This is a genomic window from Streptomyces lavendofoliae, from assembly GCF_014649735.1.
GTDB classification, from domain to species: Bacteria; Actinomycetota; Actinomycetes; order Streptomycetales; family Streptomycetaceae; genus Streptomyces; species Streptomyces lavendofoliae.
On the sequence record NZ_BMTP01000008.1, the window covers coordinates 57030 to 113483 of the forward strand.

At 72.4% G+C, this 56454-nt stretch carries 54 protein-coding genes, 5 tRNA genes and 1 pseudogene (2 of these 60 running past the window's edge); 10 read left to right on the forward strand and 50 right to left on the reverse strand.

Annotation, left to right across the window (positions count from 1 at the left end; all coding sequences use genetic code 11):
- From IE109_RS16655 to IE109_RS16720, 14 genes and pseudogenes are all read right to left on the reverse strand, one after another.
- On the reverse strand, positions 1–1313 hold the 5' portion of the coding sequence (locus IE109_RS16655; protein ID WP_189551683.1) for a YifB family Mg chelatase-like AAA ATPase. 301 nt of this gene lie to the left of the window's left edge; only the first 1313 of its 1614 coding nucleotides appear in the window; its start codon is at positions 1311–1313; the stop codon falls past the left edge of the window.
- Positions 1313–1675: a YraN family protein gene (locus IE109_RS16660; protein ID WP_189551684.1), complete on the reverse strand. Its 363-nt coding sequence runs from the start codon at positions 1673–1675 to the stop codon at positions 1313–1315. The genes IE109_RS16655 and IE109_RS16660 overlap by 1 nt, the downstream gene beginning before the upstream one ends.
- Before the next feature lie 304 nt (positions 1676–1979).
- On the reverse strand, positions 1980–2288 hold the full coding sequence (locus IE109_RS16665) for a DUF2469 domain-containing protein (RefSeq protein WP_005311352.1): 309 nt from the start codon (positions 2286–2288) through the stop codon (positions 1980–1982).
- Between the two features lie 61 nt (positions 2289–2349).
- Positions 2350–2850, reverse strand: a complete 501-nt coding sequence (locus IE109_RS16670; protein ID WP_189551685.1) for an NUDIX hydrolase — start codon at positions 2848–2850, stop codon at positions 2350–2352.
- Positions 2843–3589, reverse strand: coding sequence for a signal peptidase I (lepB, locus tag IE109_RS16675; RefSeq protein WP_189551686.1), 747 nt, complete (start codon positions 3587–3589; stop codon positions 2843–2845). The genes IE109_RS16670 and lepB (IE109_RS16675) overlap by 8 nt, the downstream gene beginning before the upstream one ends.
- 242 nt (positions 3590–3831) lie before the next feature.
- The gene (gene lepB / locus IE109_RS16680) at positions 3832–4821 is read right to left on the reverse strand and encodes a signal peptidase I (protein ID WP_373297719.1); all 990 of its coding nucleotides are present in this window, start codon (positions 4819–4821) and stop codon (positions 3832–3834) included.
- Positions 4727–5797: pseudogene (lepB, locus tag IE109_RS16685) on the reverse strand (signal peptidase I); the annotation flags it as partial. The pseudogene lepB (IE109_RS16685) and the gene lepB (IE109_RS16680), both read right to left, overlap by 95 nt.
- Complete coding sequence (gene lepB / locus IE109_RS16690) at positions 5790–6566, reverse strand: signal peptidase I (protein WP_189551687.1); 777 nt, start codon at positions 6564–6566, stop codon at positions 5790–5792. The gene lepB (IE109_RS16690) and the pseudogene lepB (IE109_RS16685), both read right to left, overlap by 8 nt.
- 72 nt (positions 6567–6638) lie before the next feature.
- Complete coding sequence (gene rplS, locus IE109_RS16695) at positions 6639–6989, reverse strand: 50S ribosomal protein L19 (protein ID WP_189551688.1); 351 nt, start codon at positions 6987–6989, stop codon at positions 6639–6641.
- 129 nt (positions 6990–7118) lie between these two features.
- Complete coding sequence (gene trmD / locus IE109_RS16700; RefSeq protein ID WP_189551689.1) at positions 7119–7940, reverse strand: tRNA (guanosine(37)-N1)-methyltransferase TrmD; 822 nt, start codon at positions 7938–7940, stop codon at positions 7119–7121.
- Complete coding sequence (gene rimM, locus IE109_RS16705; protein ID WP_189551690.1) at positions 7940–8491, reverse strand: ribosome maturation factor RimM; 552 nt, start codon at positions 8489–8491, stop codon at positions 7940–7942. The genes trmD and rimM overlap by 1 nt, the downstream gene beginning before the upstream one ends.
- Before the next feature lie 94 nt (positions 8492–8585).
- Positions 8586–8825: an RNA-binding protein gene (locus IE109_RS16710; RefSeq protein WP_005311361.1), complete on the reverse strand. Its 240-nt coding sequence runs from the start codon at positions 8823–8825 to the stop codon at positions 8586–8588.
- Positions 8826–8827: 2 nt separating this feature from the next.
- Positions 8828–9283 carry a 30S ribosomal protein S16 gene (rpsP, locus tag IE109_RS16715; protein WP_189551691.1) on the reverse strand — a complete coding sequence of 152 codons (456 nt, stop codon included), beginning with the start codon at positions 9281–9283 and terminating at the stop codon, positions 8828–8830.
- A gap of 155 nt (positions 9284–9438) precedes the next feature.
- On the reverse strand, positions 9439–10068 hold the full coding sequence (locus IE109_RS16720) for a hypothetical protein (protein WP_189551692.1): 630 nt from the start codon (positions 10066–10068) through the stop codon (positions 9439–9441).
- Between the two features lie 542 nt (positions 10069–10610).
- Between IE109_RS16720 and IE109_RS16725 the strand changes: the two genes are divergently transcribed.
- Positions 10611–11471 carry a methyltransferase domain-containing protein gene (locus IE109_RS16725; RefSeq protein WP_189551693.1) on the forward strand — a complete coding sequence of 287 codons (861 nt, stop codon included), beginning with the start codon at positions 10611–10613 and terminating at the stop codon, positions 11469–11471.
- Between the two features lie 37 nt (positions 11472–11508).
- Here IE109_RS16725 and ftsH read toward each other — a convergent pair whose 3' ends face one another.
- The 6 genes from ftsH to nsdA all read right to left on the reverse strand — a co-directional run bounded on the left by ftsH (position 11509) and on the right by nsdA (position 21160).
- Positions 11509–13395, reverse strand: coding sequence for an ATP-dependent zinc metalloprotease FtsH (ftsH, locus tag IE109_RS16730; RefSeq protein ID WP_189551694.1), 1887 nt, complete (start codon positions 13393–13395; stop codon positions 11509–11511).
- Between the two features lie 125 nt (positions 13396–13520).
- The gene (gene ffh / locus IE109_RS16735) at positions 13521–15071 is read right to left on the reverse strand and encodes a signal recognition particle protein (RefSeq protein WP_189551695.1); all 1551 of its coding nucleotides are present in this window, start codon (positions 15069–15071) and stop codon (positions 13521–13523) included.
- A 103-nt stretch (positions 15072–15174) separates the two neighbouring features.
- Positions 15175–17604: a [protein-PII] uridylyltransferase gene (locus IE109_RS16740; protein ID WP_189551696.1), complete on the reverse strand. Its 2430-nt coding sequence runs from the start codon at positions 17602–17604 to the stop codon at positions 15175–15177.
- An 11-nt stretch (positions 17605–17615) separates the two neighbouring features.
- Positions 17616–17954, reverse strand: coding sequence for a P-II family nitrogen regulator (locus IE109_RS16745; protein ID WP_069170469.1), 339 nt, complete (start codon positions 17952–17954; stop codon positions 17616–17618).
- Positions 17951–19312 (reverse strand): ammonium transporter, encoded by a 1362-nt coding sequence (locus IE109_RS16750; RefSeq protein WP_189551697.1) that lies wholly within the window; start codon positions 19310–19312, stop codon positions 17951–17953. The genes IE109_RS16745 and IE109_RS16750 overlap by 4 nt, the downstream gene beginning before the upstream one ends.
- Positions 19313–19687: 375 nt before the next feature.
- Positions 19688–21160: a transcriptional repressor NsdA gene (gene nsdA / locus IE109_RS16755; RefSeq protein WP_189551698.1), complete on the reverse strand. Its 1473-nt coding sequence runs from the start codon at positions 21158–21160 to the stop codon at positions 19688–19690.
- A 430-nt stretch (positions 21161–21590) separates the two neighbouring features.
- Between nsdA and IE109_RS16760 the strand changes: the two genes are divergently transcribed.
- Positions 21591–22241 (forward strand): bifunctional DNA primase/polymerase, encoded by a 651-nt coding sequence (locus IE109_RS16760; protein ID WP_189551699.1) that lies wholly within the window; start codon positions 21591–21593, stop codon positions 22239–22241.
- A 99-nt stretch (positions 22242–22340) separates the two neighbouring features.
- On the opposite strand, the gene ftsY is transcribed toward IE109_RS16760, so the two are convergent.
- A complete protein-coding gene (gene ftsY / locus IE109_RS16765; RefSeq protein WP_189551700.1) occupies positions 22341–23567 on the reverse strand; it encodes a signal recognition particle-docking protein FtsY in 1227 nt (408 codons plus the stop codon).
- Positions 23568–23705: 138 nt separating this feature from the next.
- On the opposite strand from ftsY, the gene IE109_RS16770 reads away from it, so the two are divergent.
- On the forward strand, positions 23706–25154 hold the full coding sequence (locus IE109_RS16770) for a cytosine permease (protein WP_189551701.1): 1449 nt from the start codon (positions 23706–23708) through the stop codon (positions 25152–25154).
- A 94-nt stretch (positions 25155–25248) separates the two neighbouring features.
- Here the strand turns inward: IE109_RS16770 and IE109_RS16775 are convergent, their stop codons facing one another.
- The 4 genes from IE109_RS16775 to IE109_RS16790 all read right to left on the reverse strand — a co-directional run bounded on the left by IE109_RS16775 (position 25249) and on the right by IE109_RS16790 (position 31666).
- Positions 25249–26667, reverse strand: coding sequence for a sugar porter family MFS transporter (locus tag IE109_RS16775; RefSeq protein WP_189551702.1), 1419 nt, complete (start codon positions 26665–26667; stop codon positions 25249–25251).
- Positions 26668–26884: 217 nt separating this feature from the next.
- The gene (locus tag IE109_RS16780) at positions 26885–30535 is read right to left on the reverse strand and encodes an SMC hinge domain-related protein (RefSeq protein WP_189551703.1); all 3651 of its coding nucleotides are present in this window, start codon (positions 30533–30535) and stop codon (positions 26885–26887) included.
- 210 nt (positions 30536–30745) lie between these two features.
- Positions 30746–30958, reverse strand: a complete 213-nt coding sequence (locus IE109_RS16785) for a hypothetical protein (RefSeq protein ID WP_126884705.1) — start codon at positions 30956–30958, stop codon at positions 30746–30748.
- Between the two features lie 426 nt (positions 30959–31384).
- Entirely contained in the window at positions 31385–31666 is a 282-nt protein-coding gene (locus tag IE109_RS16790) for an acylphosphatase (protein WP_189551704.1), read from the reverse strand.
- 151 nt (positions 31667–31817) lie between these two features.
- Between IE109_RS16790 and IE109_RS16795 the strand changes: the two genes are divergently transcribed.
- A complete protein-coding gene (locus tag IE109_RS16795; RefSeq protein WP_189551705.1) occupies positions 31818–32684 on the forward strand; it encodes a CAP domain-containing protein in 867 nt (288 codons plus the stop codon).
- A 30-nt stretch (positions 32685–32714) separates the two neighbouring features.
- Here the strand turns inward: IE109_RS16795 and mutM are convergent, their stop codons facing one another.
- The 9 genes from mutM to IE109_RS16840 form a co-directional block, all read right to left on the reverse strand.
- Positions 32715–33590: a bifunctional DNA-formamidopyrimidine glycosylase/DNA-(apurinic or apyrimidinic site) lyase gene (mutM, locus tag IE109_RS16800; RefSeq protein ID WP_189551706.1), complete on the reverse strand. Its 876-nt coding sequence runs from the start codon at positions 33588–33590 to the stop codon at positions 32715–32717.
- 78 nt (positions 33591–33668) lie between these two features.
- Positions 33669–34589, reverse strand: coding sequence for a ribonuclease III (gene rnc / locus IE109_RS16805; protein WP_189551707.1), 921 nt, complete (start codon positions 34587–34589; stop codon positions 33669–33671).
- Positions 34590–34597: 8 nt separating this feature from the next.
- On the reverse strand, positions 34598–34771 hold the full coding sequence (gene rpmF / locus IE109_RS16810; RefSeq protein ID WP_030496967.1) for a 50S ribosomal protein L32: 174 nt from the start codon (positions 34769–34771) through the stop codon (positions 34598–34600).
- 2 nt (positions 34772–34773) lie between these two features.
- A complete protein-coding gene (locus IE109_RS16815; RefSeq protein ID WP_229891141.1) occupies positions 34774–35379 on the reverse strand; it encodes a YceD family protein in 606 nt (201 codons plus the stop codon).
- 168 nt (positions 35380–35547) lie between these two features.
- On the reverse strand, positions 35548–36639 hold the full coding sequence (locus IE109_RS16820) for a F0F1 ATP synthase subunit B (protein WP_189551708.1): 1092 nt from the start codon (positions 36637–36639) through the stop codon (positions 35548–35550).
- A 99-nt stretch (positions 36640–36738) separates the two neighbouring features.
- Entirely contained in the window at positions 36739–37218 is a 480-nt protein-coding gene (gene coaD / locus IE109_RS16825) for a pantetheine-phosphate adenylyltransferase (protein ID WP_189551896.1), read from the reverse strand.
- 26 nt (positions 37219–37244) lie between these two features.
- Positions 37245–37829, reverse strand: a complete 585-nt coding sequence (gene rsmD, locus IE109_RS16830) for a 16S rRNA (guanine(966)-N(2))-methyltransferase RsmD (RefSeq protein WP_189551709.1) — start codon at positions 37827–37829, stop codon at positions 37245–37247.
- A 68-nt stretch (positions 37830–37897) separates the two neighbouring features.
- Positions 37898–40018, reverse strand: coding sequence for an ATP-dependent DNA helicase RecG (gene recG, locus IE109_RS16835; RefSeq protein WP_229891187.1), 2121 nt, complete (start codon positions 40016–40018; stop codon positions 37898–37900).
- A 217-nt stretch (positions 40019–40235) separates the two neighbouring features.
- A complete protein-coding gene (locus IE109_RS16840; protein ID WP_229891143.1) occupies positions 40236–41909 on the reverse strand; it encodes a DAK2 domain-containing protein in 1674 nt (557 codons plus the stop codon).
- Between the two features lie 242 nt (positions 41910–42151).
- Between IE109_RS16840 and rpmB the strand changes: the two genes are divergently transcribed.
- Positions 42152–42337, forward strand: a complete 186-nt coding sequence (gene rpmB, locus IE109_RS16845; RefSeq protein ID WP_064070327.1) for a 50S ribosomal protein L28 — start codon at positions 42152–42154, stop codon at positions 42335–42337.
- A gap of 154 nt (positions 42338–42491) precedes the next feature.
- Here the strand turns inward: rpmB and thiD are convergent, their stop codons facing one another.
- Together thiD and IE109_RS16855 are read right to left on the reverse strand one after the other, a co-directional pair.
- On the reverse strand, positions 42492–43286 hold the full coding sequence (gene thiD, locus IE109_RS16850) for a bifunctional hydroxymethylpyrimidine kinase/phosphomethylpyrimidine kinase (RefSeq protein ID WP_189551711.1): 795 nt from the start codon (positions 43284–43286) through the stop codon (positions 42492–42494).
- Entirely contained in the window at positions 43283–44245 is a 963-nt protein-coding gene (locus IE109_RS16855) for a thiamine-phosphate kinase (protein WP_189551712.1), read from the reverse strand. Before IE109_RS16855 ends, thiD begins: the two co-directional genes overlap by 4 nt.
- A 203-nt stretch (positions 44246–44448) precedes the next feature.
- Here IE109_RS16855 and IE109_RS16860 point away from each other — a divergent pair, with 203 nt between their 5' ends.
- Together IE109_RS16860 and IE109_RS16865 are read left to right on the forward strand one after the other, a co-directional pair.
- Positions 44449–44682 carry an Lrp/AsnC family transcriptional regulator gene (locus IE109_RS16860; RefSeq protein ID WP_028802415.1) on the forward strand — a complete coding sequence of 78 codons (234 nt, stop codon included), beginning with the start codon at positions 44449–44451 and terminating at the stop codon, positions 44680–44682.
- Between the two features lie 20 nt (positions 44683–44702).
- Positions 44703–45194: a DUF3515 domain-containing protein gene (locus IE109_RS16865; RefSeq protein WP_189551713.1), complete on the forward strand. Its 492-nt coding sequence runs from the start codon at positions 44703–44705 to the stop codon at positions 45192–45194.
- Positions 45195–45280: 86 nt separating this feature from the next.
- Here IE109_RS16865 and IE109_RS16870 read toward each other — a convergent pair whose 3' ends face one another.
- From IE109_RS16870 to IE109_RS16880, 3 genes are all read right to left on the reverse strand, one after another.
- On the reverse strand, positions 45281–46429 hold the full coding sequence (locus tag IE109_RS16870; RefSeq protein WP_189551714.1) for a D-alanine--D-alanine ligase family protein: 1149 nt from the start codon (positions 46427–46429) through the stop codon (positions 45281–45283).
- 64 nt (positions 46430–46493) lie between these two features.
- Entirely contained in the window at positions 46494–47504 is a 1011-nt protein-coding gene (locus IE109_RS16875; RefSeq protein ID WP_189551898.1) for an NAD(P)H-dependent glycerol-3-phosphate dehydrogenase, read from the reverse strand.
- 23 nt (positions 47505–47527) lie between these two features.
- The gene (locus tag IE109_RS16880; protein WP_189551715.1) at positions 47528–48280 is read right to left on the reverse strand and encodes a lysophospholipid acyltransferase family protein; all 753 of its coding nucleotides are present in this window, start codon (positions 48278–48280) and stop codon (positions 47528–47530) included.
- A 127-nt stretch (positions 48281–48407) separates the two neighbouring features.
- Here IE109_RS16880 and cofC point away from each other — a divergent pair, with 127 nt between their 5' ends.
- Positions 48408–49187 (forward strand): 2-phospho-L-lactate guanylyltransferase, encoded by a 780-nt coding sequence (gene cofC, locus IE109_RS16885; RefSeq protein WP_189551716.1) that lies wholly within the window; start codon positions 48408–48410, stop codon positions 49185–49187.
- A gap of 10 nt (positions 49188–49197) precedes the next feature.
- Positions 49198–49401, forward strand: coding sequence for a hypothetical protein (locus IE109_RS16890; RefSeq protein ID WP_189551717.1), 204 nt, complete (start codon positions 49198–49200; stop codon positions 49399–49401).
- Between the two features lie 114 nt (positions 49402–49515).
- On the opposite strand, the gene IE109_RS16895 is transcribed toward IE109_RS16890, so the two are convergent.
- The 4 genes from IE109_RS16895 to leuC all read right to left on the reverse strand — a co-directional run bounded on the left by IE109_RS16895 (position 49516) and on the right by leuC (position 52990).
- Positions 49516–50211 carry an HU family DNA-binding protein gene (locus IE109_RS16895; protein ID WP_189551718.1) on the reverse strand — a complete coding sequence of 232 codons (696 nt, stop codon included), beginning with the start codon at positions 50209–50211 and terminating at the stop codon, positions 49516–49518.
- Between the two features lie 141 nt (positions 50212–50352).
- Positions 50353–50580, reverse strand: a complete 228-nt coding sequence (locus IE109_RS16900; protein WP_189551719.1) for an SCO5555 family protein — start codon at positions 50578–50580, stop codon at positions 50353–50355.
- Between the two features lie 385 nt (positions 50581–50965).
- Entirely contained in the window at positions 50966–51559 is a 594-nt protein-coding gene (gene leuD / locus IE109_RS16905; protein ID WP_189551720.1) for a 3-isopropylmalate dehydratase small subunit, read from the reverse strand.
- Positions 51560–51565: 6 nt separating this feature from the next.
- Positions 51566–52990: a 3-isopropylmalate dehydratase large subunit gene (gene leuC, locus IE109_RS16910; RefSeq protein ID WP_189551721.1), complete on the reverse strand. Its 1425-nt coding sequence runs from the start codon at positions 52988–52990 to the stop codon at positions 51566–51568.
- A 188-nt stretch (positions 52991–53178) separates the two neighbouring features.
- Between leuC and ndgR the strand changes: the two genes are divergently transcribed.
- Positions 53179–53895, forward strand: coding sequence for an IclR family transcriptional regulator NdgR (gene ndgR / locus IE109_RS16915; RefSeq protein WP_017947593.1), 717 nt, complete (start codon positions 53179–53181; stop codon positions 53893–53895).
- Between the two features lie 133 nt (positions 53896–54028).
- Here the strand turns inward: ndgR and IE109_RS16920 are convergent.
- From IE109_RS16920 to gltX, 7 genes are all read right to left on the reverse strand, one after another.
- Positions 54029–54101 (reverse strand) — tRNA-Glu (locus IE109_RS16920).
- Between the two features lie 18 nt (positions 54102–54119).
- Positions 54120–54191: transfer RNA gene (locus tag IE109_RS16925), tRNA-Gln, on the reverse strand.
- 18 nt (positions 54192–54209) lie between these two features.
- A tRNA-Glu gene (locus tag IE109_RS16930) sits at positions 54210–54285 on the reverse strand.
- A gap of 60 nt (positions 54286–54345) precedes the next feature.
- Positions 54346–54418 (reverse strand) — tRNA-Glu (locus IE109_RS16935).
- A gap of 39 nt (positions 54419–54457) precedes the next feature.
- A tRNA-Gln gene (locus tag IE109_RS16940) sits at positions 54458–54529 on the reverse strand.
- Positions 54530–54619: 90 nt separating this feature from the next.
- On the reverse strand, positions 54620–55339 hold the full coding sequence (locus IE109_RS16945; protein WP_189551722.1) for an HAD family hydrolase: 720 nt from the start codon (positions 55337–55339) through the stop codon (positions 54620–54622).
- Positions 55340–55450: 111 nt separating this feature from the next.
- Positions 55451–56454, reverse strand: partial view of a glutamate--tRNA ligase gene (gene gltX, locus IE109_RS16950; RefSeq protein ID WP_189551723.1) — the 3' portion only. Its footprint extends 469 nt past the window's final position; the window shows 1004 of its 1473 coding nt (coding positions 470–1473); its start codon lies beyond the right edge, outside the window; it ends in the stop codon at positions 55451–55453.

The following is a 56454-nucleotide window of genomic DNA, read 5'->3' on the forward strand; positions in this document are numbered from 1 at the left end:
TCCCGCACCCGCGCGGCGACCACGGCGGTGGTCTCGCCCCGGCCGCCCCGGGCGAGCAGGTCCGCGCGGGTGACCGGTTCCACCTCGACCCGCAGGTCCACCCGGTCGAGCAGCGGTCCGGACAGCCGGGCCTGGTAGCGGCGGATCACCGACGCCGGGCATTCGCAGCCCGCCCCGTGCAGCGTGTGCCGCCCGCAGGGGCAGGGGTTGGCCGCCAGCACCATCAGGAACCGCGCCGGCAGCCGCACCACGCCCGCGCTGCGCGCCACCACCACATGGCCGGACTCCAGGGGCTGCCGCAGCGCGTCCAGCGCCTTGCCGGAGAACTCAGGCGCCTCGTCGAGGAACAGCACTCCTCTGTGGGACAGGGAGACGGCCCCCGGTCTCGGCAGGCCGTTGCCGCCCCCGACGAGGGACTGCATGGTCGCGGAGTGGTGGGGCGCGCAGTACGGCGGCCGGCGCACCAGCGGCTCGCCCGGCGGCAGGAGGCCCGCCACCGAGTGCACGGCGGTGACCTCCAGGGCCTCCTGGCGGGACAGCGGTGGCAGGACGCTCGGCAGCCGCTCGGCCAGCATGGTCTTGCCCGCCCCCGGTGGGCCGGACAGCAGCAGGTGGTGCCCGCCGGCCGCCGCGACCTCCAGGGCGAGGCGCGCCACCCGCTGACCGGCGACGTCGGCCAGGTCGGGCCCGTCGGCCGGGTCGGGCCCGAGCCCGGTGCCGACACCGGCGCCGGGGACCAGCAGTCCGGCGAGCATCGCGTCGGGCCGCCCCGGCTCGTCCGGCTCCTCCTGCGGGACCGGCTCGTCGGCGAGCACCGCGATCAGCTGCCGCAGGCTCCGGACCCCGAGCACCGAGACGCCCGGCACCAGCGCCGCCTCCCCCGCCGTCTGCTCCGGGACGACGACCTGCTGGTAGCCGGCCTCCGCGGCGGCGAGGACCGCCGGCAGGACGCCCCGCACCGGCCTGACCCGCCCGTCCAGCCCCAGCTCGCCGATGAGGACCAGGTCGGCGATGGTCCTGGGGTCGACGCGCTCGGCCGCTCCCAGCACGGCGGCCGCGACGGCCAGGTCGAACCCCGACCCGCCCTTGGGCACCGAGGCCGGGCTGAGCCCCACGGTCAGCTTCTTCTGCGGCCACTCCGCGCCCGCGTTGACGATGGCCGCCCGCACCCGGTCGCGGCTCTCCGTCAGGCTCTTGTCCGGCAGCCCGACCAGCGTGAACGCCGCCACCCCCGGCTCCAGGTCGGCCTGGACCTCGACGACCACGCCCTCGACGCCGACCAGGGCCACCGAGCATGTGCGCGCGAACCCCATCAGGCCACCCCCCGCGCATGCTCGACGACGGGCGCTCCGCGCCGGGGCAGCAGCACCCCGACCAGGTCGATGCGCAGCCCGCCCGGCGGCGGTCCGCCGTGCCGCTCCAGCCAGCAGGCGGCCAGCCGCCGCAGCCGCTCGGCCTTGGCCGGCGTCACCGCCGCCATGGGGTGTTCGAAGCCGCCTTCCCGGCGGGTCTTCACCTCGCAGACGACCACCGTGTCGCCGTCCCGGGCGACGATGTCGATCTCCCCGAGCCGCCCGCACCGCCAGTTCCGGGCGAGCGTCGTCATCCCGGCGTCACCGAGCCGGCGCACCGCCAGCTCCTCGCCGTACCGCCCCAGGGCCCCCGTCGCGTTCATTCGGCACCACCTCCGGCACCGACTGTGGCGCGTCGGCACCGGACTTGTGGATCTTGGTGGACAACCGGCCCACTGTGGAGAACTCCGTCACCCGCACCGGTGAAGCGATCCGCCGCCCACCCGGCCCGGGACCGAACCGGCCCGGACCCCGGCGAGCGTTCGGCTGCCCGGCGAGCGCTCGGCCGCCGACGGGAACCGGACCCCAGGGGGAACCCGGCCCCGGCGGAATCCCGGCCGCCGGGCGGGAACTAGGCGGCCCGGCGGGAGCTCGGCTGCCGGCGGGAGACACCCGCCGGGCGGGAACTCAGCTGCCGGGCAGCTCCAGGTCGCTCTTGTTGAGCTCCTCGATGTTCACGTCCTTGAAGGTCAGCACACGCACCTGCTTGACGAACCGCGCCGGCCGGTACATGTCCCACACCCAGGCGTCCGCCATGGAGACCTCGAAGAACACCTCGCCCTGCACCGAGTGGACCTGCATCTCGTAGTCATTGGTGAGGTAGAAGCGACGCTCGGTCTCGATGACGTATTTGAACAGACCGACGACATCGCGGTACTCCCGGTAGAGCTTCAGCTCCATCTCGGTCTCGTACTTCTCGAGGTCCTCGGCGCTCATGGCATGTTCCCCTTCAGCCGTGCGTCCCCCCATTGTGCGCCAGTCTCCCGCCCCCGGACGGTCAGACGATCTCGGGGGCGAGGACCACCGGCGTACTCGGAGGTCCCTCGTCGAGCAGCGTGCGGAGCAGCTCGGCGAGTCGTGTCGGGTACACCGTCTCACGGGCCGCCGACAGTTCGGCGGAGGTCCACCACCTCAGCCCCGCGACACTGCGGGTTTCGAGCTCCGTCAGCGCGCCGGGGGCCACCTCGGTCCGGTCGGTGCGGGCCAGGTAGTACCACTCGTCCTGGTGCCAGCGCCGCCCGGCGAAGGGGAAGGAGCAGACGCGCTGCCACACCACCGGCCCGAGCTCCACGTCCGTGAGGCCGAGGCCGGTCTCCTCGGCGAGCTCCCGCAGCGCGGCCTGCTCCCGGGTCTCGTCGCCCTCGACCCCGCCGCCCGGTGTGAACCACCAGGTGTCGGACGGGTCGTCCGGCTCGTGGCCGTGCAGCAGCAGGATCCGGTCCCGCGGGTCCAGCAGGACCACCCGGGCCACCCGGCGCAGCGGGGTCCCGTCAGGCATCGGCACCGGCCCTCGCCCCGGGGCGCACCCGCTTCCGGGACAGCCCCCTGGCGACCGGCCCGTACGCCGCCCCGCCCAGGATCAGTACGGCCCCGGCCACCACCGACCCGGCCACCAGCTTCACCGGGCCGGGCCGCGACACGCCGCCCGGCAGCGTCGCGAAGCTCCGCGGCCGTTCCACCAGCGCGCCCGGCGGCCACGCCACGGCGTCCAGCCGGGCGCTGACCGCGCCGCGCGGTACGGAGCCGTGCCCGGGGTCCTGGAGGTGGACGCGGGAATCCTGCGAGCTGCCGCGCTCGTCACCGAGCAGGAACAACCGCCCGTCGGGCACCGCCGCCGAGAACGCCGTCGGGGACGCCGGCCCGGCGGAGCGCAGATACGGTTCTTCGACCGGCTTGCCGTTGATCGTGAGCCGGCCGCCGCTGTCGCAGCAGGCGACCGTGTCGCCGCCCACGCCGACGACCCGCTTGACCATCGGAAGATCGCCCCAGGCGGGGTCCTCGAAGACCACGACGTCGCCGCGCCGCACGTCCGCGGCGTGTATCCGCTGCGCCAGCACGCGGTCCCCGGCGGCGACGGTGGGCGACATGGAGTCGGTCGGCACGGTGTAGGGCTGGTACTCGATCGCCCCCCAGACGAACCCGCCCAGGAAGAGCACACAGCCGACGGCCACGGCCAGTCCCGACAGCGCGCTGCCGAAACGGCCGTGGCCGTCGTCCGACGTGACGTTCTTGCCCATCCCAGCGCTCCACTCAGGAGATCGACGATCCGGGACGGCACCCTACCCGCGCTCCCCTACCCGGCGGTATGCCCACCGGCCGGCCGGTACCCCTCGTCGAGGGGCAGGGCGGGAGCACGGGAACGCCGGTCGGGGACCGGACGCCCGGCACGGGCGGTCATCGCGGCCGGCGGTACGGAACGGACGCCCCGCGTCCACCGGCCCCCACCGACCGGACGCCCCGCGCCGGACGGACGCCGCGCTCAGCCGTCCCGGCGCTTGCGCCGCCACAGGACGATCGGCAGCGCGGCGGCGAGGCCCAGCGCCCCGGGGCCCGCCATCCGCGCGACGGCGCTCGACGCCGCCGCAGCGGTCAGCCCCGGCTGGTCGAACGTGTCCGGCACCGGCAGGGTGGACCAGCGGGTCACCGGCCAGGCCACCACGACCGCGCGGCCGACGACCTGGTCGTTGGCGACCGTGCCGCTGCCGGGCAGCTCCTGGTGGTAGCGGGAGTCCAGCGAGTTCTGCCGGTTGTCGCCCATCACCCAGATACGGCCCTCGGGCACCTTGATCGGGCCGAAGGGCTCGTCGTCGCACGGGGTGGAGCCGGGGTGGATGTAGGCCGTCTCGTTCAGCTCCTTGCCGTTGACGACGACCTTGCCGCCCTTCTTGCAGCCGACGGTGTCACCGCCGACCGCGATGACCCTCTTGATCAGGTCTTTCTCCTCGGCGGACGGCATCAGGCCGATGAAGCTCAGGAACTTCTGCACCGGGTTGGGGTCCGGGGTGGGCTCGCCCTCCAGCCAGCCGCCCGGGTCGTGGAAGACGACGACCTCGCCGCGCTCCGGCTCGGAGCCGAACCACGGGGTCAGCTTGTCCACCAGCACCCGGTCACCGCGCTGCAGGGTGTTCATCATCGAGTCCGAGGGGATCGAGAACGCCTGCACCAGGAAGGTCTTGATCAGCAGCGCCAGCAGCAGCGCGATGCCGATCAGCAGCGGCAGCTCCTTCCAGAAGGACCGCTGCTGCCTCGGCGCGTGGGGACCGTCGTCGTCGGCGCTTCCCGTCCCGGCCGCGCCCGTCTCCGTCCGGCCCTCGTCAGTCCCACCGCTCGCGGTGGGATCCGCCCCGGCCGGACCCGCCGGACCGGTCCCGGATGGGGGCTCCGCGACGGGGCCGGAAGAGGACGACCGTCCGAACTGCTCGGGCCGCTCCTCGGGCTCGTCGTGTCCGGACCGTGCGCCGACCGCCACATCCCCCACATCCACTCCTCACTCCGTGCGACCGCCTGCCCCACAGCAGGGGCAGGCCCACCACTCCCATAACGAGCGGGAGTTCCGCAGGGGTCGGGAGCCCGGTCAATCCGTTCACATTCCGAGAGGACACACTATGCGACGCGCCGAGCGCCGTCGCCGTCCCTGTCCGCGAGTCCGGCACGGAGGCGAAGGTGTCCGGCTCCTCCAGCCGGCGCCAGTGGTCGAAGGGCCACGCGATGACGACCGCCCGCCCGACGACCTCCTCCTCCGAGACCGTTCCCTGGAACGCCTCGTTCAGGTGGAACCGCGAGTCGGCCGAATTCGACCGGTGGTCCCCCATGACGAAGATCCGCCCCATCGGGACCCTGACCTCGAAGGGGATGGTGGAGGGAACGTCCCCCGGGTTCAGGTACGGCTCGTCGAGCGGTACGCCGTTGACGGTCAGCCTCCGGTCGGCGTCACAGCACTTGACGGTGTCCCCGCCGACCGCGACGACCCGCTTGATCAGGTCCTGCTCGTCCTCGGACGGGAGCAGGCCGATGAAGGTGAGCGCCTGCTTGACCTGCTTGACGACCACCGGGTCGTCCTTCTTCGGGGTCTGCTCCTGCTGGAGCCAGCCGCCCGGGTCCCGGAACACGACGACGTCGCCCCGCCGGGGCTTCGAGCCGAACCAGGGGGTGAGCTTGTCCACCAGGACCCGGTCGTCGATCCTGATGGTCTGCTCCATGGAGCCGGACGGGATGACGAACGCCTGCACCAGGAAGGTCTTCAGGCCGAGCGCGATGAGCAGCGCCACCATGATCAGGAGCGGGATCTCCTTGACGGCCGAGCGGCGCCGGCGCCGCTTGACCTTGCGGGCCAGTTTGCGCCGCTCCGCGCGTCCCGGCAGGGGCCGGCCGCCGTCCGTGGGCCGGGTTCCGGTGGGCAGCCGGGTGTCGGCCCGGTGGCTGCCCTGCTTGCCGCGGTTACCCATGGCCACCGCCCGCCGTCCCCGCCCCGTGCACGTCGTGGAAGGCGCCCGTCGGCCGGACCCGCGACCAGCGACCGAACGGCCAGCCGATCCAGTCCGCCCGCCCGATCACCCGGTCCACCGGCACCATGCCGCCGCCCGGCGAACCGAGGTGGTCACGGGAGTCGCGGGAGTGGCTGCGGTGGTCCCCCATCACCCACAGGGTCCCGGGGGGTACGACGATGTCGAACGGCACCTGGGAGGGGGCGTCACCGGGGTACAGGTAGTCCTCGGTCACGGGTACGCCGTTCACCTCGACCCTGCCCCCCTTGTCGCAGCACTTCACACGGTCGCCCCCCACCCCCACGACCCGCTTCACGAAGTCGGTGTCGGCGGGCTCGGCGAGGCCGAGGGCCGCGGCCGCCCCGTGCAGCAGCCCGGCGACCGGATCGCGCTCCGGCGCCTCCTGGACGAAGGACCCGGTGCCGTCGAAGACGATCACGTCCCCGCGGCCGGGCCAGGAACCGGAACGGTACGCCAACTTGTTCACCAGCACGCGGTCGCCGATCCGCAGCGTCGGCTCCATGGACCCGCTGGGGATCTGGAACGGCTGCATCACGAAGTGACTGAGCAGCAGCAGGAAGACGGCGCAGGCCAGGCCGGTCAGGCCGAACCTCCGCCGGAGCGGCGCGGGGCGCCGGAAACGCACGGAGCGCCGGAAACGCACGGAGCGCGACCGCTCCTCCGGGTCGGAGGAGCGGTCGCGCTCGGTGTGCTGTGCTTCGGTGTCCATCGGAGCCAGATGCTATCCGGCCCTCCTGAGACGCCCGGTGCGAAGCGGTGGGGCGACGGGGTGAGCCGGGGCTCAGTTGTCGCGCTTCTCCTTGATCTTCGCAGCCTTGCCGCGCAGCTCACGCAGGTAGTAGAGCTTGGCGCGACGGACGTCACCGCGGGTCACGAGCTCGATCTTCTCGAAGATCGGGCTGTGCACCGGGAAGGTGCGCTCGACGCCGACGGAGAAGGAGACCTTGCGGACGGTGAACGTCTCGCTGACGCCCGCGCCCTGGCGGCGGATGACGACACCCTTGAACTGCTGGATACGCGAGCGGTTGCCCTCGATGACGCGGACGTGGACGTTCACGGTGTCACCGGGACGGAACGCGGGGACGTCGGTGCGCAGCGACGCGGAGTTGACGACGTCGAGCAGGTGGGACATGTGTGTCTGCTTCCTCGCTGATGCCACAGGTCATCAACGGAATGTCGAGATGAGATGAGAGTGCCGGCCACTCGGGCGGGCGTCGTGTCCCCCTGTGGCAGGGGCGCGCGCCGGACGGACAGCAGCGGCCTATTCTTCCACGGTCTGGGGCCTGCGCCAAAATCGGCCACCGGGTTCCGGTGCCCAGCCCAGCAGGGAGAGGGTCTCCCGGTCCTTCTTGTCGAAGGCCGAAACGTCGCAGCGCTCGATCAGATCCGGCCGGTTGCGGGCGGTACGCCGCAGCGCCTCGTCCCGGCGCCAGCGGGCGATCTTCCCGTGGTGGCCGCTGAGCAGCACGTCGGGGATGCCCCGGCCGCGCCACTCGGGCGGCTTGGTGTAGACGGGACCCTCCAGCAGGTTGGCCATCGCGCCGGGGGCGAAGGAGTCGTCCCGGTGGGATTCGGCGTTGCCGAGGACTCCGGGCAGCAGCCGCGCCACGGCTTCGGTGACGACCAGCACGGCGGCTTCCCCGCCGGCGAGCACGTAGTCGCCGATGGACACCTCGTACACCGGCATCCTGGTGGCGTACTCGTCCGTGACACGGCGGTCGATGCCTTCGTACCGGGCCGGGGTGAAGATCAGCCAGGGGCGCCGGGACAGTTCGACGGCCAGTTCCTGGGTGAAGGGACGCCCGCTGGGAGTGGGGACGACCAGCACCGGTCCGTGCGAGCCGCTCTCGTAGCCGGAGGCGAGGACGTCGTCCAGGGCGTCGCCCCAGGGCTCGGTCTTCATGACCATGCCGGGGCCACCGCCGTAGGGGGTGTCGTCGACGGTGTTGTGCCGGTCGTAGGTCCACTCGCGCAGGTCGTGGACGTGGACGTCGAGCCGGCCGCGGGCGCGTGCCTTGCCGACGAGGGAGACGTTCAGCGGTTCCAGGTACTCGGGGAAGATCGTGACGACGTCGAGCCGCATCAGCTCTCGTCCTCCGCGTCCCTGGCCGAGGCGATCTCCGCGCGGTCGTCGATGAGGCCGGGCGGCGGGGTGATCACGGCCTGCTGCGCGTCGAGGTCGATGTCGGCGACGATCTCCTCGACGAACGGGATCATGACCTCGGTGCCGTCGGGGCGCTCCACCACGAACAGGTCCTGCGAGGGCAGGTGGGAGATCTCGGTGATGCGGCCGACCGGGGTGCCGTCGGCGAGCACGACGTCCAGATCCATCAGCTGGTGGTCGTAGTACTCGTCGGGCTCCTCCGGACGCTCGTCCGGGTCGACGTCGGCGATGAGCAGGGTGTTGCGCAGCGCCTCGGCGGCGTTGCGGTCCCGTACGCCCTCGAAGCGGAGCAGCAGCCGGCCGCTGTGGACCCGGCCGGTCTCGATGGTCAGCGGCCCGGCGGAGGCCGGGTCGGTGGCCAGTACGGCACCGGGCGCGAGCCGCAGTTCGGGCTCGTCGGTACGCACCTCGACGGTGACCTCGCCCTTGATTCCGTGGGCGCGGCCGATCCGTGCGACTACCAGCTGCACGTCTTCATCTCTCCTGTCATACGACGACGGGCCGGGGTGGGCCGTAGCCCTCCCCGGCCCGTGCCGGCGCATTTAAGGTAAAACAGTCAACTCTTCAGCGGACCTGGTCCACGTCGACGAGGTCGACACGGATGCCACGGCCGCCGATGGCGCCCACGACGGTGCGCAGGGCGCGAGCGGTGCGGCCGTTGCGGCCGATCACCTTGCCGAGATCGTCCGGGTGGACCCGGACCTCCAGCACGCGCCCCCTGCGCAGGTTGCGCGAGGCGACCTGCACGTCGTCGGGGTTGTCGACGATGCCCTTCACGAGGTGCTCGAGAGCCTCCTCGAGCATGCTCAGGCCTCGGGCGACTCTGCGGCCTTGGCCGCAGACTCAGTCTCGGCCTCGTCCGCCTTCTTGTCGGCCTTCTTCGCCTTCGGGGTGATGGCCTCACCCTTGGCGTCGTCACCCTCGAGCGCCTTGGCGAAGGCGTCGAAGGAGGCGCGCTTGTCTTCCTTGGTCGCCGGGGCGAGCAGCGGCTTCTCCGGGGCCGGGAGGCCCTTCACCTTCTGCCAGTCGCCGGTGAGCTTCAGGATCGCGAGGACCGGCTCGGTCGGCTGGGCGCCGACGGACAGCCAGTACTGCGCACGCTCCGAGTCGACCTCGATGCGCGACGGGTTCTGCACCGGGTGGTACAGGCCGATCTCCTCGATGGCCCGGCCGTCACGGCGGGTACGGGAGTCGGCGACGACGATGCGGTAGTGAGGCGAACGGATCTTGCCCAGACGCTTCAGCTTGATCTTGACTGCCACGGGTGTGGTGTCTCCTGGTCTTGACGTGGTTGGGCACGACGGGATGCCGCGTGGGGTTGCGGTACTCGAGTGCCCGATGGACGCGTCAGCCGGAGGAGAGAGGGGTCCTGTTCGACTGTCGAGTACAGCTAGCCATTGTGCCACATCAGCCGGGGTCAGCTCGCCGCGCCCACCGCTTCCGGAATGCGGAAGGGCTTCCCGCAGCCGCCGCAGACGATGGGCGCCTGGGCGAGGACCGAGGGCACCACGCGGACGTTGCGACCGCAGTCGCACACGGCCTTGACGCGCACGCCCCCGCCGGAGGAGCCGTGCCGGGCGGCCGGCCCGCGGAAGGAGCGCTTGGTGTCCGCCGCCGTGGCGGCCGTGTGCGCCTTGAGGGCGCGCTGCAGCCGCTCGATCGTCGGGCGGTACCGGCGCTTGGCCTCGGGGCTGAGCGTGACCAGGGAGAAGCCGCTGCTGGGGTGCGGCTCGTCGGAGTGGTCCAGGCCCATCTCCTCGGCGATCGCCAGGAATCTGCGGTTGTGGTAGCGACCGGCGCGCGAGGTGTCCCGGACGCCCCGCGCGGCGGCGATGCCGTGGACTGCCTCATGGAGCAGTCGTTCGAAGGAGAGTTCGGCGCCACACGCGGACGACGACTCTCCGATCAGGGATTCGGGCGCGGCGAGATCGGGCAGTTCGGGGTGGTGCCGCTGAATGTCGGCCCACGCCTGTGCCAGCTCTGCGGCGAGAACAGGTGGTGTCGTGCTCACGTCGTGACAACGAGCCGGAGTGCCCCCGGGTTCCATTCCGGGGCATCCCAAATAATTTGCACGTACCAGTCAGTTGCCGCCGATGCGCTGTGACGAGGGCCAGTGCGCTGATCTGCGGAGAAGCCGCTCAGCGGCCGACAAGGTGGTACGTAGCGGCGCGTACGCCCCGGCGCGTGACGGCAGCCCGCGCGCCGGTCGGCGGACCCGGCCGGGGGGCGCGCGGAGCGGGAGGCCGCCCCGGTGCCCAGGGCGACAGTACCGGGGCCCGGCGCGCGGTGTGCCACCGCCCCGGTCCGGCATCCGCGCCGGTGGTGTCACCGCAGGCCAGGGCGGGTGGCGGCGGGCGGGGTCGCTTCCTGGCATGGCGGGAATCACCGACCCACTCCACTATGGGAGATGGCTCGCGCCGCACTCGGGGGCGCACGACCGGGGCACGCAAGCATTGCGCCTCCGACCCCTGGACTTGGGGGCGGATGCGGAGTTCCCTGGCTACGGGGGTGCGAGCGCACGTACAGCGGGGGCTGTCAATCAGGGCACAGACGCACAGATGGACCTCTCGGCGGATTGGGGCGCTTTCGATGACACCTATGCTCGTCCAGCACCACCCCCACCCGGCCTCGGCCCCTCCGGCTTCGGACGCGCCCGGCCGTGCCCGCGACTGGGCGGAGATCCAGGAACGGATGCTGGTTCCGCTGTATGAAGCGGTGTACCAGCACCTGGAGGTAGGTACCGGTACGCGGCTGCTCGGTCTCGGATGCGGCTCGGGCCTGGCCCTGCTGATGGCCGCCGCGCGCGGCGCCCGGGTCACGGGCGTCGACACGGACCACGCACGCGTGGCCCTCGCCCGGGAACGGCTGCTCCCGCAGACAGACGGGCGGGGCTCCCACCGCCGCGGCGAGACGCGGCTGCTCCACGGCGGCCCGGCCGAGGCGGCGGATCCCACCCGTCCGGCGTACAACCTGATCACGGCCTTCCAGCCGATCGGCTGCACCGCGGGTGACTCCGACGGGCTGGCGCCGGCGCTCGCGGCGGCCGTGCCGCTGGCGGAGCGGCGCAGCGCGGTGGTGCTGGCGGGCTGGGGCCCGCCCGAGCGGTGCGCCACGTCGGCGGTGCTCCGCGTGGCCGGCCGGCTGACGGAGCGGCTGCGCACGGGCACCACATGGCGCCCCGCCCTGCGGGACGACCTGGAGGAGGTGGCCTCGCGGGCCGGGCTGAGGCCGGACGGCTCGGGCCGGGTGGCCTGCCCGTTCGGGTACGCGGACATGGACAGCGCGGTGCGCGGGCTGTTCTCGACCGGTCTGTTCGACCCGGCGGTGGCCGCCTCGGACCAGGCGACGGTGGAGAAGGAGGTCGTCGAGGCCCTCCACCCGCACGTGCGGCCCGACGGCACCGTGTGGATGCCCAACGTGTTCCGCTACCTGGTCGCCAGGACGCCGTGACGGTCGCCGCCGCCGTCAGGGGTCACTCCCCGGGCGGTCACTCCTTGGCGGGACGGCTGATGCCGGCGGCCCGGTAGGCCGCCTCCTCGTCCAGCGTCTCGCTCTCCAGGAGCGCCGCCGCCAGGGCGTCCAGCCTGGGGCGGTGCTCCTGGAGCTGGTGGCAGGCGCTGCGGTAGCACTCGTCGGCGATGCGGCGCATCTCGTGGGCCACCTCGTCCAGCGTCACGGGCGCCGCGGACAGCCCGTACGCCTGTTGCGCGTCGCCGGGAACGGCGCTGAGCCGGCCGACCCGCTCGCTCATCCCCCAGCGGCCCGCCATGCCGCGGGCGATGGCGGTGACCTGCTCCAGGTCGCTCTCGGATCCGGTGGTGACGACCCCGAAGACGACGTGCTCGGCCGCCATCCCGCCGAGCGCCCCGATGATCCGGCCGCGCAGATACTCCTCGGTGTACGCGTACTTGTCGGCGTCCGGCGCCGAGAGGGTCACCCCGAGGGCCCGGCCGCGCGGGACGATGGTGACCTTGCGGACCGGGTCGGCGCCGGGCTGGAGCATGCCGAGCAGGGCGTGCCCGCTCTCGTGGTACGCGGTGCGGCGCCGCTCCTCGAGGGGCATGACGAGGGCGCGTTCGGCACCGAGCTGGATCTTCTCCAGCGCGTCGGAGAAGTCGGTGCGGGTGACGTGGTGCCGGCGCCGCTTGACCGCGAGGAGGGCGGCCTCGTTGGCGAGGTTGGCCAGCTCGGCGCCGGTCATGCCCGGTGTGGTGCGGGCGACCCGGGTGAGGTCCACGTCACCGGCCAGCGGGATGTCGCGGGTGTGGATGCGGAGGATCGCCTCACGGCCGCCCCGGTCGGGCGGGCTGACGTGGACGATCCGGTCGAAGCGGCCGGGCCGGGTCAGGGCCGGGTCCAGGACGTCCGCGCGGTTGGTGGCCGCGATCACGATGACGCCCTCGGAACCGGAGAAGCCGTCCATCTCCGTGAGGATCTGGTTCAGCGTCTGTTCCCGCTCGTCGTGGCCGCCCACGGCCGCGCCGCCGCCCCGGGCGCGGCCGATGGTGTCGATCTCGTCGATGAAGACGATCGCCGGCGCGACCTTGCGCGCCTCGTTGAACAGCTCCCGTACCCGCGAGGCGCCGACGCCCACGATCATCTCGATGAACTCGGAGGCCGACGCGGAGAAGAACGGCACGCCCGCCTCACCCGCGACGGCCCGGGCCAGCAGCGTCTTGCCGGTGCCGGGCGGGCCGGCCAGCAGCACGCCACGCGGCATCTTGGCGCCCATCCTGCGGTAGGCCCGCGGGTTCCTGAGGAAGTCGACGACGTCGTTGAGTTCGCCCTCCACCTCGTCGATACCCGCCACGTCGGCGAACGAGGTGCGCTTGCCCGCCTCCAGCTCGACCGGCCTCGGCGGCGCCTTGCGGCCGAGCATGCCGCCGGCGCCGAACCCGCCGCCGCCTCTCATACGCCGGGCCACGACCAGCCACAGGACGACCAGCAGCAGGATCGGCGCCAGCGAGTACAGCAGGTTGGCCAGCACGTTCGGCTTCTCGACGACCGGCTCGGCGGTCACGGTGACCTTCTGCCTGGTCAGCTCGGCCCACAGGTCGTCGTCGGCGAACGAGGGCCGCTGGGTGGTGAAGCGTTCCTTCGACGTGAGCTCGCCCTCGATGGCGTCGCCCTTGGAGTAGATCTTGGCGACCTTCCCGTCCGCGACCTGCCGGCTGAACTCGGTGTACGCGATGCTGCGGCCGTCGGCCTCGCCGAAGAGGGACAGGGCCAGGTTGGTCACGCCGAAGACGGCCAGCGCGGCGAGGAGCAGCCAGACCCAGCCGGGTGTCCGGCGGCGCGGCGGGGTCGGCGGCGGCGCGCCCTCGGATCGCCAGGGCTGGTCGGTGCGGTCACGCGGGGGTACGGAATCGGCCACGCAGCCATGATGCGAGAGCGGGGCTCACCCGGCATGACGGACACGGCCGGTACGGGGCACCGGACGGCCGGCAGGCGGAAGGGCGTCCACCGACCGGTGCACGCCCCCCGCCGCACGACCTCTGTTCAGCCCATGAACTTCTTGAACTCGTCCGGCAGCTCGAAGTCCTGCCCCGGCTGCCCGGCCGGGAGCCCGAACGCGCCGCCCTGCTGGGCCTGTTCGCGGCGGGCGGCCTCGGCCTGCTCCTCGGCCTTCCGCTTCATCGGGTTGCCGCTCTTGCGCTTGCCCTTGGCCTGCTTCTGCTGCTTCTTCTGCCGGCCGGGGCCGCCCCCCATGCCGGGGATCCCCGGCATGCCGGGCATGCCGCCGCCCTGGGCCATGCGGGACATCATCTTGCGGGCCTCGAAGAACCGCTCGACCAGCGACTTGACCGCGCTGACCTCGACACCGGAACCCCGGGCGATGCGCGCCCGGCGCGATCCGTTGATGATCGTCGGGTCCTGGCGCTCGCCCGGCGTCATCGACTTGATGATCGCGGCCGTACGGTCCACGTCACGCTCGTCGATGTTGTTGATCTGCTCCTTCATCTGGGCCATGCCCGGGAGCATGCCGAGCAGCTTGGAGATGGAGCCCATCTTCCTGACCTGCTCCATCTGGGCCAGGAAGTCGTCGAGCGTGAAGTCCTTGCCCTTGCTGCTCGCCAGCTTGGAGGCCATCTTGGCGGCCTCTTCCTGGCTGAAGGTCTGCTCGGCCTTCTCGATCAGCGAGAGCACGTCGCCCATGCCGAGGATGCGGGACGCCATGCGGTCCGGGTGGAACGCGTCGAACTCGTCCAGCTTCTCGCCGTTGGAGGCGAACATGATCTGGCGGCCGGTGACGTGCGCGATCGACAGCGCGGCACCACCGCGGGCGTCGCCGTCCAGCTTGGACAGCACGACGCCGTCGAAGCCGACGCCGTCGCGGAAGGCCTCGGCGGTGTTGACCGCGTCCTGGCCGATCATGGCGTCGACGACGAAGAGGACCTCGTCGGGGCTCACGGCGTCGCGGATGTCCGCGGCCTGCCGCATCAGCTCCTGGTCGATGCCGAGACGGCCGGCGGTGTCGACGATGACGATGTCGTACTGCTTGGTGCGCGCGTACTCGATGGAGTCCTTGGCGACCTGGACCGGGTCGCCGACGCCGTTGCCCGGCTCGGGCGCGTAGACGCCGACCCCGGCCCGCTCGGCGACGACCGACAGCTGGTTGACGGCGTTGGGGCGCTGGAGGTCGCAGGCGACCAGCAGCGGGGAGTGGCCCTGGCCCTTGAGCCACAGGCCGAGCTTTCCGGCGAGGGTGGTCTTACCGGCACCCTGGAGACCCGCCAGCATGATCACGGTCGGCGCGGTCTTGGCGAACCGCAGCCGGCGCGTCTCGCCGCCGAGGATGCCGACGAGCTCCTCGTTGACGATCTTGATGACCTGCTGGGCGGGGTTCAGCGCCTGCGAGACCTCGGCCCCGAGCGCCCGCTCCTTGACCTGCTTGATGAAGGCACGCACGACGGGCAGCGCCACGTCGGCTTCCAGCAGTGCGATACGGATCTCGCGGGCGGTGGCGTCGATGTCCGCCTCGGACAGGCGCCCCTTGCCCCGGAGGTTCTTGAATGTCGCTGCAAGGCGGTCGGAGAGGGTATCGAACACGGCGGTCGCGGATCCTCGGGTGTAGGGGGAAGGGGACGGTCGCCCCCCAGGGTATCCGCCCCGCGCGGCGGAGCATCAGCCCCGCCCGGAAGCGGTACGGCGCCTACCGGTTCCGGAGATCGGCCTCCAGGGCGCGGGCCACCTCCGCCGCCTCCTCCGCCCGGAGCGGGGCGCCCTTGGCGTCCGTCACGTAGAAGGCGTCCACCGCGTTGGCGCCGAGCGTCGAGACGTGGGCGCTGCGGACCCGGACCGCGGCCGTCTCCAGGGCGCGGCCGATGCGGTGCAGCAGGCCGGGCGCGTCATGGGCGCGGACTTCGATGACCGTGGCCAGGGACGAGCCGGCCGCGGCGACCGTGACGCGTGGCGGCGGGGCCGTGACGCCCCGGCGGCGGGGGTAGGCCGCTTCGCGCTCGGCCAGCCGGGAGGCGATGTCCAGGGAGCCGTCGAGGGCCCGGACCAGGTCGGCGCGCAGCCGGGTGGCCTGCGGGAGGGACCCGTACTCCGCCGCGACGCGCCAGTTCAGGACGAGTACGGCGGCGGGGCCCAGGTCGGTGGGCAGGTCGATGGCGCGCAGGTCGGCGGAGCGGACGGTCAGCCGGTGCAGGGCGAGCACCCCGGCGACGGCCGGCAGCACGCCCGGCTGGTCGGGCAGGGCGATGAGGAGCTCGACGCCGACCGGTTCCGGTTCGGTGGCCTCGGCGGGGTGCTCGGCGTGGAGGGTCAGCACCGGTTCGCCGGTCCGCAGGGCCTCGACGGCGAGGCGCTCCTCCTCGGTGCCGGGTGCGGTGGGCTCGGGGGCGGGCGGGGCGTGCCCGGCGAGGACGCCCGCGACCCGCCGGACGAGGTCGGCGACGAGCGAGGCGCGCCAGGAGGACCAGGCGGCGGGGCCGGTGGCCAGGGCGTCGGCCTCGGTGAGGGCGTGCAGCAGCTCCAGCGTCCCGGGCGACCCGATGGCCGTGGCGACGGACCGGATGGTGGCCGGGTCGTCCAGGTCGCGGCGGGTGGCGGTTTCGACGAGGAGCAGGTGGTGGCGCACGAGGGTGGCCAGCACCCGCGCGTCGGCGGGGTCGAAGCCGATCCGGCCGGCCACGTCGCGGGCGATGGTCTCGCCCGCCACGGAGTGGTCGCCGGGCAGGCCCTTGCCGATGTCGTGGAGGAGCGCGGCGACCAGCAGCAGGTCGGGGCGGCCGACGCGGCGGGTGAGCGCGGAGGCTCGTACGGCGGTCTCGACCAGGTGGCGGTCGACGGTCCAGGTGTGGACGGGGTTGCGTTGCGGGCGGCAGCGGACGCGCTCCCAGTCGGGGAGCAGGCGGGTGATGAGGCCCCCGGCCTCCAGCGCCTCCCAGACGGGCACGGTGGCCTCGCCCGCGCCGAGCAGGGTGACCAGCTGCTCGCGGGCCTCGGCGGGCCAGGGCTCGGGCAGCGGCCGGGTGGTGGTGGCGAGGTGGCGCACCGCGTGCGGGGAGAGGGTCAGGCCGGACTGGGCGGCCGCCGCGGCGGCCCGGAGCGGCAGGACCGGGTCGCGCTCGGGGCGGGCGGTGCGGGCGAGGACGGCCTCGCCGTCCATTTCGACGACGCCCTCGGCGAGCGGGGTGCGGACGACGGGCGGCTTGCCGCCCAGCATCTTGCGCAGCCGGGGGCGTACGGAACGGGCGCGCAGGACGCGGTTCACCTCGCGCCAGGTGACGTCACCGGCGTACGAGATGGTGCGGGCGGCCTCGTAGACCTGGCGGAGCAGGGTGTCGGAGTCCGGCAGGCCGAGGGCGCCGGCCACCTGGTCCTGTTCCTGGAGGGCGAGGCGGTCGGTGGCCCGCCCGGTGACGAGGTGGAGCGCGTCGCGGGCGTCGAGGAGGGTGCGGCGTGCCTCGGCGAGCCCTTCGCGCGGGGCGTCGGCGAGCCAGGAGGCGGCGACCGCCCGCAGCGCGGTGGCGTCGCGCAGTCCGCCCCGGGCCTCCTTGAGGTCGGGTTCGAGGAGGTACTGGAGTTCCCCCTGCCGTTCGGCGCGGTCGCGGCACAGCTCGTCGAGTTCGGGCAGCCGCTTGGGGGCCTGGTTGCGCCAGTCGGCGAGGACGGCCGTCCGCAGGCCGGTGACCAGCCCGAAGTCGCCCGCCAGGTGGCGGGCGTCGAGCAGGCCGAGCTGGACCTTGAGGTCCTCGGAGGCGGTTCTGCGGGCCTCGGCGGGGGTGCGGACGGAGTGGTCGAGGGCGAGGCCCAGGTCCCAGACCGGGTACCAGACGCGGTCGGCGAGCGCCGCGACGGTGGCGGGGTCGACGGTGCCGTCGTGGAGGAGGAGCAGGTCGAGGTCGCTGCGGGGCGACAGCTCGCCGCGTCCGTAGCCGCCGACCGCGACCAGGGCGGTGCCGCGGGGCGGGGCGCCGGCCTCGTGGAGGGCCGCCAGCCAGCCGTCGGTGAGCCGCGCGAGGGCGGCACGGCGCGGCGGCCCGGACGGCGCCTCCTGTCGCAGGAGGCGCAGCCGGGCCGCCGCGTAGCCGCTGGGTCCCGAGTCTTCGCCGGTCACTTCGGTACTCGTCACCCGTGGGCTCCTTACAGTGCGTCGGGTCCGCGTTCGCCGGTGCGGACGCGTACGGCGGTCTCGACGGGGACGCTCCACACCTTCCCGTCACCGATCTTGCCGGTGCGGGCCGCCTTGACCACCACGTCGATGAGCTGTTCGGCGTCCTCGTCCTCGACCAGCACCTCGATGCGGATCTTCGGGACGAGGTCGACGGTGTACTCGGCGCCCCGGTAGACCTCGGTGTGGCCGCGCTGCCGTCCGTAGCCGCTGGCCTCGGTGACGGTCAGGCCCTGGACTCCGAAGGCCTGGAGGGCCTCCTTGATCTCGTCCAGCCGGTGCGGCTTGACGACCGCGGTGATGAGCTTCATGCGTCCACCTTCTTGTTCCGCTGATGAGCTGCTGCCCCGGTCTCCGTCCCGGCGGGCACGGCCTTGCGCGATCCGGCGCCTCCGCCGGCCCCGCTGAAGTCGTACGCCGTCTCGGCGTGCTCGACCTGGTCGATGCCCAGGACCTCGTCATCCTCGCTGACGCGCATGCCCATCACCTTGTCGATGAGGAAGGCGAGCAGGGCGGAGACGACCAGGGAGTAGGCGAGGACCGCGAAGACACCGATGGCCTGCTTGCCGAGCTGCTCCAGGCCGCCGCCGTAGAAGAGGCCCTTGGCCTCGGACTGGACGCCGCCGGTGGCGAAGAACCCGACGAGCAGGGAGCCGGCCACACCACCGACCAGGTGGACGCCGATGACGTCGAGGGAGTCGTCGTAACCGAACCTGTACTTCAGGCCCACGGCCATGGCGCACAGCAGGCCGGCGACGGCGCCGATGGCGATCGCGCCGAGCGGGGAGCAGGAGCCGCCGGCCGGGGTGATGGCGACGAGGCCCGCGACCGCGCCGGACGCGGCACCGAGGGTGGTGAAGGCGCCGTGGCGGATCTTCTCGTAGGCGAGCCAGGCGAGCATGGCGGCGGCGGTGGCGACCTGGGTGTTGAGGAACATCACCGCGCCGACGCCGTCGTCGTTGCCGAGCCAGGAGCCGGCGTTGAAGCCGAACCAGCCGAACCACAGCAGACCGGCCCCGAGCATGACCAGGGGGAGGCTGTGCGGGCGCATCGGGTCCTTCTTGAAGCCGACCCGCTTGCCGATGACCAGGATCACGCCCAGGGCGGCGGCACCGGCGTTGATGTGGACGGCGGTGCCGCCCGCGAAGTCGATGACGCCCATCTCGAAGAGCCAGCCGCCGGTGCCCCACACCCAGTGGGCGACGGGGAAGTAGACGACGGTGACCCACAGGGCGATGAACAGGGCCCAGGCGGTGAACTTGACGCGGTCGGCGAGGGCGCCGCTGATCAGGGCGGGCGTGATGATCGCGAACATGAGCTGGAAGGCGGCGAAGACGTACACCGGGATGGTGTAGCCGTCCCACAGCTGGGTGATCCCGATACCGCTGAGCCCGACGTAGTCGGACGACCATCCGACGACGGAGCCCGAGTCGGTGCCGAAGGCGATGCTGAAGCCGTAGAGCACCCACAGGATCGTGACGATCCCCAGGCTGATGAAGCTCATCATCAGCATGTTGAGGGTGGATTTGACGCGGACCATGCCTCCGTAGAAGAAGGCGAGGGCGGGCGTCATCAGCATCACCAGGGCGGAACAGATGAGCATGAACCCGGTGTTGGCGGCAGACAGCGTGGGTGTGTCTGCGGCAAGGGTCGTGATGCCTGGGGGCATCGGCGTCTCCTCGTCGTCGGTACGGCCTGTGCGGGGCTGAGCCGGGCTTGCGCGGCTATGAGGGGTGGCCGGTTATGCGCCAGAGATTCGCGCAGCGCGGTTTCGGTCAGTGCCGCTCGATGTTTCGCCGCAGTGACGAAGAGGGCCCGCGTGTTACGTCACCATGAACCGCCGGGTCACGGGGAGGTAACGGGAGTACCCTCGCGCACGACAAGGGACCGGCCGCGACGGTCACCCTGTCGACCGGCAATGGGGGAGCCGAGTCGGGCTGTACGGGGTGACGGTCGCGGCCGGGGTCTGGGTGCCCTGGCGGGTGCCGTGGCGGGCTTCGGGCAGGGCCGCTCCGGGTGGGGCGGCCGGGGCGGGGGCGGCCGGTCAGACCGCTTCGGCGGTCTCGGGCAGCTGGGCGGTCAGGATGTCGGTGAGCCTGGCCACCTCGGGTACGTCCCCGAAGTCCCGGGCGGCCGTGTCGACGGTCTTGCGCAGCCGGGTGTTGACCCGCTCGGAGCGGATGCGCCGGGCGACCCCGAGGGCGGACTCGGCCAGCTTGGTGGCCTCCTCGGGCTCCCGCTTGAGCAGGTGCACGGTGGCCATCCCGACCAGGTTGAGGGCGTACGACCGCTGGTGGTCCTCGTCCTCGGAGAAGAGCCGCACGGCCCGCCGCATCACCGGCTCGGCGAGCGAGGCGTAGGTGGGGCTGCGGCCGGCCACATAGGCGAGGTCGCGGTAGGAGTGGGCGTTCTCCCCGTTCAGCTCGGCCTCGGAGAAGAAGCCGATCCAGTCGGGCTCGGGCTCGCCGTCGAGGCCGACGTCGGCGAAGGTGTCCTCGGCCATGCGGACCGCGCGCTTGCACTTGCCGGGCTGGCCCATGTTCGCGTACGCCCGGGCCTCCATCGCATACAGCATGGCCTGGGTGCGCGCGGTGGCGCAGTCGCGGCTGCCGTACTGGGCGAGGTGGATGAGCTCCAGCGCGTCGTCGGGCCGGCCGAGGTGGATCATCTGGCGGCTCATGGAGGAGAGGATGTACGAGCCCAGCGGCTTGTCCCCGGCCTCCTTGGCGGCGTGCAGGGCGAGGACGAAGTACTTCTGGGCGGTCGGCTGGAGCCCGACGTCGTAGCTCATCCAGCCGGCCAGCTCGGCCAGCTCGGCGGCGCACTTGAACAGGCGCTTCGCGGTCGCGGCGGGCTGCGGCTCCTGCAACAGGTCGGTGACCTCGTGAAGTTGGCCGACGACCGCCTTGCGGCGCAGACCGCCGCCGCACTGGGCGTCCCACTGGCGGAACATCACGGTGGTGGATTCCAGCAGGTCCAGTTCCGCGCGGGAGAGCCGGGTGGGGCGGCGCGGCGCGGAGGGATCCGCCCGGACCGGCTCGGCGGCCGGCGAGGGGACGAGCCAGCGCTGCATCGGCTCGATGAGGGCGGGCCCGGCGGCCAGGGCGAGCGAGGTGCCGAGGAATCCGCGCCGGGCCAGCATCAGGTCGCTGCGGGAGAAGTCGCTGAGCAGCGTGACGGTCTGGGGGCCGGCCCAGGGCAGGTCCACACCGGACACCGACGGTGACTGGTGCGCCGTGCGCAGGCCGAGGTCCTCGACGGCCACGACGCTGCCGAAGCGTTCGGAGAACAGCTCGGAGAGGATGCGCGGGATGGGCTCGCGCGGCTGCTCGCCGTCGAGCCAGCGGCGCACGCGCGAGGTGTCGGTGCTGATGTGGTGGGCGCCCATCTGACGCGCCCGTCGGTTCACCTGACGCGCGAGCTCGCCCTTCGACCAGCCGCTGCGCACGAACCAGGAGCTCAGCTGCTCGTTCGGGCGCTTCCCGGCATTCGTACCGTCTGCGCCACTGCCGCCCACCTGAAGGCCCCCATCCGCCGAATCGCTGTTGCGCGAACCCGTATCAGCATGCCGTCAACTTCGGTCACCCGTCCGTGGGTTGGACCCTTCGAACGAGCAACCGGCTTGCCTCCGGCATACCCAGCCGCGCGAGCACTACCCCCGGGGTTCGTGCACTGAAAGTAATCCTACGATCACCCGTCCGGCGAGGCCGTTTCCATAAACGCCACCATTCGCCACCCCTTCGAATGAACTCCCCCGCAGCCAGGCGCGATTCACTTGACACTACGACGATCGGGAGTCGGCGGATCGTGGCGTGAGCAGGCGCGCGTGACGGAACGCACCACCCGGCGCACCACCGCACGCCACCCGGCCGGGATCCGGGGGCGACGGAGCGTCACGCCGGAACTCCGGGTCGTAACCACCGGCGAGTTCCACCGTTGGAGGGGACATGGGCTTCACGATCGGCGGCACCCGCATCCTGTCCGGTTCGCGGCGGCGCGGCGCCCGCACCACGGAGTGCACCGTGGTGGCGGAGTACACCGGCCTGTGGGGCTGGGACGTGGTCCCCGGCGCCCGGGCCGCCTCCGGCCGCTGCTCCTGCGGGGACCCGGCGTGCTCCGCCCCGGGGGCGCACCCGCTGGGCTTCGCGCCCGAGGTGCCGGCGGGCTCGACGCTCGACACGGTCACCGACGTGTGGTCGCGGTTCCCGGGGGCGGCGCTGCTGCTCCCCGTGGGCCGCGCGTTCGACGTCCTGGAGGTCGCCGAGACCGCCGGACGCCGGGCGCTGGTGCGACTGGAGCGGATGGGCCTCCCGCTGGGCCCGGTGTGCGTCACGCCGACGGGCCGGGCGCAGTTCTTCGTGGCGCCGGGCGCGGCGGCGGAACTGCCGCGGCTGCTCTACCGGATGGGCTGGGACGACGCGGACCTGGATCTGCGGTGCCTCGGCCCCGGCGCCCACATCACGGCTCCCCCGTCGGACCACGGGGGCCTGGGCCCCTGCCGCTGGCTCCGGCCGCCGTCCCTGGACGCGGGCGCCCCTCCCCAGGCCAGGCTGCTGCTGGGCACGCTGGCGTACATCTGCCACCGATCGGGGATGTGAGCCGGGCGGTCCGGACGTGACACGGCCGGGGCGGCTCCTCCCGTACGGGAGTGCCGCCCCGGCCGTTCCGCCGTGCGGGGCCTGCCGGAGGCCCCGGTGTCAGTCGCCGATCAGGGCGTCGACGAAGGCCTCCGGCTCGAAGGGCGCCAGGTCGTCCGGTCCCTCGCCCAGGCCGATCAGCTTCACCGGGACGCCCAGCTCGCGCTGGACCGCGACGACGATGCCGCCCTTGGCGGTGCCGTCCAGCTTGGTGAGGACGATGCCGGTGATGTCGACCACCTCGGCGAAGACCCGCGCCTGGACCAGACCGTTCTGGCCGGTCGTGGCGTCCAGGACGAGCAGGATCTCGTCCAGCGGGCCGTGCTTCTCGACGACGCGCTTGACCTTCCCCAGCTCGTCCATCAGGCCGGTCTTGGTGTGCAGTCGGCCCGCCGTGTCGATCAGGACCACGTCGGCGCCCTCGGCGATGCCCTCCTTCACCGCGTCGTAGGCGACCGACGCGGGGTCGCCCGCCTCGGGCCCGCGCACGGTGCGGGCGCCGACCCGCTCGCCCCAGGTCTGGAGCTGGTCCGCGGCAGCCGCGCGGAAGGTGTCCGCCGCGCCGAGCACGACCGACTTGCCGTCGGCGACCAGGACCCGCGCCAGCTTGCCCGTGGTGGTGGTCTTACCGGTGCCGTTGACGCCGACGACCATGACGATGCCCGGGGTGTCGAGGTCGCTCTCGGTGTGGACGGTGCGGTCCAGGTCGGTGCCGACCAGGGTGAGCAGTTCCTCGCGCAGCAGGGCGCGCAGCTCCTCGGGCGTCCGCGTACCGAGGACGCGCACCCGCTCGCGCAGGCGCTCGACCAGTTCCTGGGTGGGGGTGACGCCGACGTCCGCGGTGAGGAGGGTGTCCTCGATCTCCTCCCAGGTGTCCTCGTCGAGGTGCTCCCGCGACAGCAGGGTCAGCAGGCCCTTGCCCAGGCTGTTCTGCGACCGGGCGAGCCGGGCGCGCAGCCGGACCAGCCGGCCGGCGGTCGGCTCCGGGACCTCGATCTCTGGCGCGGGCGGTGCCGCGACGAGCGGGTCCTCGACGGCGGCGGGGGCCTCCAGGGCCTCCTCGGCGGTCGGGAGGTCGACCTCCTCGATGGTGCGGCGCGGTTCCTCCCGCGGTGTCTCCGCCTCCTCGCCGACGTGCGGCTCGGCTGGCGGAGCGGTGATGGTCGGCGTGCTCGACGGCGCCTGGGGCGGCGGCAGCTGCTTCTTCTTGCGGCTGCTGACCACGAGGCCGCTGATCGCGCCGACCGCGACCAGAGCGATGACTACAGCAAGGATGAGGATTTCCATAACCCGTCCAGTATCGGCCACGACCACCCGGGCGAGCGGTCGCGGAGCGTGCACCAGGACTCAAGGCCCCTGTTTGGACCTCTTTGGGGAGGAACGTACGATGCGCGGACACCCCCTCCTCCCCCACGGAGCTGATCCATGTCCCACGCATCCGAGACCGAGGGCGCGATAGAGACCCGCGGTCTCGAGCCCGTCCCCGACGCCGAACGCACCGGTCACCTGCGGGAGCTGTTCCCCACCTGGGTCGCGGCGAACATCAGTGTGCTGCTGCTCACCATGGGCGCCGGCCTCGTCGTCTCCAACGGCCTGAACTTCTGGCAGGTGCTGACCGTCGCGATCGCCGCGCCGGTCCTCTCGTACGGGATCGTGGGGCTGGTCTCGATCGCGGGCAAGCGCGGCGGCTCACCCGGCATGGCGCTGTCCCGCGCGGTGTTCGGGCAGCGCGGGAACCTCTTCCCCGGGACGCTGATCTGGGTGGCCCGCTGGGGCTGGGAGACGATCAACGCGGTGACGGGTGCGTACGCCGTGCTCACCGTCCTGGACCTGCTCTTCGGCATCGGGAGCAGCACCCCGCTGATCGTCGTCACGCTGGTGCTGTTCGTCTCGGCGACCTTCCTGGTGTCGGGTCTGGGCATCAACGCCCTTCGGGTGTGCAGCACCTGGTCGACGTACCTCTTCGGCGCCTTCTCCGTGCTCGTCCTGGTGTACCTGGTCGCCGGGACGGACTGGAGCGCGGTCTTCGCCCGCCCGGCCGGTTCGACGGCGATGATGATCGCGGGCATCGGCACGATCGCGGCGGGCGGCATCAGCTGGGTGCCCTCCGGGCCGGACTTCACCCGCTATCTGCCCCGCACGGTCTCGTCGGGGGCGGTGGTGGCGTCCACCGTCGGCGGTGCCGGGATCGTCGTCCTGCCGATGGTGCTGATGGGGGCGGTCATGGCGGTGTCGACGCCGAGCCTGGCGTCCGCGCAGGACCCGGTGTCGTTCATCGGCGAGCTGCTGCCGACGTGGATCTCGGTTCCGTACCTGGTCATCGCGCTGATCGGGATGCTGCTGATCAACTCGATGTCGATGTACTCGGCCGGCTTCACCGCGCAGACGCTCGGCATCACGGTGCCGCGCGCGTGGGCGGTGAGCGTGAACGCCGTGATCTCACTGGTCTTCGGCTTCCTGCTCATGGTGGTGGCCACCAGCTTCATCGGCTCGTTCATCTCGTTCCTGACGCTGCTGGCGGTGGCGTTCTCGGCCTGGATCGGCGTCTTCGGCGTCGACATGACGCGCCGCAGGTCCTACGACGCCGAGGCGCTGATGGACACCACCCGCACCAGCGCCTACTGGTACCGGGGCGGTTTCGCGTGGCAGGCGATGACGGCGTGGGGCGTGGCGCTGATGGTGGGCCTGCTGTTCACGAAGGTCGACTGGTTCGCCGGACCGCTCGCCGGCTCGTGGGTGGGCGCGAACGGGCTGGGCTGGCTGGTGACCATCGTGGTGGCGGCCACTCTGTACGCCGTGCTGCCGCGTACGCCGGGGAAGGCGGCGGACGACGGTTCCGAGCCCGGTTCGGTGTCGGTCACCGCCTGCGTCTGACGCGGGAGCCGTACAGGCAGCAGGAAAACGGAACCGCCCCGGCTCACGCGGTGAGCCGGGGCGGTTTCCTGTCCGAGGAGAGGGGCAGCGGGGATTAGCCCATCTCCTCCAACGCCTTGCCCTTGGTCTCCTTCACGTACTTGAGCACGAAGGGGATGGAGAGCACGGCGAAGACCGTGTAGATGACGTACGTCCCGGAGAGGTTCCAGTCCGCCAGGGACGGGAAGCTCGCGGTGATGGCCCAGTTGGCGATCCATTGCGCGGAGGCGGCGACGCCGAGCGCGGCGGCGCGGATCCGGTTGGGGAACATCTCGCCGAGGAACACCCAGACCACCACGCCCCACGAGAGGGCGAAGAAGAGTACGAAGAGGTGGGCGGCGACCAGGGCGACGACACCCTGGGTCTCGGGCAGCTTGCCGTCGACGAGGTCGGCGGAGAAGGCCCACGCCTCGAGGGCGAGGGAGATCGCCATGCCCGCGGAGCCGACGAGGGCGAGCGGCCGGCGGCCGACCCGGTCCACCAGGACCATCGCGATCACGGTGCCGATGATGTTGATGATCGACGTGGTGAACGAGTAGAAGAACGAGCTCGACGGGTTGATGCCGACCGACTGCCACAGCGTCGAGGAGTAGTAGAACGCGACGTTGATGCCGACGAGCTGCTGGAAGACGGACAGGCCGATGCCCACCCAGACGATCGGCAGGAAGCCGAAGCGGCTGCCGAGCAGGTCACGGAAGGTCGACTTGTGCTCGCGGTGCATGGCGGTCTCGATCTCCCGGACGCGCGCGTCCAGGTCGACGCCCTTGCCCTCGACCTCGGAGAGGACCTCCTTGGCCCTGTCCTTGCGGCCGACGGAGATGAGGAAGCGGGGCGACTCGGGGATCGCGAAGGAGAGCAGGCCGTAGAGCATGGCCGGGATCACCATGACGCCGAGCATCCACTGCCAGGCCTCCAGGCCGCCGATCTCACCGCGCTGGTCACCGTCGGCCATGTTGAGGATGGCCCAGTTGACCAGCTGGGAGACGGCGATGCCCACGACGATGGCGGCCTGCTGGAAGGAGCCGAGCCGGCCGCGGTAGGCCGCGGGGGCGACCTCGGCGATGTAGGCGGGGCCGATCACCGAGGCCATACCGATGGCGAAGCCACCGACCACGCGCCACATGGCGAGGTCCCAGAGGGCGAACGGCAGGGCCGATCCGACGGCGCTGACGGTGAAGAGGACGGCGGCGATCTGCATACAGCGGATGCGGCCGATGCGGTCCGCGATGCGGCCGGCGGTCGCGGCACCGATGGCACAGCCGATCAGCGCGATGGCGATCACCTGGGCCAGGGTCCCGGAGCCGATGTCGTACCGGTCGCGGATGGCTTCGACGGCACCGTTGATCACGGAGCTGTCGTAGCCGAAGAGGAATCCGCCCATCGCGGCCGCGGCCGTGATGAAGATGACATGGCCGAGGTGATCGGGGTGGGCCTCTCGGGCCCCCGACGCCGGCGGCTTCGCTGTGCTGGTCACGTGAACTCCTGGTACCCGGCGCCGTCGCCGGGCATGGGGGGCGAGCCCTTCCAGTGGCGCACAACTTCACGCCGCCCACCACTTGAAGGTAAAAGCAACGTTGCAGAGACTATGCCTTCAAGTTTCGAAGTCAAGAGTCGGAGGTCTGTGAATCTGAGCGCACGGCGTGTCGACTTGCATTCAGGACTTGAAGAGACTTCTCAGGCAGAGGACACGCTCAGCGGAGGCGCTGGCTGATCACCTTCGAGACGCCGTCCCCTTGCATGGACACCCCGTAGAGCGCGTCCGCGACCTCCATGGTCCGCTTCTGGTGCGTGATCACGATCAGCTGGGAGCTCTCCTGGAGCTCCTGCATGATCCTGATGAGCCGCTGGAGGTTGGTGTCGTCCAGCGCCGCCTCGACCTCGTCCATCACATAGAACGGACTCGGCCGCGCCTTGAAGATCGACACCAGCAGGGCGACGGCCGTCAGGGACCGTTCACCGCCCGACAGCAGCGACAGCCGCTTGACCTTCTTGCCCGGCGGACGGGCCTCGACGTCCACACCCGTGGTGAGCATGTGGTCGGGATCGGTCAGGACGAGCCGCCCCTCACCACCCGGGAAGAGCCGGGAGAAGACTCCCTCGAACTCCCGGGCCGTGTCCCGGTACGCCTCCGTGAAGACCTGCTCGACGCGCTCGTCCACCTCCTTCACCACCTGAAGCAGGTCGGCCCGCGTCTTCTTCAGGTCTTCGAGCTGCTCGGAGAGGAACTGGTGGCGTTCCTCCAGCGCCGCGAACTCCTCCAGCGCCAGCGGATTCACCTTCCCGAGCTGTTGGTACGCCCGTTCGGCCGACTTCAGCCGTTTCTCCTGTTCGGCGCGGACGAAACGTCCCGGCTGGTTGCGCGGGTGCTCCGGGTCATCGGGGAGCTCCTCCCCCTCGGCGGGCGGCGACGGCGGAACGGGCTGGTCCGGCCCGTACTCGGCCACCAGGACGGCCGGCTCGACGCCCAACTCCTCCAGCGCCCTGGTCTCCAGCTGCTCGATGCGCAGTCGCTTCTCGGCTCCCAGCACCTCGCCCCGGTGCACCGAGTCGGTGAGCTTGTCCAGCTCGCCCTTCAGGTCCCGGCCCCGGGCCCTGGCCTCCGCCAGGCCCCGCTCGCGCGCCGCCTTGGCGCCCTCGGCGGCGGTCCGCTCCCGGTCCGCCCGCCCCAGGGACACCTCGACGTGCGCGAGGAGCTGACGGGCCCCGGACGCGACGGCGGCGGCGACCTCCGCCTCGTGACGCAGCCGGGCGCGGCGCCGCTCCGCACGCGCGCGTGCCTCCCGTTCGGCGCGGGCGGCCCGGTCGAGTCCCTCGGCGCGGCCCGCCAGCCCCTTGACCCGCTCCTCGTGGGTACGGAGCTGGAGGCGGGCCTCCATCTCGGTCTGCCGGGCGTTGGCGCCGTCGGCGGCCAGCCGGTCCCGCGCGGAGGTGTCGGGCTCCTCGTCCCCGTCCCCGGAGGGGGCCGCCTCCTGGGCGACGAGCAGCCGCTCGGCCAGCTCCTCGGCCTCCTCGGTGGCCCGCTCCAGCGCCTCCTGGGCACGGGCGGCGGCCGCTGCGGTCCGCTCCGCCTCCCCCGCCGCGCCGCGCGCCTGCCCGGCGAGCCGCCCGAGCGCCTGCGCGACGGACGACTTCTCCCGGTCGGCCGCCCGGCGCCGGTCCGCCAGCTCCTCGACCCGGGCGGCGCGGGTACGGCGGCGCTCCGTGGCCTCCCGCTGCGCCGCCGCCAGCTCCTCGCACCGCACGGCCAGCCCGGCCAGCCCGGCGGCGGCCTCGTCGACGGACGCCTGCACCTCCAGGAGGCTGGGCGCCCCGGCCGATCCGCCCTGCGCGAAGTGTGCCCCGAGGACGTCCCCCTCGGCGGTGACGGCGACCAGCCCGGGGCGGGCGTACACCAGGTCCTCGGCGTCCTCCAGGGTCGCGACGACCACGACGTCGCGCAGCAGGCGCCGCACGGCGGGCATCAGCTCCTCGGGCCCGCGCACCAGGTCGACGGCGTACGTCAGGCCCGCCTCGCGGTACCGGTCCGGGGCACCGCCCGGTAGCCCGGCCTCACCGTCCCGGTAATGGTCCCGGGGGCCGTCCGGCGGCCCGGCTCGGCGGCCGCTGCCCGGGGAGCCGTCCGGCAGGCCCCCCAGCAGCAGGGCCGCGCGCCCCGCGTCCTGCTTGCGCAGCAGCCGGATCGCCTCGGCGGCCGTGGCCGGGTCGCGCACCGCGACCGCGTCCGCGGCGGCGCCCAGGGCGGCGGCCACCGGCACCTCGTACCCGGGCGTCACGGCGAGCAGCTCGGCGGCCGGGCCCAGCAGGCCGCCGAGGCCGTCGGCCGCGCCCAGCAGGGCGCCCGTCCCGTCCTTGCGGCGCAGCCCCAGCGCCAGCGCGTCGTGGCGCGCGGCGAGCGCGGCCCGCTCGCGCTCCGCCGCGGTGGCGGCCTCCCGGGCGGCGCCGAGGGCGGTCTCCGCGTCCGCCAGCTCCCGCTTCGCCTCCTCGTGCAGGCCGGCCAGCTCGGCGTCTCCGGCGTCCAGCCGGTCGACCTCCGCCTTGAGCGTCTCGTACTCCTCCTGCGCGGCGACCGCCCTCTCGTGCGCCTCGTCGCGGGCGGCGGCCAGCCGGTCGATCTCGGCCTGCGCGGAGGCGGCGCGGGAGCGGGCCGCGCCCACCTGTCCGCTCAGCCGGGCCAGCCCCTCGCGACGGTCGGCGATCGCCCGCGCCGCGTCCTTCAGCCGGCGCTCCTCCACGGCCAGCTCCCGCTCCAGCTCGGCGCGGTGCCCGACGGTGTCCTCCAGCGCCCGCCGGGCCGCCTCCAGCGCGGCCTCCAGCTCCGCCTCCTGCTCGCGGATCCGGGCGGCCTCCCGCTCCAGGTCCTCGGGGTCGCGACCGCGCCGTTCCTCGACCGGAGGGGCGGTGGCGCTCTTCACACGGGCGTCGGCCAGCGAGATGGTGCCGCGCACCCGCTCGGCCAGCTGGGACAGCTCGTACCAGGTCTGCTGGGCGCGCTGGAGCCGGGGCGCGAGGCGCCGCACCTCGTCCTCCAGCTCCGCCTCCCGCCCGAGCGCCGCCTTCAGCTCGGCCTCCGCCCGATCCTTGCGCTCCTTGAGCGCGGCCTCGTCGGCGATCTCGGCCTTCAGCGCCTGCTGGAGGCGTACGAGGTCGTCGGCGAGCAGCCGGAGGCGGGCGTCGCGCAGGTCCGCCTGGATGACGGCGGCCCGCCGCGCGACGGCGGCCTGCCGGCCGAGCGGCTTGAGCTGGCGGCGCAGCTCGTCGGTGAGGTCCTGGACGCGGGCGAGGTTGGCCTGCATCGCGTCCAGCTTCCGCAGCGCCTTCTCTTTGCGCTTGCGGTGCTTGAGGACGCCGGCGGCCTCCTCGATGAACGCCCGGCGGCCCGTCGGATCGGCGTGCAGGACGGAGTCGAGCTGCCCCTGCCCGACGATGACGTGCATCTCCCGGCCGATGCCGGAGTCGCTGAGGAGGTCCTGGATGTCCAGGAGACGGCAGGTGTCGCCGTTGATCTGGTACTCGCTGCTGCCGCCCCGGAACATGATCCGCGTGATGGTGACTTCGGCGTAGTCGATGGGCAGCGCGCCGTCGGAGTTGTCGATGGTGAGGGAGACCTCGGCGCGGCCGAGCGGCGGGCGCCCGGTCGTCCCGGCGAAGATGACGTCCTCCATCTTCCCGCCGCGCAGCGACTTGGCTCCCTGTTCACCCATGACCCAGGAGAGCGCGTCCACCACATTGGACTTGCCCGAGCCGTTCGGCCCCACCACGCACGTGATTCCCGGTTCGAACCGGAGGGTGGTGGCGGAGGCGAACGATTTGAACCCGCGCAGGGTCAGGGCCTTGAGGTGCACGCCCCCGGACTCTACCTGCCGCTTCTCGTTTGACCGGTGAATGCGCAGGGCAGATCAGAGGTCAAGGATCAGTGAAACGCCGGTGACGGCGGGGGGAAGGGAAAAGAAAGAAGGGACGCCGAAGCGTCCCTTGCATATCTCGCGAGAGTGTTTCTCACCCTGCCCGATACCGTGAGGTGCCGATACGGGCCTTGCCGACGAGGGCTGGGATCAGGTGAGCGCAGGCTCCGCCTTGGGTACGTCGATGTCGATGCCGTCGAGCAGCGACTCGCTGTGAGCGGCGGCCGCGTTCAGCGCGTCGTTCTCGGACTGAATCCGTACGAGCTCGGACTCGAGGTCCTGGACGCGCTGCTGCAACCGTCGCATCTCGGCGAGAAGTCGCGGGTCGGAACCGCCGACATAACCGAGAAGCGCCTTTGCCATGACTTTTGGTCCTCCACAATGAGTGACCGACCGAAGCGGTGTGGGTCGTGAGGGATTTCGCACCCGCGGTGTCCGGCAGTGCTTGGTGCCGCTGCGGTTCTCACTGCCAAACAGCCAGGGTGCGCGGGGCTTCCAGAGTCTCACCAAAAAGTTTGACGGTCAACACGATCACGCCCCGCATCAAGGGGCAACCGGGGGGCGTGCGGCCGCGAACCGTGCGGCGGCGCCTCTCACTGCGGTGCCCAGGGGCGTTCCGGGCGATCCTCGAAGGGCCGTGCGGGCCTGTGGATCATCCTTACCCGCGCAGCCTGGCACGCCGAGCGATTCTTGGCAACCACCAGGTCGTTTCCGCCCTGTGCACATGCCCGCGGCAGCTCTGCCGGGCGCCCGACGCCCCCGCGGGGGCCGGCGCCGGCGACGAGACCGTCAGCGGATCGCGAAGCCGTCGTAGCCACCGCGCGGGGTGCCCCATATCTCCGTGACTCCGTCGACGCGCCCGGGTGTGTCGCCCGAGCGGAGCCACTCCAGCAAACGGTGGCAATTCTCACTCGTCCCCTCGGCCACCACCTGCACCCGGCCGTCGTCCAGATTCAGGGCGAAACCGGTGAGTCCTCCGATCTCCAGAGCATTCGCCCTGGTGAACCAGCGGAAGCCCACTCCCTGTACTCGGCCGCGTACCCAGGCGGTGAGCCGTACGTCTTCGTTCATGGCTGCACGCTAACCGGCCAATTGCACTCGGAGCACTTCTCCCCCATGCGTCATGGCGTACAGTCCCGACGAAATGAGCCTCACCCGTTCGGACGAGTGACCGAATGTCGCCGGTGCGCGGACGGGACGTCGAAGCAGGAAGGCACAGGAGATGGGACGCCACCGGAAGAATCGGGCCGTGGTGCCCGTACGCACCGGGCTGCTCGGCGCTTCCGCCGCGATGGCGGTGGGCGCCGTCGCCGTGGCCTCCGGCCTGCTGCCCGGTGGCGACACCTTCACCATCGGTGGCAGCGGCGCGGGCGAGCGCGTACACGCCGGGGGCGCCCCCGAGCTGAACACGCAAGGCGGCTCCAGCGCCACGCCCGGACTTCCCTCCACCGCCACCGGCCGCAGCCCCCAGGGGACGCCGCCGCCGACCGGTTCCCCCTCGCCCCGGCCGTCCGCGCCGTCCTCCTCCGCGCCGCCGAAGCGGACGGAGGCCCCGGCGCCGCGGGAGACCGCGACCGGCAGCGCGACACCCGCGCGCACGGCGACACCCGCGCCCGAGCGGACCGTCGAGCGGCCCGCGGCCCCCATGCCGCCCTCCGTGCCGTCCGCCGCCCCGTCCACGGCCGCCGCCGCCGCCGCGGGCAACGGCCGGGAGGCGGCCGCCGAGGCCGCGGTGCTCGCCCTGGTCAACGCGGAGCGCGCCAAGGCGGGCTGCGGCCCGGTCCAGGCATCCCGGGGACTGTCGGCCCTGGCCGGCGCGTACAGCGAGGACATGGCGCGGCGCGGCTTCTTCTCGCACACCGACCCCGACGGGGCGTCGCCCTGGGACCGTGCCGCCAAGGCGGGTGTGCAGGGGCTCGCCGCGGAGAACATCGCGCGCGGGCAGTCCGACGCGCAGGCCGTGATGGAGTCGTGGATGAACAGCGACGGCCACCGCGCCAACATCCTCAACTGCGACTACACGCGGCTCGGCGTCGGCGTGCACTTCGGCGACGGCGGCCCCTGGTGGACCCAGAACTTCGGCTTCTGACCGGCGGCCCGTGCGGCTGCCCGCCCGGCGTCACGCCGAGGTGAGCGGCGGCGGGACGCGCGGCGGGCGCTGGCAGCGGGGACAGAAGTAGCTGGACCGGTTCATCCAGGGGCGGCGGCGCATCGGTGTACCGCACCGCCGGCAGGGCTCCCCCTCCCGGCCGTAGGCGTCCAGGGAGCGGTCGAAGTACCCGGACTCGCCGTTCACGTTCACGTAGAGGCTGTCGAAGCTGGTGCCGCCGACCGCGAGGGCGGCCGTCATGACGTCCCGTACGTGCCCGAGGAGCTCGGCCGACCGGGGGCGGGTGAGCGTCGCGGTGGGCCGGTCGTAGTGCAGGCGGGCGCGCCACAGGGCCTCGTCCGCGTAGATGTTGCCGACGCCGCTGATGAGCGACTGGTCGAGCAGGGCCCGCTTCACGGTCGTACGCCGCAGCCGCATCGCCGTGTGGAAGGCGGCCTCGTCGAACGCGGGGTCCAGGGGGTCGCGCGCGATGTGCGCGATGGCCAGGGGCAACCCGTCGGGGGTGTTCTCGTGCAGCGAGAGCCCGCCGAAGGTGCGCTGGTCGACGAAGCGCAGTTCGGTGCCGAGATCGTCGTCGAAGCGGATACGGATCCGCAGGTGTTTCTCGTCCGCCGCGTCCTCCGGCTGCACCAGCAGCTGCCCGCTCATGCCCAGGTGTCCGAGCACGGACGCGTCGGTGTCCTCCAGCGGCAGCCAGAGGTACTTGCCGCGCCGGCGCGCGACGCCGAAGCGGTGGCCCCTGAGCCGGCCACCGAAGTCCTCGCCGCCCGCGAGGTGCCGGCGTACGGCGCGCGGGTGGAGGACCTGGACGTCGGAGACGGTACGGCCGCTGACCCAGCGCTCCAGGCCGCGCCGTACGACTTCGACCTCGGGCAGCTCGGGCACGGCGCTCCTTCGCGGTTCGGCGGGATCACGGGGAGACCCCGCCGCACGGTACGTGCGACGGGGTCGGGAACGAGCAGCTCAGGCCGTGGCCCGCGGCGCTTCGGAGTCCGAAGAGGTGTCGGCGGCCTCTTCGGCTTCGGGTCCGTCGCCGTTGCGCGTACCGGTTCCGGAAGCGGAGTCCGCGCCGGTGCCGGAGTCCGTGCCGGTGGCCGGGACCGACGCGGCCGCGGCCTTCGCCGCCGCCTCCCGCTCGTCGGCCGCGGCCCGGATGGCGCGCCAGGCGGATTCCGCCGCCTGCTGCTCCGCTTCCTTCTTGCTGCGGCCGGTGCCGGTGCCGTACGAGACACCACCGACGCGGGCAGCAGCAGTGAAGGTCTTCTCGTGGTCCGGTCCGGTCTCGGTGACCAGGTATTCCGGAACGCCGAGGCCCTCGGCCGCGGTGAGTTCCTGGAGACTGGTCTTCCAGTCCAGGCCGGCACCGAGGTTCGAGGACTTCTCGATGAGCGGGTCGAAGAGCCGGTGCACCAGCTCCGACGCCGCTTCGAGGCCCTGGTCGAGATAGACCGCGCCGATCACCGCTTCGAGGGTGTCGGCGAGGATGGATGCCTTGTCCCGGCCACCCGTGCCCTCTTCGCCCCGGCCGAGCCGGATGAAGGAGCCCAGGTCGAGCCCGCGGCCGACCTCCGCCAGCGCACGCGAGTTGACCACCGCGGCCCGCAGTTTGGCCAGCTGGCCTTCCGGCAGGTCGGGGTGGGTGCGATACAGCGTGTCCGTGACCACCAGGCCGAGCACGGAGTCCCCGAGGAACTCCAGCCGCTCGTTGGTGGGCAGACCGCCGTTCTCGTACGCGTACGAACGGTGGGTCAGCGCACGCACCAGAAGGGCGGACTCGAGGTGGTACCCGAGCCGCCCTTCCAGAAGCGTGTGGGACGAGGCCGTGTTCTCCGCCTGCTTCTTGGCGTCATCCGCCGTTTTGGAGTTGGACACGGTGCCTCTCACCAGCCCGCTCAGACCGAGAGGACCTGGCGCTTGTTGTACGTGCCGCAGCTGGGGCACGCGATGTGCTGCTGCTTCGGCTCCTGGCAACGCTCGCACGAAACCAGGGTGGGGACCGCAGCCTTCCACTGCGACCGGCGGTGGCGCGTGTTGCTGCGCGACATCTTCCGCTTCGGAACAGCCACGGCTACTTCTCCTGCTTCTCGTCGACGCCCGCTTCGGCGCCGCTCATGTTGTCCTTCTCGCCGGTCCCGAGTGAATCGGCGAGTCCCTGCAGTGCCGCCCAACGGATGTCGACGGCGTCGTGGTGGTGGTCCGGGTTCTCGTTCAGGTTGGCACCGCATTCGGCGCACAACCCGGCACAGTCCTCCCGGCACACCGGCTGCATCGGCAGTGCGAGCACCACCGCATCACGCAGCACGGGCTCGAGGTCGAACATGCCGTCCTCGAGGGGGGTCATGTCCTCGTCGTCCTCGGCATCGTCGTCCGCGGCCGCCTTGCGGTGGCCCCGGTCGTCGGTGTCGGGGTACGAGAACATCTCCTGGAAGTCCGCCGCGACATCCTGGCGCAGCGGCTCCAGACACCTTACGCACTCCCCCTCGGCCGACGCACGGGCGGTGCCTGTGACAAGCACCCCTTCCATGACCGACTCGAGGCGGAGGTCCAGCTCGACGGGCGAGCCCTGGGGTACGCCGATGACTCCGTCGATGCCGAGGTCCACCGGGGCCTCGACCGTGCGGGAGATCCGCTGGAGGGCACCGGGACGCCGGCCCAGCTCGTGCGTGTCGAACACGAGGGGGTTGCGGTGGTCGAGGCGCGTACTCAGGGTTCTTCCTGCTTTCGGATCGTCTGGGGGGGCGGCCCGGCGTCGGAGCCGACGCGGGCACGCGGGATCGCGGACGTACTCGCGACCGAAGAGCCAGGATACTGGACGCTTCGCCCACAGCCCAATCCGGGACGGTCACTGCCCCTGGCCGTGCCCCTGCTCGTACTCCCGGAGCCGGTCCAGGTCGATCATGCCGGTGTCGAAGAAGCTGGTCTCGTCGAGGGCGCCGGCCTGCGGCGGCTGCTGCGCGGGCTGCTGCCGACCGTCGTAGGGGGCGGCGTAGGCGGCCGTGGAGCCGGTGCCCGCCGCCGGGTAGGGCTGCCCGCCGTAGCCCTGGCCCTGGTCGTAGCCCTGGTAGGCGTACGGGTCCTGCTGGTAGGCGTACGGGTCGGGCTGCTGGGGCTGCTGGTAGGCGTACGGGTCGGGCTGCTGGGCCGGGACGTGCGCGGCGGCGGCCTGCCCCGGCTCCTGGGCGGCCGGCCGGCCCGGCTGCGGCTCCGCCAGCTCGGCCAGGCCCGCCAGGTAGTCCGCGTCGCTGGTGTGCTGCCGGGTGCCGCCCGCCGCGTCCTGGGCGGCCATGTGGGCGCCGAGGTCGTCGGTGGCGATCCGCCCGTGCAGCTTCTGGCGTCCGCGGCCGACCGCCTCCAGGGTCTTGGTGAGCACGGCCTCGAAGGCGCTGATCTTGGCGTCGACGTACTCGTCCGCGCGCCGCACCAGGGTCTGCGGGTCGGCGCTGTACTCCGGGGCGTCCTCGTCCGCGTACCCCTGGTCGTCCAGCCCCGGGCCCCGGCCCAGGAGCTTTTCCCGGCCGCGGTCGACCGAACCGATGGTCTTGGTGAGGACGACCTCGAAGTTGGCGAGCTTGGAGTCGACGTAGTCGTCGGCCTCGGCGCGGATCTCCTCGGCCTCCCTGCGGGCCTCGGCGAGGATGCGGTCGGCCTCCTCCTGGGACCGGCGGGCGACCTGCGTGCCGGAGATCAGCGAGCCGCGCTCGGCGTGGGCGGCCTCGATGATCCGCTCGGCCTCCTGGCGGGCCTGCTCGACCAGCTGCTCACGGCCGCCGATCAGCTCCTGCGCCTGGGCCAGCGAGCCCGGCAGTGCCTGGCGCAGCTCGTCGAGCAGCGCGAGCAGCTCGGCGCGGTTGACCACGCAGGAGGCCGACATGGGCATGGAACGGGCGCTCGCGACCGTCTCGACGATCTCGTCGAGCTTCTTCTGCACGTCCACCGTGTGCTCGCCACTCTCTACAGCCGGGTTGGAGACGGACGGGACGACTGTAAGGCCAGTCGGCGCCGGCCCGACAGCGGGTGACGGACCGTCAGACGGTCACTTCTCGCCCAGCCGTTCCACCAGGGCCTCGTGCACGACCGGCGGCAGCAGGTGCGAGACGTCCCCGCCCCAGGCGGCGACCTCCTTGACCAGCGAGGAGGACAGGAAGCTGTAGGTCGGGTTGGTGGGGACGAAGAGCGTCTCCACCCCCGACAGCCCGTTGTTCATCTGGGCCATCTGCAGCTCGTAGTCGAAGTCGCTGACCGCGCGCAGCCCCTTGACGATGGCGGGGATGTCGCGCTCCTTGCAGAAGTCGACGAGCAGGCCGTGGTGGGACTCCACCGTGACGTTGCCGTACTCGCCGGTGACCTGGCGGATGAGCTCCATCCGCTCCTCGACGGTGAACAGCCCCTTCTTGGACTGGTTGACCATCACCGCGACGTGGACGACGTCGTACAGCTTGGAGGCGCGGGCGATGATGTCGAGGTGCCCGTTGGTGATGGGGTCGAACGACCCCGGACAGACTGCGCGGCGCAACTGGATTCCCTCGCTCTCCGAACCGGTCATCGTGCGTCTTCGCACGTAGAGGCGGCGCGACCGTACCAAAACGTTCCCTCGCCGTAGCGACGGGCCCGCAGCGGCTCGAAGCCGTCCGGCCAGGCGAATTCCCCGCCCCTGGTGCTGCGCTCCACGGTGACGAGCGCACCGGCGGCGAGCCAGCCTTTGGCACGGAGTGTGAGGAGTATCTCGCCAAGATCACCGTCGGAGACCGCGTACGGCGGGTCGAGGAAGACCACGTCGTACGGGGCGGCGGGCGCCGGCCCCGTCACGATCTGCTCGGCCTTGCCGGCGCGGACCTCGGCGCCGGGCAGGCCGAGCGCCCGGACGTTCCCACGGACCGTGCGGGCGGCCCGCTGGTCGGCCTCGACGAGCAGGGCGTGGGAGGCGCCCCGGGAGAGCGCCTCCAGGCCGACGGCGCCGGACCCGGCGTACAGGTCCGCGATCCGGATGCCGTCGAGCGTCCCGAGGAGCGCCTCCCAGGTGGAGAACAGCCCCTCCCGCGCCCGGTCGGAGGTGGGGCGGGTGCCGTTGCCCGGCGGCACGGCCAGGCGGCGTCCGCCGGCCGCGCCGGCGATCACGCGGGTCATCTGTGGTCCTTGCCGTCCTGTGGATGCTGGTGACTCCACGATATGGGCTCCCGGCCGATGCGCACGGCTCAGCCCTTCTCCAGGTACCGCTCCCGCTCCTTGTCGAGCAATGCGTCCAGGGCCGTGCGCAGCTCCGGCAGGTGCTCCAGCTCCGGGTCGGCGGCGACGACGGCGACGGCCTCCTCGCGGGCGGCGGCGATGACCTCCTCGTCGTCGATGACGGCGAGCATCCGGAGGCTGGACCGCACGCCGGACTGGGCCTGTCCGAGGACGTCGCCCTCGCGGCGCTGTTCGAGGTCGATGCGGGAGAGCTCGAAGCCGTCGAGGGTGGAGGCGACGGCGGCGAGCCGCTGCCGGGCGGGGCTCGCCTCGGGCATCTCGGTGACCAGGAGGCACAGGCCGGGGGCCGAGCCGCGGCCCACGCGGCCGCGCAGCTGGTGGAGCTGGGAGACGCCGAACCGGTCGGCGTCCATGATCACCATGGCGGTGGCGTTGGGGACGTTCACACCGACCTCGATGACGGTCGTGGCGACCAGGACGTCGGCCTCGCCAGCGGCGAAGCGGCGCATGACGGCGTCCTTGTCGTCGGGGGCCATCCTGCCGTGCAGCACCTCGACGCGCAGTCCGGCGAGCGGGCCCCTGGCGAGTTGGCCGGCGACGTCCAGCACGGCCAGCGGGGGCCGCTTCTCCGCGTCGGCCTCCTTGGCCTTCTTCTTCTCGTCCTCCTCGTCGCCGATGCGGGGGCAGACGACGTAGGCCTGGTGGCCGTTCTCCACCTCCTCGCGGACCCGCTCCCAGGCGCGGGCCAGGAAGTGCGGCTTGTCGGCGGCCGGGACGACGTGGCTGGCGATCGGCGAACGGCCCGCGGGCAGCTGGTCCAGGACGGAGGTCTCCAGGTCGCCGAAGACGGTCATCGCGACCGTGCGCGGGATGGGCGTGGCGGTCATCACCAGCAGGTGCGGCGGCTGCCTGCCCTTGCCGCGCAGGGCGTCGCGCTGCTCTACGCCGAAACGGTGCTGCTCGTCGACGACCACCAGGCCCAGGTCGTGGAACTGGACCTTGTCCTCGATCAGCGCGTGCGTGCCGATGACGATGCCCGCCTCGCCGGTGACCAGGTCCAGCAGTGCCTGCCGGCGTGCGGCGGTCCCCATCGACCCGGTCAGCAGCACCACCTTGGTGGCGTGCTCGGCGCCGCCGAGCATGCCCCCCTCGGCGAGCTCGCCCATCATCTCGGTGACGGACCGGTGGTGCTGCTGGGCGAGGACCTCGGTGGGCGCGAGCATCGCGGCCTGTCCGCCCGCGTCGACCACGGCGAGCATCGCCCGCAACGCCACCATGGTCTTTCCGCTGCCCACCTCGCCCTGGAGCAGGCGGTGCATCGGGTGCTCGGTGGCCAGGTCGGCGAAGATCTCCCCCGACACCTTCTCCTGGCCCTCGGTGAGGGTGAACGGCAGCTTGGCGTCGAAGGCGTCCAGCAGCCCGCCCGGCACCGGGCGGCGCGCCACCGCGGGCAGCTGGGTGTCGGCGAACCGCCGCCGGGCCAGCGCGACCTGGAGGACGAACGCCTCGTCCCACTTCAGCCGCTCCCGGGCGTCGGCGATGTCGGCCTTGGTGCGCGGGCGGTGGATCTTGCGCAGGGCGTCCGGCAGGTCGGTGAGGCCGCGGCCCTCCCGCAGGGCGGGCGGCAGCGGGTCGACGGCGTCCACCGCGCTGGGGAGCACCGCGTCGACCGCCTTGGCGATCTTCCAGGACTCCAGCTTGGTGGTGGCCGGGTAGATCGGGATGAGGGCCCCGGCCCAGCTGCCCACGGCGTTCTCCCCGTCCTCGCCGCGCAGCAGTTCGTACGCGGGGTGGGCGAGCTGGGTCTTGCGGTTGAAGACGGACACCTTGCCGGCGAACATCGCGCGCGTACCGGGCAGGAGGTCCTTGTGCGGCTTGTGGACGCCCTTGCCGAAGAAGACGAGCTGGAGCCGCCCGCTGCCGTCGGTGATGGTCACCTCCAGGCGCTGGCCGCGCCCCTTGGCGCCGTTGAACGTCATCACGCGCGCGTCCGCGACCCGGGCCACCACCGTGACGTGCTCGTCCAGCGGCAGGTCGGCGAGGGTGGTGAGCTCACCGCGCTCCGCGTACCGCCGGGGGTAGTGGTGCAGCAGGTCACCGACGGTGTGCAGGTCGAGGTGCTCGGCCATCACCTTGGCGGTGGCGGCGCCGAGCTGCTTCTTCAGTGGTTCGTCGAGAGCTGACACGCTCCCATTGCACACCACGGCACTGACAGGCCGCCGCAGCCACCCGCACCGGGCGGGGCCGTGCCCGCACCCGCCGCCCCGCACCGGCCGGGGCGGCGGCCGAGTCGCCGCTGCCGGCACCGCCGTCGGACACGACGGGCGGGGGCGGCCGGCTGTCCGGCTACTCGACGCCGATCAGGAGCAGCGGCGCCTGGGGGCCGCCGGCGTACACCACCGTGTCGACCGCGAGGTGCGTCTCGCGTACGTGGGCCTCCAGGCGGGCCGCCAGGCCGGCCGGGGCGTCCTCGGCGAGGACCAGGGTGACCAGTTCGCCGCCCGCCGAGAGCATGCGGTCCAGGACCGTGGCGGCCGTGGTCGCCACGTCCTGGCCGATCACCGCGACGTCGCCGTCGATCAGCCCGAGGACGTCACCGGCCTGGCAGACGCCGGCCGAGGTGAACGACCGGTGCTCGGCGACGGCCAGTTCGCCGTGGCGCGTGGCGCCCGCCGCCGCGGTCATGGCGACGACGTCCTCGTCGAAGCGCCGTTCCGGTTCGTGGACGGCGAGGGCGGCGATGCCCTGGACGGCGGCGCGTGTGGGGACGAGGGCCACCCGGATGCCCTCCGCGCGCGCCTGCTCGGCCGCGGCCGCCGCGGTGTGCCGCAGGGCGGCGTCGTTCGGCAGCAGGACGACCTCCCGCGCGTGGGCGCGCCGGATCGCGTCGACCAGCTCCCCGCTGGCCGGCGGCTCCCCGGGGCGGGCCAGCACCGTCGTCGCGCCGGCCTCGGCGCACAGGTGGGCGAGCCCCTCGCCGGGCAGGACGGCCACCACGGCGCGCCCCGCGCGTTCCTCGGGCGCCGCCGCGGCGGACGTGGCGAAGTGCGTGATCCGGATGCGGTGGGGGCGCCCGGCCTCGACGCCCGCCTCCACCGCGGCGCCCGCGTCGTCGACGTGGACGTGGACGTTCCACAGGCCGTCGCCGCCCACCACCACCAGGGAGTCGCCGAGCGCGTCGAGCCGGTCGCGGAGCCGGGCCACGGCGGCGTGGTCGGCCTCCAGCAGATAGATGACCTCGTAGGCGGGCCCGGCCTCCGCGCAGGGCTCCACCACCGGCGCGGCCCCCCGGGGCACTCGCGGTCCCCGCGCGGGTGCCTGCCCGGACACCGCCTCCACCAGCGCGCCCAGCACGGTGACCAGTCCGCGCCCGCCCGCGTCCACCACGCCGGCCCGCTCCAGGACGGCGAGCTGGGCGGGCGTGGCCTCCAGGGCCGCCCGGGCCCCGGCGTACGCGGCCCGGGCGACCTCCGCCACGTCACGGGAGCCCGCCACGTCACCGGCCCCCGGGGTGCCACCGGGGCCCACCGCGACCGACGCCGACGCCGACCCCGATCCCCCGGCCCCCGGCGCCGCCGCGGAGGCCGCCGCCGACGCGACGCTCAGGATGGTGCCCTCGACGGGGTGGGCCACCGCCTCCCGCGCGGACACGGAGGCCCGCCGCAGCGCCCTGGCCAGGTGATCCCCGTCACGGCCCTCGGCGAGCACCTCGCTCATGCCGCGCAGCAGCTGGGACAGGATGGTGCCGGAGTTCCCCCTGGCGCCGAGGAGGGCGCCGTGCGCCATGGCGCGGACGGTGTCGGCGAAGTCGGGGTCCGCGATCGCGGCGAAGACGGCCTCCACCGCCTGGGAGGCGGACTCGACCGTCAGGTAGAGGTTGGTGCCGGTGTCCCCGTCCGCGACCGGGTAGACGTTGATCGAGTCGATCTCCTCGCGCTCCCGGCCGAGCGCCTCCAGGGCCAGTGAGCACCAGCTACGGACCACTGCGGAATCGAGCGCCTGCGGCAGGGTCTGCGGCACCTGGTGTCCTCCTCGAGCAGCGCTGGCTGCACCGCAGCGTAGACCCCGGGCGGGGCGGGGGGCCCGGGCGGGGGCCGGGCGAACCGTGGTAGTTTCGTTGCACCGGAGCAGTCGTTGTATGCTGCTCCGGTTGCCCGATGAAAGTCGGGCCATTCCCCCGGCAACGCCACTTCAGTCACCAAGATCTGATTCCGGCTCGCCGGATTTCACTGTAAGTGCACCTGAAGTCTTTGGAGTGACCCGTGGCTGCCAACTGCGACGTCTGCGGCAAGGGGCCGGGCTTCGGCAACAACATCTCGCACTCGCACCGCCGTACGTCCCGTCGCTGGAACCCGAACATCCAGCGCGTGCGTGCCGTGGTCAGTGGGACGCCGAAGCGGCTCAACGCCTGCACCTCGTGCATCAAGGCCGGCAAGGTCTCGCGCTAACGCCGACGACGTTTCGCCGTAGCGCAGCCTCTGCGGTTGCCTTGAAAGCCGGTCCACCTCGGTGGACCGGCTTTTCGCCGTACCCGGACGCGTACGGGCGCGCCGGGGAGGCCGCTCCCGCCCTCGGGATCCCGCCGGCGGGCGCGCCGGCCCGCTAGCGGAAGCGCCAGCCGTGGTCCACGGGGCCGATCCCGCCTCCGAGGGCGAACCCGGCAGCGATCGCCCCGGTCACGTACTCCTTGGCCTGCCGTACGGCCTCGGGGACCGCCAGGCCCTTGCCGAGGCCCGCCGCGACCGCCGAGGCGAGCGTGCAGCCCGTTCCGTGGGTGTGGCGGTTGTCGTGCCGGGGAGCGCGCAGCCAGTGTTCCTCCGCGCCGTCCGTCAGCAGGTCCACCGCGTCCCCCGCCAGGTGCCCGCCCTTGATCAGCGCCCAGCGCGGCCCGTACTCCAGCACCGCGGCGGCGGCCCGCCGCAGATCGGCCTCGGACTCCACGCGCACGCCGGTGAGCTGGGCCACCTCGTCCAGGTTCGGCGTCGCGACGGTGGCCACCGGCAGCAGCCGCTCGCGCACGGAGTCGAGCGCCGAGGCCGCCAGGAGCGGGTCGCCGTGCTTGGACACCCCGACCGGGTCGACCACCACGGGCGCGTCCGTCCCGGCCAGCAGCCCGGCGACCTCCTCCACGAGAGGTGCCGAGGAGAGCATGCCGGTCTTCACGGCCTGTACGCCGATGTCGTCGACCACGCTGCGGTACTGGGCGCGCACCGCCTCCACGGGCAGCTCCCAGGCGCCCTGGACGCCCAGCGAGTTCTGCGCCGTGACGGCGGTGATCACGCTCATGCCGTGGACGCCGAGCGCCAGCATGGCCTTCAGGTCCGCCTGGACACCGGCGCCGCCGCCGGAGTCCGAGCCGGCGACGGTCAGGACGCGCGGCGGCGCGGGCCGGCTCACTCGTCGTCCCCGAAGTGGTCCCAGCCGCCCTGGGTGTGCCAGGGCGCGCCGTCGACGGTCACCTGGGGCAGGGCGGACGGGTTGAGCACCTCGCCGATGACCTTCCAGCGGGCGGGCAGCTTCACGTCCGGCGGGAAGGTGGCGACGATCGCGTGGTCCTCGCCGCCGGTGAGGACCCACTGCATGGGGTCGACGCCGACGGCCTGCCCGATGTCGTTCATCTGGGTCGGGATGTCGATGAGTCCGGAGCGCAGGTCGATGCGGACCTTGCTGGCCTCGGCGATGTGCCCGAGGTCGGCGATCAGTCCGTCGCTGACGTCGCACATGGCGGTCGCGCCCAGCCCGGCGGCCGCGGGGCCGGCGTGGTAGGGCGGTTCGGGCCGCCGGTGGGCCTCGACGAAGGCGCGCGGCGAGCGGAACCCGCGCGAGAGGACCGCGTACCCGGCCGCCGACCAGCCGAGCCAGCCGGTGTACGCGACCACGTCGCCGGGCTGCGCCCCGCCCCGGGTGACCGGTTCGTGGTTGCGCAGGTCGCCCAGCGCGGTGATGGAGACGGTGATCGTGTCGCCCCGCACCACGTCGCCGCCGACCACGGCCGCGCCCGCCACCTGGCACTCGTCGCGCAGGCCGTCCATGAGCTCGGTGGGCCAGGTGACCGGCAGTTCGGCGGGGACGACCAGGCCGAGCAGCAGTGCGGTGGGGACGGCGCCCATGGCGGCGATGTCCGCGAGGTTCTGCGCGGCTGCCTTGCGGCCCACGTCGTACGCGGTGGACCAGTCGCGCCGGAAGTGCCGCCCCTCCAGCAGGATGTCCGTGCTGGCCACCACGCGCCGGTCGGGTGCGGCCACGACCGCGGCGTCGTCGCCGGGCCCGATCCGTACCGCCGGGGTGGAGGTGAGCCGGGAGGTGAGCTCCCTGATCAGCCCGAACTCCCCCAACTCGCCGACAGTGCCCTTCATCGCTGTGCCCCTTCTGCCCCAGTGCGGTTGCGGTCGCGACCCGTCACTGCTGTAGGTACCGTCAAGTAGACCGTCAACTCGGTGCTTCGTGCGGCGGCCTCCCGCGCCACCGGCCGCGCGGGTCTCCCCGCTGCCCGCGACGACGCGGTACCGTGGCGTCCCTTTCTTCTCCACAAGATCCTCGTGGCCGCCCTGGAGGTTCCGTGGTACAGGCGTACATCCTTATTCAGACCGAGGTGGGCAAGGCGTCGACGGTCGCCGAGACCATCTCCAAGATCCCGGGGGTGATCCAGGCCGAGGACGTCACGGGTCCGTACGACGTGATCGTGCGCGCCCAGGCCGACACGGTCGACGAGCTCGGCCGCATGGTGGTCGCCAAGGTCCAGCAAGTGGACGGGATCACACGGACCCTGACCTGCCCGGTCGTACACCTGTAGCCCCCGTCTACCCTGGGCCGGTGACGTCTTCGCACCGGCTTCGCCGCCTGCCCGCCCTGCCCGTCGCCGCCGTGGCCGCCGCTGTCCTGTCGGCGGCCGCGGGCTGTTCCCCGACGGACGCGAAGGCATCCGTCACGGTTCCCAGTCCGCCGTCGGAAGAGGCCGCTCTCTGCGGCGCGCTGCACGAGGAGCTCCCGGAGACCGTCTCGGGACTCGGCCGGAGTGATCCGGAGCCGCGTTCCGATCTGACCGCCGGGTGGGGGGACGGGGCGATCGTACTGCGCTGCGGCGTCCCCCGGCCCCCCGCGATGAGCGACGAGGAGTCGCTGGGCGCGGAGATCGGCGGCGTGGACTGGCTGACGGAGCTGCGCGAGGGCGACGGACCCCGCTTCACCTCCACGTACCGCAAGACGTACGTGGAGGTGTCGCTGGACGAGCGGTTCGCGCACGACGCCACCCCGCTGATGGACATCGCCCCCGCCGTGAAGAAGGCGGTCCCCCCGAGCCTCTAGGCCGTGTCCGCCCCGGACACGGCCGCTGCCCTCGTGCGGCGCGGCAGGGCGGCCGGTACGGGGCGGGGCGGCCGGGCCGCGCGGTGCTAGCGCAGCCCGGTCGGGCGGCGCAGCGCGGCCCGGATGAGCAGGTCGACGAGGTCCGGGTAGCTCACGCCGCTCTCCTGCCACATGCGCGGGTACATGGAGATGGGCGTGAAGCCCGGCATGGTGTTGATCTCGTTGATGACGAACTCGCCGTCGTCGGTGAGGAAGAAGTCCGCGCGGACCAGACCCTCGCAGGACGCCGCCTCGAACGCGGCGACGGCCAGCCGCTGGATCTCGGCGGTCTGCTCCGGGGTGATCGGGGCGGGGACGACGCCGGAGGCCGAGTCGATGTACTTGGCCTCGAAGTCGTAGAAGTCGTGGTCGGTGACGGGCGGGATCCAGGCCGGTACGGAGGCGCGCGGGCCGTCCTCGAACTCCAGCACCCCGCACTCGATCTCGCGGCCGGTGAGCAGCGACTCCACGATGACCTTGGGGTCGTGGCGCCGGGCCTCCTCGATCGCGTCCTCCAGGCCGGAGACGTCGTCGACCTTGGTGATGCCCATCGAGGACCCGCCGCGGGCGGGCTTCACGAACAGCGGCCAGCCGTGTTCGGCGGCGAAGCCGACGATCCTCTCGCGGGCGGCGGAAGGATTCTGTTCCCACTCGCGGGGGCGGATCACCTCGTACGGCCCGACCGGCAGCCCGAAGGAGACGAAGACGCGCTTCATGTACTCCTTGTCCTGGCCGACGGCCGAGGAGAGCACGCCGGCGCCCACGTAGGGCACGCCCGCGAGCTCCAGGAGGCCCTGGAGGGTGCCGTCCTCGCCGTAGGGGCCGTGCAGCACGGGGAAGACCACGTCGACGTCGCCGAGGGCCTTGGGGACGGCGCCGGGCTCGCTGTAGACGACCTCGCGGCTGCCGGGGTCGACGGACAGCACGACGCTGCCCTCGTCGGACTCGGTGAGGTCGGCGACGGTCGGCAGCGCGCGGTCGGCGATGGCCATCCGCTCCGGCTCGTCGGCGGTCAGCGCCCAGCGGCCGTCGGTGGTGATGCCGATGGGCAGCACGTCGTACTTGTCCCGGTCGATGGCGCGCAGGACGGCGCCGGCGGTGACGACGGAGATGGCGTGCTCGGAGCTGCGGCCGCCGAAGACGACGGCCACGCGCGGCTTGCGCCCGGTGCTGGTGGGGAGGTTCTCGCTGCTCATATCGCGATGAGCGTACCTGCTCACCCCGGTGACGTCAGCGACCGCGTGGCCGCCTGTCCGGCCGTCAGCGCCGCTCGGGCTTCGCGGCGCGCGACATCAGCTCCTTGAGCGCCACCATCGGCGGCTTGCCCTCGTGGACGATGCCGACGACGGTCTCCGTGATGGGCATGTCGACGCCGTGCCGACGGGCCAGATCCAGCACGGACTCGCAGGACTTGACGCCCTCGGCGGTCTGCCTGGTGACCGCGATGGTCTCCTGGAGGGTCATCCCCTTGCCGAGGTTGAAACCGAAGGTGTGGTTGCGGGAGAGCGGCGAGGAGCAGGTGGCGACCAGGTCGCCGAGGCCCGCGAGCCCGGAGAACGTCAGCGGGTCGGCGCCCATCGCCAGGCCGAGGCGGGTGGTCTCGGCCAGCCCGCGTGTGATGAGCGATCCCTTGGCGTTGTCGCCGAGGCCCATGCCGTCCGCGATGCCGACGGCCAGCCCGATGACGTTCTTCACGGCGCCGCCCAGCTCGCAGCCGATGACGTCGGTGTTGGTGTACGGGCGGAAGTACGGGGTGTGGCAGGCGGCCTGGAGCCGCTGGGCGACGGCCTCGTCCCGGCAGGCGACGACGGCCGCCGCGGGCATGCGGGCGACGATCTCCTTGGCGAGGTTGGGACCGGTGACCACGGCGACGCGGCTCTCGGGCACCTCGGCGACCTCCTGGACGACCTCGCTCATCCGCTTGGCGCTGCCCAGTTCGATCCCCTTCATCAGGGAGACCAGGACCGTGCCCGGCGCGAGCTTCGGCGCCCACTCGGCGAGGTTGCCGCGGAGGGTCTGGGAGGGGATGGCCAGCACGGTGAAGTCGGCGTCGTGCGCGGCCTCGGCGGGGTCGGTGGTGGCGCGTACCGACTCGGGGAGCTGGGTGCCGGGGAAGTAGTCGGGGTTGGTGCGGTCGGTGTTGATGGCGTCGGCGACCTCCTGGCGGCGGCCCCAGAGGGTCACCCGGCAGCCCGCGTCGGCGAGCACCATGCCGAAGGCGGTTCCCCACGATCCGGTGCCGAAGACGGCTGCCTTCACGGGACGGGCCACCGGGCCCGCGGTGTCGGGGCGTGTCACTTCGCTTCCTCCCCTGCGGCCTTGCGCCGCTGTTCCATGCGAGCCCTGCGGTGGTCGTACGGCGTGGCGGGGGCCTTCTCGCCCCGGACCTCCTCCAGGAGGGAGGTGATCGCGGCCATGATGACCTCGGTCGCCTCGCGCAGCACCTCGGGCGTGGGCTCCCGGTCGTGGAACCGGCTGAGGTCGACGGGCGGGCCGGCCTGCACGATCAGGGTCTTGCGCGGGAGGAGCCGGAGCCGGTCCCGCTCGGCGTACGGCGGCATCGCCAGGTTGGCGCCCCACTGGGCGACCGGGATGACGGGGGCCTTGGTGAGCAGGGCGACGCGCGCGGCGCCGGTCTTGCCCGCCATGGGCCACATGTCGGGGTCGCGGGTGAGGGTGCCCTCCGGATAGAAGGCGACGCACTCGCCCCGCTCGATGGCGGCGACGGCGGCGCGGAAGGCGTCGAGCGCGTCGGTCGTCTCGCGGTAGACGGGGATCTGCCCGGTGCCGCGCAGCATCATTCCGACGAACGACCCCTTGAACAGGGCCGCTTTCGCCAGGAAGCGCGGGACGCGTCCGGTGTTGTACTGGTAGTGCGCGTACGACAGCGGATCGAGATAGGAGTTGTGGTTGACCGCGGTGATGAATCCGCCGTCGGCCGGAATGTGTTCCATACCCCGCCAGTCCCGCTTGAACAGAACCACCAGTGGCGGTTTTGCGATGACCGCCGCCAGGCGGTACCAGAAGCCGATTCTGCGGCGGGACACTCGGACACCTTCCTCCGGGACTGGGTTGCCGGGGGTCAAGTGTCGCCCCGGGCCCCTGGTCTGTCGAGAACACCGTACGCCCCACCCCCGGCACCTTCGCCCCGGGTCGCACCGGTGCCGCGCCACAATGGTGCCGGGCCCACGCGGTGCGCCGCCCCGCCGCGGCGATGTCGCCGCGCGGCCCGGGAGCGGCCCGGCGGCGCCCCGGGCCCGGCCGCCGCACGGAGAGGAGAGCGCCACGAACGCCGACCCGACCGGCTCCTGGTCCCTGGTCGTCCCCCTCAAGCCCCTCGCGCTGGCCAAGAGCAGGCTCGCCGGTGCCGCCGGTCCGCGGGTGCGGCCGCGGCTGGCGCTGGCCTTCGCGCAGGACACCGTGGCGGCGGCGCTGGCCTGCGGCGCGGTGCGGGATGTGTCGGTCGTCACGGACGATCCGGTGGCGGCGCTCACCCTCGGCGCCCTCGGGGCGCGGATCGTGCCGGACGGTCCGGCCACGGGCCTGAACGCCGCGCTGGCGCACGGTGCGCGGGCGGTACGCGCGCGGCGCCCGGGCGCGCCCGTCGCGACGCTGAACGCCGATCTCCCGGCGCTGCGGCCGGCGGAACTGTCACTGGTGCTGGCGGTCGCCGCGCAATTCCCGCGGGCTTTTCTCCCGGATGCCGCCGAAATCGGTACGACATTGCTGTCGGCCGCGCCCGGAGTGGAATTGCGTCCCGCTTTCGGCGGCGCGTCGCGGCGGCGGCATTTGTTGTCGGGCGCGGTGGAAATCCGGCTGGACGGTGTGCGCTCGGTGCGGCAGGACGTGGACACCGCCGACGACCTGAGGGCCGCCGTGGACCTGGGGGTGGGGCCGCGTACGGCCGAGCGGTGGGCGGTGGACGTCCGGGCGGCGGGCGGGGCGGGCGGATAAGCTGCCCTCCATGCAGGCGACCGCGTACACGTACGACCCGGATTCCCGCAGCGGGAGTGTGCTGCTCGACGACGGCACCCCGGTGGAGTTCCCCGCCGCGGCCTTCGACGCGGGCGGGCTGCGGCTGCTGCGGCCCGGGCAGCGGGTCCGGATCGAGACCGAGGGGCAGGGCGACGCCCTGCGCATCACGCTGGTGACGCTCCAGACGTTCTGACGTCCTGACGCTCCGGCCCTCCGGTTCCCGGGAGGGCGTCCCCACGCACCGCGGGCCGGGCTCCCTCTCGGGAGCCCGGCCCGGCGTGTGAGTGGCCCTGGGGCCTCGTGCCGCTTACTTGCTGCGCGAGGCGGTCTTCTTGGCGGTGGTCTTGCGCGCCGTGGTCTTCTTCGCGGGCGCCTTCTTCGCCGTGGCCTTCTTCGCCGGCGCGGTCTTCTTCGCGGTCGCCGTCTTCTTGGCCGCCGCGGTGGTGGTCTTCTTGGCCGGCGTGGCCTTCTTGGCCGCCGCGGTGGTGGTCTTCTTGGCCGGCGTGGCCTTCTTGGCGGCGGTCGTCGTCTTCTTGGCCGCGGTCGCGGTGGTCTTCTTGGCCGGCGTGGCCTTCTTGGCGGCGGACGCCGTCTTCTTGGCCGCGGCGGCCGAGGTCTTCTTGGCGGCCGCCTTCTTGCCCGCGGCCTTGGCGATGGTGGGCGGCGGGCCCGAAAGGCTGCCCTTCGGCGCCTTCTTGACGGCGACCTCGCCGCCCTTCGGGAGCTTCTTCGAGCCGCTGACCAGGTCCTTGAAGCCCTGACCGGCGCGGAAGCGCGGAACGGAGGTCTTCTTGACCCGCACGCGCTCACCCGTCTGCGGGTTACGGGCGTAGCGGGCCGGACGGTCGACCTTCTCGAACGAGCCGAAACCGGTGACCGAGACACGGTCACCGGCGACCACGGCACGGACGATCGCGTCGAGCACCGCGTCGACAGCATCGGCGGCCTGCTGGCGGCCGCCCATCTTGTCGGCAATCGCTTCTACGAGCTGCGCCTTGTTCACGTCTTCCCCTTCGGAGACATTGCCGGAACGAAAGTGTTCAAGCTTTTCGCACGTTAGGCAGATATATACCGCAAATCAAACACGAAACGGGCTAATCACCCTAGTGCCGCAATGAAGTCGGCCGCCGCGGAGTTCGGAGTGTCAGTCCCCTTCAGGGAATCGGCCCTCGTCGAGGTCCTTCATCAACCGGTCGAGCCGCCTTGCCGCGCCCTCGAGATCGTGCTTCGCCGCGGCCGTGACGGCCAGCAGCTTCCGGGACAGCGTCATCCTTACGCCCTCCGGGACTTGCAGTGCGCGCACACGGGTGTGCGCTTCTTTCAGTCGGGCTGCGACGGCCTGATAGAGCTCGAGTTGGCTGTCGCGTTCCATGCGCCGATTGTGCCATCTGGGGCGAGTTGTCGCCTCCGTAGGGGGTAACTGACCTGCTCCGGCGGCATTTCACGACCGCCCGGCCCACCCTCCCGCCTATCGGCTCATGCCCCGTAATTGCCAAGTGATGTACGGAAGTTGGCCGTCCCGAGCCTGCGATTTCGGGGCGCGGGGCAGGCGACCCCCGGTGCGCCGGTGACGTCAGCCGGATGGCCCCCCGGAGACCGGCGAACCGGCGGGCAAGGCCACTTTCGGCCATCGTCTCCACGGTTCGCGCGGCGGAGTTGAGCACCCCTCGGCACCCGTCCGTCCGCACGCACGACGGTGCCCCCGGCCGTGGATCGGCCGGGGGCACCGGAGGGTGACGCGAGGTGGGGCGAGGGGCTCAGACCTGGAGGGTGCGCGGCTTGTACGAGGGGCGCTTCGCCTCGTACGCGGCGATGTCCGCCTCGTTCTGCAGGGTGATGCTGATGTCGTCCAGGCCGTTGAGCAGCCGCCAGCGGGCGTTCTCGTCCAGTTCGAAGGCCGCGGTGATGCCCTCGGCCCGGACCTCGCGGGCCTCCAGGTCGACGGTGACCTCCGCCTGCGGGTCGGCTTCGGTCAGCTCCCACAGCGCGTCGACGGTGCCCTGGTCGAGCACCACGGTGAGCAGCCCGTTCTTCAGCGAGTTGCCGCGGAAGATGTCGGCGAAGCGGGAGGAGATCACGGCCTTGAAGCCGTAGTTCTGCAGCGCCCACACGGCGTGCTCGCGCGAGGAGCCGGTGCCGAAGTCGGGGCCGGCGACCAGGACCGTGGCGCCCTGGCGCTCGGGGCGGTTGAGGACGAACTCGGGGTCCTTGCGCCAGGCCTCGAACAGACCGTCCTCGAAGCCGTCGCGGGTGACCTTCTTCAGCCAGTGGGCCGGGATGATCTGGTCGGTGTCGACGTTGCTGCGGCGCAGCGGGACGGCCCGGCCGGTGTGGGTGGTGAAAGCTTCCATGATTGCTCAGACTCCGGCGGTCGCGGGGGCTTCGGACAGGTCGGCGGGCGAGGCCAGGTGGCCCAGCACGGCGGTGGCGGCGGCGACCTGGGGCGACACCAGGTGGGTGCGGCCGCCCTTGCCCTGCCTACCCTCGAAGTTGCGGTTGGAGGTGGAGGCGGAACGCTCGCCGGGGGCGAGCTGGTCGGGGTTCATGCCCAGGCACATCGAGCAGCCCGCGTGCCGCCATTCGGCGCCGGCCTCCTTGAAGACCTTGTCCAGGCCCTCCTCGACGGCCTGCAGCGCGACCCGGACCGAGCCGGGGACGACCAGCATCCGTACGCCGTCGGCGACTTTGCGGCCGCCCAGGATGCCGGCGGCGGAGCGCAGGTCCTCGATGCGGCCGTTGGTGCAGGAGCCCACGAAGACGGTGTCGACCTTGATGTCGCGCAGCGGCTGCCCGGCAGTCAGGCCCATGTACTTCAGAGCGTTCTCGGCGGCCAGGCGCTCCGAAGCGTCTTCGTACGAAGCCGGGTCGGGGACGGACGCCGAAAGCGGCGATCCCTGGCCGGGGTTGGTGCCCCAGGTGACGAAGGGCGCCAGCGCGGAGGCGTCGATGACGACCTCGGCGTCGAAGACGGCGTCGTCGTCCGTCCGCAGGGTCTTCCAGTAGGCGACCGCCGCGTCCCAGTCCTCGCCCTCCGGCGCGTGGGCGCGCCCCTTGAGGTAGGCGAAGGTGGTCTCGTCGGGGGCGATCATGCCCGCGCGGGCACCGGCCTCGATCGACATGTTGCAGATGGTCATGCGGGCCTCCATCGAGAGTTTCTCGATGGCGGAGCCGCGGTACTCCAGGACGTATCCCTGGCCGCCGCCCGTGCCGATCCGGGCGATGATCGCCAGGATGAGGTCCTTGGCGGTGACGTCCTCGGGCAAATCGCCTTCGACGGTGATCGCCATGGTCTTGGGGCGGGCCATGGGCAGCGTCTGGGTGGCCAGGACATGCTCGACCTGGGAGGTGCCGATGCCGAAGGCGAGCGCGCCGAAGGCGCCGTGCGTGGAGGTGTGGGAGTCGCCGCAGACCACGGTGGTGCCCGGCTGGGTCAGGCCCAGCTGCGGTCCCACGACGTGGACGACGCCCTGCTCGACGTCGCCCAGCGGGTGCAGCCGGACGCCGAAGTCCGCGCAGTTCTTGCGCAGCGTCTCCAGCTGGACGCGGGAGACCGGGTCGGCGATCGGCTTGTCGATGTCCAGGGTGGGGGTGTTGTGGTCCTCGGTCGCGATGGTGAGGTCGAGGCGCCGGACCTGCCGGCCGCTCTTGCGCAGGCCGTCGAACGCCTGGGGGCTGGTCACCTCGTGCAGCAGGTGCAGATCGATGAAGAGCAGGTCGGGCTCGCCTTCGGCGCGCCGGACGACATGGTCGTCCCAGACCTTCTCCGCGAGAGTCCTACCCATCGCTTTCCCTCCGGCCGGCGTGGTGTGCCGGCACCTCTAGAGATCTGTGGGCCCACGCCCGTAGACCCACGTTTCACGTGCTGGACGTCGACATCGGACCCGTTGGTCCTGGGGCCGTACGTACAGGGTGGCAAGTTCCGGGAAAAATTGAACTTGCGTTTCACAGAGTGAGACGTGAATATCGTTGCATGGACAACTCTAGCGGCGTCGGCGTTCTCGACAAGGCAGCTCTGGTATTGAGCGCCCTGGAGTCCGGTCCGGCCACCCTCGCCGGGCTGGTCGCGGCGACAGGGCTCGCACGACCCACGGCACATCGCCTTGCCGTGGCACTGGAACACCACCGGATGGTGGCGAGGGACATGCAGGGCCGGTTCATCCTGGGCCCGCGGCTGGCGGAGCTCGCCGCGGCGGCCGGTGAGGACCGCCTGCTGGCCACGGCCGGACCCGTACTGACCCACCTGCGGGACGTGACCGGGGAGAGCGCGCAGCTCTACCGGCGCCAGGGCGACATGCGCATCTGCGTCGCCGCGGCGGAGCGGTTGTCCGGCCTGCGGGACACCGTGCCGGTCGGCTCCACGCTCACCATGAAGGCCGGCTCGTCGGCCCAGATCCTGATGGCCTGGGAGGAGCCGGAGCGACTGCACCGCGGCCTCCAGGGGGCCCGGTTCACGGCGACCGCCCTGTCGGGCGTACGGCGCCGGGGCTGGGCCCAGTCGATCGGTGAGCGCGAGCCGGGCGTCGCGTCGGTGTCCGCGCCCGTGCGGGGCCCCTCGAACCGCGTGGTGGCGGCCGTGTCGGTGTCGGGGCCGATCGAGCGCCTGACCCGCCACCCGGGGCGGATGCACGCCCAGGCGGTCATCGACGCCGCCGCCCGACTGTCGGACGCCCTGCGGCGCTCCGGCTGACCCTCTCGTTCCCGGCTGCCGACTCCCGGCCCACCGCTTCAACGCCGCAGCGGTGGGCCGGAGTTGTTCCGCTCTTGAGCTGTCGCCGAACGCGAGGAAGCCCTCCCCTGCTGGGGAGGGCTTCCTCTGTGCGTACCCCCGACCGGATTCGAACCGGCGCTACCGCCTTGAGAGGGCGGCGTGCTAGGCCGCTACACAACGGGGGCAAGATCAGTGATGATCCGCTGGCCTACCAGGACTCGAACCTAGACTAACTGAACCAGAATCAGTCGTGCTGCCAATTACACCATAGGCCACTGGTGGTTTAGACCAGTTGGTACCCCCGACCGGATTCGAACCGGCGCTACCGCCTTGAGAGGGCGGCGTGCTAGGCCGCTACACAACGGGGGCCCTAGCGATCCTGCATCGAGATCATGGGTGCGACCCAGACGATCTCGCGGGAAGGATCTGTACCCCCGACCGGATTCGAACCGGCGCTACCGCCTTGAGAGGGCGGCGTGCTAGGCCGCTACACAACGGGGGCCTCGCGGATGCCATCCGCGATGCAGATAAGCTCTGCGAGCTGGCCTACCAGGACTCGAACCTAGACTAACTGAACCAGAATCAGTCGTGCTGCCAATTACACCATAGGCCACCAAAACGCAACCCCCGGTGGGGATTTTGTTCGGGTTACGCTTCCGGGTTTCGGGCCTTTCGGCTTGCTCCCCTCGGCGCAGGAAGAACATTACCCGAAGGAGTCCGGGGCTCCAAAACGGGTATCGCCGCGCAGCAGGCCGGGGAGCTGGTCGAGCCCCGTGATCCGGGTCAGCTCGGGCCTGCCGCCCTTTCCGCCCCGGTCCAGCCAGATGCCGGTGAGCCCCGCCTCGACGGCACCCCGGGCGTCGATGTCCGGCTGGTCGCCGACGTACGCGACGTCCGCCGGGCGCAGGCGCAGGGCGTCGCAGGCGGCGTGGAAGGCCGCGGGGTCGGGCTTGGCCACCCCCAGCTCGGCCGCGCACAGCAGCGCCTCGAACCGGTCCCTGACGCCCAGGACGCGCAGCTTGCGCTCCTGGTTGTGGACGGAGGAGTTCGACAGGGCGGCGTGCCGGTAGTCGGCGGCCAGCAGCTCCAGGACGGGCAGGGTGTCCGGGAACAGCTCCCAGGCGGCCTCGTAGTGCTTCAGGTACCGCCCGAACCAGGCGTCGGCCTCCTCGTCGGTCAGCTCCGCCGCCAGGAAGTCCCGCACCCGGTCGCGCCGCTGCTCCTCGAATCCGACGCCGCCCTCCTCGAAGCGCTGCCAGTGGAGGGCCGTGAGGGCCTTCCAGCGGGTGAGGGCCTGGTCGACGGAGTCGTACCCGTCGGCCAGGCCCTCGGCCCGCAGGTGGCGCAGCATGCCGGCGCGGTCGGCGCTCGCGTAGTCGAAGATCGTGTCGTCGATGTCCCAAAGGATCGCGCGGATGGGCATGGCCCCGAGCCTACGCGGCGGCCGTGCCGGGCCGGGCCCGTACGGCGAAGACGCCCGAGGGGGCGGCGGCCGTGGACGGGCCCGCCGCCCCCTCGGGCCTACGTGCGGCGCTTACGCCGCGAGCCTGGCGAGCGCGGCGTCGACGCGGGCCAGCGTGCGCTCCTTGCCCAGGATCTCCAGGGACTCGAAGAGCGGCAGGCCGACCGTGCGGCCGGTGACCGCGACGCGGACGGGGGCCTGGGCCTTGCCGAGCTTGAGGCCGTGCTCCTCGCCGGCGGCCAGGACCGCGTTCTTCAGCGACTCGGGGCTGGTCCAGTCCGCGGCCTCCAGCTTGGCGCGGGCCGTGCGCAGCAGGGCGTCGGAGCCCTCCTTCATGGCCTTCTGCCAGGACGCCTCGTCGTGCGCCGGCTCCTTGAGGAACAGGAAGTCGACGTTGGCCGTGATCTCGGAGAGGACGGTCAGCCGGGTCTGGGCGTGCGGGGCGATGGCCTCCCAGGCGGCCCGGTCGAAGTCCTCCGGCGCCCAGGGGGCGTGCGGGGCCTGGAGCCACGGCTCGCAGGCCGCGGTGAACGCCTTCACGTCCAGCATGCGGATGTGGTCGGCGTTGATCGCCTCGGCCTTCTTGAGGTCGAAGCGGGCCGGGTTGGCGTTGACGTCCGCGACGTCGAACTTCGCGATCATCTCGGGGATCGTGAAGACGTCCTGGTCGGCGGAGAAGGACCAGCCGAGGAGAGACAGGTAGTTCAGCAGGCCCTCGGGGAGGAAGCCGCGCTCCCGGTAGATGTTGAGGGACGCCTGCGGGTCGCGCTTGGACAGCTTCTTGTTGCCCTCGCCCATGACGTAGGGCAGGTGGCCGAAGACGGGGACGTCCTTGGCGACGCCCAGCTCGATCAGCGCCTTGTAGAGGGCGAGCTGGCGCGGGGTGGAGGAGAGCAGGTCCTCGCCGCGCAGGACGTGGGTGATCTCCATCAGCGCGTCGTCGACCGGGTTGACGAGCGTGTAGAGGGGGGCGCCGTTGGCGCGGACGATGCCGTAGTCCGGGACGTTGTCCGGGGTGAAGGTCAGTTCGCCGCGGACCAGGTCGGTGAAGGTGATCGGCTCGTCGGGCATCCGGA

Coding starts and splice junctions, on each gene's coding strand:
- IE109_RS16660 (WP_189551684.1), bottom strand. CDS start 1,675: ATGAACGCGACGGGGGCCCTGGGGCGGTACGGCGAGGAGCTGGCGGTG.
- IE109_RS16665 (WP_005311352.1), bottom strand. CDS start 2,288: ATGAGCGCCGAGGACCTCGAGAAGTACGAGACCGAGATGGAGCTGAAG.
- IE109_RS16670 (WP_189551685.1), bottom strand. CDS start 2,850: ATGCCTGACGGGACCCCGCTGCGCCGGGTGGCCCGGGTGGTCCTGCTG.
- lepB (WP_189551686.1), bottom strand. CDS start 3,589: ATGGGCAAGAACGTCACGTCGGACGACGGCCACGGCCGTTTCGGCAGC.
- lepB (WP_189551687.1), bottom strand. CDS start 6,566: ATGGACACCGAAGCACAGCACACCGAGCGCGACCGCTCCTCCGACCCG.
- rplS (WP_189551688.1), bottom strand. CDS start 6,989: ATGTCCCACCTGCTCGACGTCGTCAACTCCGCGTCGCTGCGCACCGAC.
- trmD (WP_189551689.1), bottom strand. CDS start 7,940: ATGCGGCTCGACGTCGTCACGATCTTCCCCGAGTACCTGGAACCGCTG.
- IE109_RS16710 (WP_005311361.1), bottom strand. CDS start 8,825: ATGCTCGAGGAGGCTCTCGAGCACCTCGTGAAGGGCATCGTCGACAAC.
- IE109_RS16720 (WP_189551692.1), bottom strand. CDS start 10,068: ATGGAACCCGGGGGCACTCCGGCTCGTTGTCACGACGTGAGCACGACA.
- IE109_RS16725 (WP_189551693.1), top strand. CDS start 10,611: ATGACACCTATGCTCGTCCAGCACCACCCCCACCCGGCCTCGGCCCCT.
- IE109_RS16745 (WP_069170469.1), bottom strand. CDS start 17,954: ATGAAGCTCATCACCGCGGTCGTCAAGCCGCACCGGCTGGACGAGATC.
- IE109_RS16750 (WP_189551697.1), bottom strand. CDS start 19,312: ATGCCCCCAGGCATCACGACCCTTGCCGCAGACACACCCACGCTGTCT.
- IE109_RS16760 (WP_189551699.1), top strand. CDS start 21,591: ATGGGCTTCACGATCGGCGGCACCCGCATCCTGTCCGGTTCGCGGCGG.
- ftsY (WP_189551700.1), bottom strand. CDS start 23,567: ATGGAAATCCTCATCCTTGCTGTAGTCATCGCTCTGGTCGCGGTCGGC.
- IE109_RS16770 (WP_189551701.1), top strand. CDS start 23,706: ATGTCCCACGCATCCGAGACCGAGGGCGCGATAGAGACCCGCGGTCTC.
- IE109_RS16785 (WP_126884705.1), bottom strand. CDS start 30,958: ATGGCAAAGGCGCTTCTCGGTTATGTCGGCGGTTCCGACCCGCGACTT.
- IE109_RS16790 (WP_189551704.1), bottom strand. CDS start 31,666: ATGAACGAAGACGTACGGCTCACCGCCTGGGTACGCGGCCGAGTACAG.
- IE109_RS16795 (WP_189551705.1), top strand. CDS start 31,818: ATGGGACGCCACCGGAAGAATCGGGCCGTGGTGCCCGTACGCACCGGG.
- rsmD (WP_189551709.1), bottom strand. CDS start 37,829: ATGACCCGCGTGATCGCCGGCGCGGCCGGCGGACGCCGCCTGGCCGTG.
- recG (WP_229891187.1), bottom strand. CDS start 40,018: ATGGCCGAGCACCTCGACCTGCACACCGTCGGTGACCTGCTGCACCAC.
- IE109_RS16855 (WP_189551712.1), bottom strand. CDS start 44,245: ATGAAGGGCACTGTCGGCGAGTTGGGGGAGTTCGGGCTGATCAGGGAG.
- IE109_RS16870 (WP_189551714.1), bottom strand. CDS start 46,429: ATGAGCAGCGAGAACCTCCCCACCAGCACCGGGCGCAAGCCGCGCGTG.
- cofC (WP_189551716.1), top strand. CDS start 48,408: ATGGTGCCGGGCCCACGCGGTGCGCCGCCCCGCCGCGGCGATGTCGCC.
- IE109_RS16890 (WP_189551717.1), top strand. CDS start 49,198: ATGCAGGCGACCGCGTACACGTACGACCCGGATTCCCGCAGCGGGAGT.
- IE109_RS16900 (WP_189551719.1), bottom strand. CDS start 50,580: ATGGAACGCGACAGCCAACTCGAGCTCTATCAGGCCGTCGCAGCCCGA.
- leuD (WP_189551720.1), bottom strand. CDS start 51,559: ATGGAAGCTTTCACCACCCACACCGGCCGGGCCGTCCCGCTGCGCCGC.
- leuC (WP_189551721.1), bottom strand. CDS start 52,990: ATGGGTAGGACTCTCGCGGAGAAGGTCTGGGACGACCATGTCGTCCGG.
- ndgR (WP_017947593.1), top strand. CDS start 53,179: ATGGACAACTCTAGCGGCGTCGGCGTTCTCGACAAGGCAGCTCTGGTA.
- IE109_RS16945 (WP_189551722.1), bottom strand. CDS start 55,339: ATGCCCATCCGCGCGATCCTTTGGGACATCGACGACACGATCTTCGAC.